This is a genomic window from Methylophilus sp. UBA6697, assembly GCF_002454655.1.
GTDB lineage: Bacteria > Pseudomonadota > Gammaproteobacteria > Burkholderiales > Methylophilaceae > Methylophilus.
This window is the reverse complement of the sequence record NZ_DKJH01000015.1, coordinates 4310-61980: the sequence shown is the minus strand read 5'-3', so window position 1 is coordinate 61980 and position 57671 is coordinate 4310. Positions and strand designations below refer to the sequence as shown.

Here is a 57671-nt window from a genome sequence, read left to right as displayed (position 1 = left end):
GAGGTGGCCGAGCGATGGTCGGCTGCCTATTCTGAAAATTGCACTAATCCTTTGGATGCGGAAGCTAAGGCGGCGGCAGAGAAAGTTCGCCACATTGAAGAAGACCTTAGACGTCGCGGGCTTTTACCCTTCACAGAGCAGGAGCTGCTGGAAGAGAGTTTAGATCAGAGATATCCTGGTGCCCAGAGCAGGGAAGTTGTCTTATACAACGGCAAAAGATATCGAAGAAGATTTTATCCACTAGAGTTAAGCAAGTCTGGAAAGAGCGTTAAGCAATGGAGAAAAGAGTGGGAACCACTCGATGATTAATTAATAGTTGTTTAAGGGCTGATAGTTTCTTTCACGCTTGATCATGTGCAGGGAGTCACTTGAGCAAACATCTGGTGCTAAAATGCCGTCATGTTTGACCCCAAACCCATCCTCAAAAACCTGCCTAACTTACCTGGTGTTTATCGCATGCTCAATGCGGAAAATACCGTGATTTATGTTGGCAAGGCCAAAGACCTGAAAAAACGGGTTTCCAGCTACTTTAATAAAAACCTGGCCAGTCCGCGTACCAAGATGATGGTGTCGCAGATTGCCAATATCGAAACCACGGTGACGCGTTCCGAAGCGGAAGCGCTGTTGCTGGAGAACAACCTGATTAAAGGACTCATGCCGCGTTACAACGTGTTGTTTCGCGACGACAAGTCTTACCCTTATATTGCGTTGACTGGCGATGCTTATCCCCGACTGGCGTTTCACCGAGGCACACAGCGCAAGGGCGCACAGTATTTCGGGCCTTTCCCCAGCTCGCCAGCCGTGCGCGAGAGCATACAGCTGCTACAAAAAGTATTTAAATTGCGTACCTGCGAAAACACCGTGTTTGCCAACCGTTCGCGGCCTTGTTTGCAATACCAGATTGCCCGTTGTACGGCGCCTTGCGTGAAGTTGATTTCCCAAGAGGATTACGCCGGAGATGTACGCCATGCCGCGATGTTTTTGTTGGGTAAGACCAGTGAGGTCATTGATTCACTGGCAGATGGCATGAATGTGGCCGCTGAGGCGATGGAGTATGAGCAGGCGGCCATTTTGCGTGACCGTATCCAGGCACTGCGCCAGGTGCAGGCCAAACAGTTTGTCAGTGATTTTAGCGTCAGTGATGCCGATGTGATTGCCTGCGCAGAAGTGCAGGGCCAGCATTGCATTAACCTGGTCATGATCCGTGGTGGCCGTCATTTGGGTGACAAGAGCTTTTTCCCGAAGAACAGCCAGGATGCCGAGTTGGCTGAAACCGTAGAAGCGTTTATCACCCAGTATTACCTGTCGCAAAATACGCCGCCATTGCTGGTGTGCGGTGCTGAGATTGATAAAACCGAATTTGAAGACATGCTGAGCGAGCAGTCCGGGCGCAAGATCCGTGTGCTGACCAATGCCATCGGCGATAAAAAAGTATGGCTCAAAATGGCACAAACCAATGCTGAGTTAGCTTTGCAGCAACGCCAGGCTACCTCAGCCAGCCAGCAGGCACGTTTGCTGTCATTACGCGAAGCGCTCAACCTGGCAGAAAACACCGAGCGCATTGAGTGTTTTGATATCAGCCATACCATGGGTGAAGCCACGGTGGGCAGCTGCGTGGTGTTTGACCGTGGCGACATGCAGAATAGCGAATACCGCCGTTATAACGTCACTGGCATCACGCCAGGCGATGATTATGCTGCCATGCGCGATGTATTGACGCGCCGCTATAAAAAAGTGGCGGCAGGCGAGGGCAAGCGGCCAGACCTGATTTTTATTGATGGTGGTAAAGGCCAGCTCGGTGTCGCCATTGAGGTGATGCAGGAGGTGGGTCTGGACGATATTTTGCTGGTCGGCATTGCCAAGGGGGAAGAGCGTAAACCAGGTCTTGAGACCATGATTTTCTCTGATACTGGTGAAATGCTGAATTTGCCTACCGATAATCAGGGCTTGCATTTATTACAGCAAATCCGCGATGAAGCACACCGCTTTGCCATTACCGGCCATCGCGCCAAGCGCGCCAAGGCCAGAATCACCTCTAGCCTGGAAGAGATTGAAGGCGTAGGCGCCAAACGCCGCAAAGCCTTGCTGACGCGATTTGGTGGCCTGGATGGGATAAAAAGTGCTAGCATAGACGAGATTGCCCAAGTCGAAGGCATTAGCCTGGTATTGGCGCAAACCATTTACGAACGCTTGCATTAATGGCGTGTAAATAGACCTTTGTATGCATCCATAGACGAATAAAAATGTGGAATATTCCAAATATACTTACCTTATTGCGCATCGGCATGATTCCGGTCTTTGTCGGTATCTTTTACCTGCCTGCCAACGCTGTCACCGCTGATGGTCTGCCAGCACACTGGGTCAATTTAACGGCAGCCAGTGTGTTTATCCTCGCCGCATTCACCGATTGGCTGGATGGTTACTGGGCGCGCAAATATCACCAGATGTCTAAATTTGGCGCGTTTTTAGACCCTGTGGCTGACAAACTCATGGTGGCTGCGGCCTTGATCGTGCTGGTTGAACTAAATCGCGCCGGGGCTGTGGTGGCGCTGATTATCATCGGACGCGAAATTGCGATCAGCGCCTTGCGTGAATGGATGGCCAGCATAGGCAAAAGTGCTAACGTGGCCGTGGCCATGGTGGGTAAGGTCAAAACTGCCGCACAAATGGCCGCCATTACCTTATTGCTGTGGTACGACCCGCTGTTTGGGCTAGACATTCAATGGTTGGGTGAGTGGCTGATTGTGTTGGCCGCGTTACTGACCCTGATTTCCATGGGTTACTACCTGCGCGCAGCCTGGCCGGCAATACGCGAAACCATCTAAAAAAGCAATCATAAAAAAGAAACATTATTTTCAAAATCGTCCTTGACACCGGTCTCAAAATCATTAAAATGCCAGCTTCTTTACGACACATGGCGTAAGGAAATACGCGGGAATAGCTCAGTTGGTAGAGCGCAACCTTGCCAAGGTTGAGGTCGCGAGTTCGAGACTCGTTTCCCGCTCCAAATTTCTCTCAAGCACTCATTCTGGATGCTACGCAAAGTAGAACAGAGTGTTAAAATATAAAGCTTGTTGACCTGCCGCCCGGATGGTGAAACTGGTAGACACAAGGGACTTAAAATCCCTCGGCTTAACGGCTGTGCCGGTTCGATTCCGGCTCCGGGCACCACTTATTAGTACAAAGCAGTCCAAGGAAGTCCAATTTAGCCCGTAAATCAATGACTTACGGGCTTTTTTACGTCCATAGCAGTCCAAAGTCGTCGTTTGACATCAGAGAAGACAATTTCACTTGGAATCTACCCCGAAGTTACCCTAGCCCAGACGAGGGGTAAGCGCGATGATGCGCGAGCGCTAGTGGCCGGTAATGCTGATCCTAGTCATCACAGAAAAGACGCAAAGGCAAAAGCCAGGCTAGAAGCCCTGAACACATTCGAAGCTGTGGCTAGTGAATGGCACGCCCTACACACTAAAAGCAAATCAGAGCGAAATCCAGTGCTAATAACAAATAATAAAGGCCGGTTATCCCGGCCTCTGTTTTATCAAGCTTGATTAGGCTTGTTTACTACGGCGTACTGCAACACCCAGCAAACCTAAACCTGCTAGAAGCATTGTGAGGTTTTCTGGTTCGGGAACGGTTGTCGTTGGATTTTGAGTTATGGCCCAAACATACTGCCATGGATCCAGTTTCGTGGTAAATCCTTGATACCCATCGCTAGTAGAGAAAAACCAAGCACCGCTCTGACCAGGAGCATATTCTGTTGCAGTAAAATATAAATGTGAGGTGTTTTCAAATTGTGAGGTAGCTGGAATGCCGAAATCTGGCTGGTAGTTGCCGTTCGAGTCGACACTACCTTTGCCCCCCAATTCGGTATAGTATAGTTCCGGCAATTCATTACCCAATAAATTTCCGTTTGTGACCACATTCCAGCCACAGTCTGTGCCACCCACAGCATAATTGCATCCATCTGCCCCGCGATCGATAACTGTAGGCAGTTGCCATTGATTGCTGCCTCCATAATTAATGCTATTTAAATAGTTTATAAATGCCATAGCACCATACCAATTTACTTGGCCGGAACTACCAAAGTCGGTTTCAGTAACTGTATAGACGCCAGTGTAATTATCCCAATAGTTTGGTGTATTCGTTATAAGTGGGCTTGCGGTAATGATTGCATTGATCACATTGTGAAAGCCATCACTAGCAATCATGCTACCAAGCAGATTGCCATCTTTAGTCCAGGTGACATTACTTACTGAGCTATAAACTAAATCGACACCATTGGCATTGTATGAAGTCAGAGCTGCTTGAGTATTCAAGCTTGCTAATGAGATTGATGCTGCGAGAATTGCTTTTTTTATTGTTGAAGCCATACAACTACCTCTCCTAAATTATTTTTGATTTTTGTTAAATAGCGTAATAACGCCCCCGGGATTATGCCTAATTTAAGTGAAAGCTAGAAGTAAATTGCGATAGTCCGAATGGGCTAATAGAAGGTGTGAAAAATGATGGCCTCAGGCAGTGACTTTTACTAAAGTGGGGTAACAAATATTTTTCACTTTCTAACTACCCCTACTTACAGTTCAACGCCTATCATCAGAGATTTCTGACAGGATGGTGCGGTGTCGTCTGATGCATGCTGCAGTCACATTCCTATACCCTGATCATTATCATGCCAGTGGGCAGTATTCACAAAGCAGGGCACCGAAATGACGATCAAACAACTTTGGATATTAAGTAAAGCCGCCTTTACCGCATGGCGCGATGACCGTGCGCAAAGCATGGGCGCTGCTTTAGCGTACTACACCATGTTTTCCATTGCGCCGGTATTGCTGATTGTGATTTCTCTTGCCGGCATTATTTTTGGACAAGAAGCGGCACGTGGTGAAATTTATGCGCAATTGACCCATCTGGTAGGTGAGCAGGGCGCACTGGTGGTGCAAAATCTGCTGGAAAGCACCAACCAGCCAACCGAGGGGATGACGGCGACCACGATTGGTATTGTGTTGTTATTGGTAGGGGCAACCACTGTTTTTGGCGAATTGCAGACTGCGCTGGATAGTATCTGGAGAGCGCCGGCGAGGATAAGCAGCGGTGTGTGGAGTTTGATGCGTGCCAGATTGTTGTCATTTGGCATGATTCTGGGGATTGGCTTTTTGCTGATGGTCTCGCTTGTTTTTAGCGCAGGCTTATCTGCGATCAATAAATGGTGGTCGCCTGTCTTTGCGGGATGGCTGGCGGTTGCCAGTGTGGTGAATGTTGTGTTTGGTTTTTTATTGACGACAGGCATGTTTGCGTTGATCTACAAAATCATGCCGCGTGTCAGTATTCGCTGGAGCGAGGTTTGGATTGGCGCTGCGATGACAGCCGCTTTATTTACGGTAGGTAAATGGCTGATCGGTATTTATATTGGCAGAAGTGCGTTTGCCAGTGGCTATGGGCCTGCAGGCTCTTTGCTGGCGCTGTTAATCTGGATTTATTACTCCGCGCAGATATTTCTGATGGGCGCTGAATTTACCTGGGCATATTCCCATCTGTTTGGCTCACGCAAGCAGCAAGATACGCCACGGGATTTGGCGAAGGCATTCTCAAATAATCAAACGGCACATGAATTTGGCGCCAGATGAGCGTTTACCAAACCCAGAAACCACGATTCCACGCCTGAGCTTCATCACTGCCTTCTGCATACGGGTTTTCAGTGTGCTTCAAGCCAGCGGTTGATGCATGCAAACCTTCGTCGTAGCATTTCTGCATCAGAGCATGATCCGTTTTTACGTCTGACTTGCTACCACTAAAAAAGTATAAATATCCACTCAGTAATCCCATGATATCCACCCAATCAATCATCATTTTTTTAATAATTGATTGATTATTATCTATATTGTTTTAGTTTGCCAATAGTCCGATCAAGCTATTAATACAATCCTGCAAAGACTTTTCATATCCTTGCATTTGCCAATTGCTTTGGCAAAAAATCATGCCTTCTGCGTTATTTCACTGATATTAAACACTATATAAAATTGTATAATGTCCCTGTCATGTTCGGCGCGCAGTATTTATCAATGCAGTTTGATGTCTATCAATGCTTGCAAATCAATACTGCCTAAGCTGTGTTGAGATACTTTTTTGCCGGACAAGCATTCCCATTGAAGTCAGGACGTTGTGTGATTTACGTAGAGTTAAAAACGGTTATTCTTAAAAAACAATTAGAGTGGGGCAGGACCATTACGATTACCGAAATTGCCGATGCCAGCGGGATCAGTCGCATGACCTTGCATCGCATGTTAAAAGATCAATCCTACAATGCCAGCACCGATCACTTGAATAAGCTGTGTGCTTATTTACAGTGTGATTTATATAGCCTGGTGCGCTGGGTCCCCGATATTGTCGTGCCGCAAGAGCACGTCGCCTAGAAAAAAACCTCCGATATTCCCGGAGGTTTTTTATTGGGGCAAAGTTTACGGCGCATTTCCCTGATTCTTGAATAAATATTTTGGCGTGACCATTGTGGCTAAAAGCATTGATTGAGCGGCAATCCTAATGCCTATGCGGGCTGGCTGGCAATGCGCGTGAGGTGTGTATTAAGCGAACAGCGAAGATAGCTGGTTTTTGTTGCTTTTTTTAAGCAATGCAAATGCCTGAGAGTTTTGAATAATAAGAGAAAATTTTTGGAATTCTCTTGTTATGAAACTCTCGTCAGGCCATATGCAGTCCAACGCCGTGAGCGCACAGGATTGCAGCGATTGGATGCAAGCACTGACCCAGGCCTGGAAACAGGGTGCTTGGGAGCAGTGTTTGACCCTGGCGCAGAAAATCACCCGTGAGTTTCCTGAAGAGGGCCTGGCCTGGAAGTTATTAGGCAGCCTTTATCAACAACAAGATACGCTGGCGCTGGCTGCCGATGCTTTCTTGCAAGCGAGCAAGCGCTTAAAGAAAGATGCTGAGGTGTTGTATAACTTGGCCAACGTTTATGCGCAATTGCAAGACACCACGCAGGCGATCAAATATTACCGCCAAACGCTCAAACTCAACCCGGTTTTTAGCCAGGCTTATGCCAATTGGGCCAGTGTACTCAAGCAAGCAGGGCAAGTAAAAGAGGCGGAAAAGCTACTGCGCCGGGGATTGAATATTCACCAACAGGATGGCCGCGTCAATTTTGAACTGGCGACCTTGTTACATGAGGCAGATAAACCGCTGGAGGCGATTCAATACTATCGCGAAGCCGTGTCTATTGAGCCTGATAATGCCGTGATTTTTTTCAATATGGCGTTGGCACTGGATCAACTGGGCAATACGACTGAAGCGATTGCTGCCTATCAGCAAACGATTGCGATTCAAAAAGACTATGTTGAGGCCTATAGTTACCTGGGTGCTTTATACCTGAAACATGGTGACGTGGAAGAAGCTGAGCAGTGGTTGCTGGCGGGCATGGCATTGAATCCAACCGAGTTATCACTGCTTAAAAATCTGGCCAAACTTTACCGGGTGACGCACCGCACCAGAGAATACCAAGCCTATATTGATCAAATCATGCAGGCGCAAGAGGTGAGTGCGGAGACGCTGAATAACCTGGCCACCGAGATGCTGAATCAGCAGTTATACGGTGAGGCTGAGAATTATTGCCTGAAGGCGCTGGCGCTGGATCCGGACAATCCTTATGTGCTGGGCAATCTTGGTTTGATTGAGAATGCCAGAAACGCTTATGACAAAGCGTGTGTGTATTGTGAACAGGCATTAGCGCAGTTGCCTGAGTCAGAAAGTATCTTGAGCAATTACAGTATCAGTTTGCGCATGCTGGGCCGCTATACCGAAGCAATTGCCTGCCTGGAAAAAGCACTGCGCATCAAGCCTGAATTCATGCCTGGGTATATCAATCTGGCCAATGTCTATTTGGACATGGGGCAGATTGAAATGTCGATTGCGACCTTGAAGCAAGCATTGCAGATTGAGCCTACCCATATGATGGCGCTTAGAAACCTGCTGTTTGCTAATAGCTACAGCAATAGCTTGCCGCCTGCCGAAAGCCTGGATTACGCGCATAGACTGGGCGCCGCCATGATGCACGAAGTGACGCCGTACGACAGCTGGAATGTCCATGCGCAAGAGCAACGTATCCGCATCGGCCTGGTATCGGCTGATTTGCGTAAACACCCGGTCGGCTATTTCCTGCACCAGTGGTTGCAGGCATTTGATGCCAGCCGCCTGGAGGTTTATGGCTACTCGACCGATGGTCGCGAAGATGCGTTTTCGCACGAGTTGAAAGACTTATGCAACCAATGGCGCTCACTGGCCGGGTTGACGGATGCGCAAGCCGCCAAACAGATTCGTGAAGATGGTATTCATATCCTGCTGGATTTATCCGGCCTGTCTGGCGGTACACGCTTGCCGATTTTTGCCCATAAACCTGCCCCGGTACAAGCCACCTGGCTCGGCTATTGGGGCACCACCGGTTTGCCGCTGATGGATTATGTCATCGCTGATCCGGTGAGTATTGATGCGCAGGTGGCGACCCAGTTCACCGAGCAGGTCGTGCATCTGCCACATACGCGTATGTGCTTCACGGCGCCGCCTTGTGATGTCGCTGTCAATGATTTGCCAGCATTCACCACCGGTGCAGTGACCTTCGGCTGCTTTCAAAACTACAGCAAGGTAAGTAACGACGTATTATCTTGCTGGGGCGAGGTGTTGCAGGCCTTACCGACGGCCACATTGTTCTGGCAGAGCAAAGCATTTAATGATGCCCTGGTGCGTGAAGAGGCATTGGCCAGATTACAGCAATATGGCATCTCTGCTGCGCGTTGTAGCTTGCATGGCATGGTGCCCAGAGATGAATACCTGCGTAACCATCACCAGATTGATGTGATCCTGGATACCTTCCCGTTTACTGGCGGCACCACGACGTGTGAAGCCTTATGGATGGGCGTACCGACGCTGACCTTGCTGGGCGACACATTGATTGCCCGCCAGGGTGCCAGCTTTATGCATTGCGTGGGGTTGGCTGACTGGGTGGCCACCAGCCGTGAAGAGTATGTGAGCAAAGCCATTGCATTGACCAGTGATCTTGGCGCCTTGGCAACATTGCGCGCCCAACTGCGCCAGCAAGTGTTGGCTTCGCCATTAATGCATGCTGAGCAGTTCGCCCAGGATTTTGAACAGTTGCTGTTTAGCTTATGGCAACAAACCCTGGCCACATTGGCGCCACAGCAATTGTTGGCTGAGTCACCGGTACAAGATGCTTTTTCCGGCGAGCAGCCGGTTTGGGTGGTCAGCGCCACTCGCATGACTGAAGAAGTTTTCTGGCGTGACTCTGCACTTGGCAGATCACTCAAACGCCATATGCAGCAGGATAAACGCCTGGTGCCCGTAGTCGCTTATGAAAATACGCGTGGCCTGTCTGAAGTGTTTAATGAGGCAATTGCCGCTGCGCCAGACCAGGCATTGCTGGTATTGATCCACGATGATGTCTGGCTGGACGAAAACACCTTTGTCCATAGCATACAGCAGGGCTTAAATCATTATGATGTGATTGGTATAGCGGGCAACGCAAGGATTCAAGCTGGCCAGCCTGGCTGGTGCTTTATCGATTTGCAATTCACTTGGGACGATGCCAGATACTTGCGCGGCGCGGTCAGCCATGGCCAACACGCTTTTGGACCCGCCTCCAGCTATGGTGATGTGTCTGGCGAATGCCAGTTGATGGATGGCGTATTCCTGGCGGCGCATAAACAGACCTTGCTGCAAAGCGGTGTGCGTTTTGACCAGCAGTTTGACTTTCATTTTTACGACCTGGATTTTTGCCGTACAGCCACCCGTGCAGGCCTCAAGCTGGGTGTATGGCCAGTGCGCATGACGCACCAGAGTGGTGGTGCGTTTGGTAGTGCACGCTGGCGTGATAAATACCTGAGCTATCGCCAGAAATGGGAGCCGGCCAGCGTACCACAGCAGCCAGCGTCCACGGCCTTGCAGGACGCAATGGCCGAGGTATTTGACCAGGCTTCACAAGCGCAGCAGCAAGGCGATTTAAATACGGCGAAACAGCTATACCAGGAGATTCTGGCCGTAGATAAACGGCATGCACTCGCGACGCATAATCTGGGCTTGATTTACTGGCAGAGCCAACAGCCAGCAGAAGCATTGCACTTGCTGGCGCAGGCTTATGCGCTGGCGCCAACGCAGTGGCAGTTGTTAAGCAGCTACCTGACGGCACTCAAACACAGTGGTGCGACAGCTGAGTTGGAACAGGTATTGGCGCAAGCCGTTAACAGCGGCCAGCATACACAACCCTTGCAAACATTGATGCAAGACTGGCAGTTGCCATCGCTTGCGCCAGCGCAGCCATCAGATCAAGCACAACAGGCATTGCTGGCCTTGTTTGAGCAACAGCAATATGCGCAGATGGAACGTGAGCTAGACACGCTATTACAGCAATATCCTGCCTGGTTAAGTGGCTGGAAAATGTTGTCTGACGTATTGATGATCCAGAAGAAAGATGCCCGCGTAGCGGCCAGCAAAGCGCTGGTGCTGAATAATCAAAGCGCTGAAGAGCATTGCTACTATGGGTTGGTGCTCAAGGCACAAAATGACCTCACGGCAGCCGCAGATGCCTTTGCCCAGGCCATACACCTGAAACCTGACTATGCTGCGGCGTATAACAATCTGGGTATTGTGCTCAAAGACCTGGGCGAAGTGGATGAAGCGATCAAGCAGTTTAAACAGGCGCTGATATTACAGCCGCAATATGCCGATTGCTTCAGCAATCTGCTGTTTTGCATGACGCATGCAGCGCAGGTGGATAACGATGCCTTGTTACAAGCGCATACCGCGTATGCCGCCCTGTATGAAGCACCGTTAAAACCGCATTGGCAGCTTCATGGCAATACGCGCGATGCACAACGTCCGTTACGCGTAGGCTTTGTTTCTGGCGATTTGCGTGCGCATTCAGTGGCACATTTCCTGCTGCCTTTGTTACCTGCGCTGGCCCAAGATAGCTCATTGGCTTTATTTGCTTATGCTAATTATGCGCTGGAAGACGATGTCTCGGCGGAGATGCGCCAGTATTTCAAACAATGGCGCGTGGTTTCCAATATTTCTGACGAAGCGCTGGCAGAGACTATCAGGCAAGATCAGATTGATATCCTGATCGACTTGTCCGGCCACACCTCCGGTAACCGCCTGCTGACCTTTGCCCGGAAACCTGCCCCAGTGCAGGCAAGCTGGCTGGGGTATTTGAATACCACCGGACTGACATCCATAGACTATTACCTGGCTGATAATGCCTTGTTACCTGCCGGGGAGTTTGACCAGCAGTTTACCGAGCAGCTCGTGCAGTTACCGGTGAATGCGCCATTTGTGCCGCATCCGCAAGCACCGGCCATCAATGCTTTGCCTGCGCTCAGCAATGGTTATGTGACTTTTGGCTGCTTTAACCGCCCCAATAAAATTACCCAGGCTACCGTGCAGCAATGGGCTGCTGTCATGCAGGCCACGCCTGCCAGCCGCATGGTATTAGGCGGTATGGCAGAAGCGGGCGCATGCACGCATGTGGAGCAATGGTTTGCCGAAGCAGGTATCTCCGCCGACCGCTTATCGTTTTATGCCCGCACCGATATGCTGAGCTATTTGCAGCAATATCATTTGGTGGATATTTGCCTGGATACTTTCCCGTCTAATGGCGTGACCACCACCGCGCATGCTTTGTGGATGGGTGTGCCTACGCTATGCGTGGCAGGTGATCGCCTGGCCAGCCGCGGTGCCATGGCCTTGATGCAGCATCTTGATCTGGCCGACTGGGTCGCGGCCAACCCACAGCAATATCTACAACAGGCCGCGCATGTGTTGTCTGACCTGTCGGCACTGGCTGATTTACGCGCCAATATGCGCACCCGTTTTACGCAGTCACCGCTGGCACAAGCGGCACCATTGGCGCAGGCTTTGTCACAGGCAATGCGCCAGATGTGGCAACGCTGGTGCCAGGAGCAGGCCGCAAGCAGTTTTGCTATTCCTTCTTTAACGCTGAAAGAATCTTCTGTTGCGCCGGACGCGACTGAACCCTCTGATAAAGGTATCTCTATGAATACAACACTTAACCCACAAACTGCACAGGCTAATGCGCTGCACGATTCGATTGCTGAAGTGTTTCAGCTGGCGCTGCAAATGCAGGAAAAAGGCGACCTGGCACAAGCGATGAGCTTTTATCAGGAAATTTTGCGCATTGATGACAAGCATGCAGCCACGTATTTCCAGTTAGGCCTATTGGCGCAGCAAGCGGGCAAGGCCGAAGAGGTATTACCGCTATTGGAACAGGCCGTGATTCTGGCACCGCAGCAGCCTGCATACTGGCAAGCCTATATTGGCGAACTGTCGCTGACCGCGCCCAAAAATGAAGTGCTGGACGTGATCACTTTTGCCCGCCAGAATGGCCTGGCCGCAGCCGATGCCGATGCACTGCAACGCCAATACAGCCAGCCAGCGGTTGCCGCTGATGTTGTGCGCAAAGGGCCGTATATCTACCGTACTGAAGATAACTTCTACCAGCGCGCGCAGACCGAGGTTTTTGGCTACCAGGATGTGGGTAACGCCGAGCAGCGTTTATATGACATGATCCGCCAGTCACGTGACAAAAGCGTATTCTCCAGCGAACTGGCGGCTAAAGCCACTGACTGGCCGAGCTACTACCACCTGACTTCGCAGCGCGCCAATTTGCTGCGCCCGTTTGCTGACAAAATTGCCAACGGTAAGGTACTGGAGTTGGGCGCTGGTTGTGGCGCGATTACACGTTTTCTCGGTGAGCTGGGCGGCGAAGTGGTGGCATTGGAAGGCAGCCCGAACCGTGCACGAGTGATCGGCCAACGTTGTGCGGATCTGAACAATGTGACGATTTACTCTGACCTGATCCAAGCGTTTGAAACTGACGAGAAGTTTGATGTCGTGACCCTGATCGGCGTGCTTGAATATGCGCAGGTCTATGTGAAAGAAGCCGATCCTTTACGTTTCTTGCTGCAAACCGCCAAGTCTTTCCTCAAAGAAGACGGCATGCTGATTGTGGCGATTGAAAACCAGCTCGGCCTCAAGTATTTCTGCGGCGCGCCTGAAGACCATATGGGGCAGGCGATGTATGGTATTAATGATTCTTACAGCAGCACCAGCCCGATCACATTTGGCCGCGTAGAGCTGGATGCATTGATCCGCAGTGCCGGTTTTGAAACCACAGAGTTGTATGTGCCGCTGCCAGATTACAAAACACCCGTTAGCGTGATTTACCCGGAAGGCTTTAACCAGGCGCATCGTGCGGCAGGCTGGGATGTTGGCGCCCTGGCGGCAGGCTCGGTGGTGCATGACAGGCAATCGCCACGTCACCCGACATTCTCACTGGAAAACGCCTGGCAGGTGATTGCGCGTAATAACCTGGTAGAAGATGTTGCAAACTCATTTATGTTTGTTGCGTATCCGCAGCACCAGGCTGGCAAATTGCATCCGGACGTATTGGCTGCGCATTATGGTTGCCAGCGCCAGGCCGTGTTTAGCAAGGAAACCCAGTTTGTACATGATGCACAAGGCTTGGCAACGCGTACACGTAATACCGGCGAAACAGCACAATTGTTGCAGGCAGATTGGGAGCATGCAGCTTACCATGGCGGCCAGTTGTGGATGGATAAACTAACGCAGTTGATGAACCGTCCTGGTTGGCGCGTGGAAGACCTGGTGGCATGGACTGCCCCCTGGTTGCAAGGCCTGGAAGCCGCAGCGCTGACCGGTGGCAAAACCTTGCCGGAGTTTGCAGGCTATTCTGCCTTGTTGCCTTCTCAGTATTTTGATGCCACACCAACCAACTTTGTGATGGACAAAGCCGGGCAGGGCCATTTCTTTGATCTGGAGTGGGATTTTGCCATTCCATTGCCGGTGGCTTTCGTGGCCTTGCGTGGTCTGTTCCTCACCCTGCATCGTGTGCGTAGTTGCGGCAAACCACACGCCAGCACGCCAACTAATATTGGCAGCTTGACGCTGGCGGTGCTGGAACTGAGTGGCTACCACTACCGCGATGACCAGTTGCAAGCGTTTATCAGCGTGTTTAACCGCCTGCAAAATATGACACAAGGCGTGCCTGAGCATGTGGTGAATGGCTTGACCGCCGAGTTTACCCGGGCAGAGTTGCCGGTACGTCAGCTGTTTACGTAATGCGTCTTATCAATACCAAAGCATGCACAGCGATGTGCATGCTTTTTTGTTGTCCGTAGAAACGACAGGCAATAAAAATCCGGCGACTATACAGTGGCCGGATTTTTAAGTGAATGTGCTGAATTGTTTAAAACACTGAATTACTTAAAACATAGTTTCCATGCAACGGCGGATATGCGGGATAGAGCCGACCGGATTGGGCGTATATTTGCTGAGTTTGGCCAGGGTTAACAGGGCCTTGTCAGCCTTTTGTTGCAGGCAATAGACTTCAGTCAGGTTGCTGAGTGGAATCGCCGGATTCTCTTGCGCCAACAGCACGGCTTTTTCCAGCAATAGCTCTGCATCTTCAAACTGGCCCTGGCTGACTAACAAGGTGCCCAGGTCATTGTAGGGCTCCCAGCAGCAACTTTCTTTTTTAATCAGTTCCAGCATGACTTGGGTCGATAATTTCATATCGCCTTCGGCAGCCAGTTTCTCGGCGTAGTGATAGGTATTGCGGTCAATCTCTACCTGGGATTTGATGGCTGGCGTAGGTAATTCTGTCGCGCCTGACAGTGCCGCGAGAATATTATCTGCAATCAAGGTTGCGCTTTGGCCCAGGTGGGCAAACTGATGTTGTTTGTTCTCGGTGATTTGCTGTTGATAGACGGCTGCGTTTTGCAGTACGTCTTCAACCGTGCGGCGCAAGTCGGCTTTCACGGTTTTAATCACATAGTCATAAGGCACACTGGCTGGGCGCGGCGGGTTAGTATCCGGAATCAACCAGTCGGTGACGGCAATACCAGGCACATCCAGCAGCAAGGCTTCTGTGAGTACACTGGACTCATCTGACACCATGACGTCGGCCAAACCCAGGCAATACATGATGCTGACTTCGCGATCGACCACATACACGTTGTCGGCGCAGTCGCGATGCAGGGCATCCATTTCGTCAATGTTATTCAGCACCCAGCGATATTTGTCTGACCATGGCGCCTGTTTCAGCAGCAGGTTGACCGGCAAATCTTTCAGCGCTTGGACAAACTCATCCTGTTTGCCGTGGTTTTCCCAGGAAGGTGCATAGAGGATGGAATGCTCGTATTTCAGCCCTAGTTGCTCGCGCAGTTTTTGCGCTTCCTGTTTAAAGGTTTCCTGGTTGCGGTAGACCAGGTCGGCTTTGGGCCAACCCAGGTCAAACATGCCCAGTTTTGGCTGCGCCTGTTTGAAATTGGCTTGCGTTTGCCAGCGCTCAACCCAGGCTGGGCCGGGCACCACGCCGATATCAAAGGCTGACCATGGTTCATGATGCCAGAAGTGTGGCCAGATATCATGGCGCTGCGCCAGGTCGTGGAGCAGGATGACGGAAAATCCGGCATTCGGTTTGCAGGCATGCTCGCAATACACACCAACTTCAGCATATTGCTTGGAGTTGGTGCTCCATTGAATGACATAGCCTCTGCTGGCAATTTCATCGGCAACCGGTGCCAATGCCTGGCGCTCGCAGTTGTCGGTATAAAAGAAAGTGAACACGGGCTGGTGTGAGTTGGTAGTCGTCATGATGGTCTATCCATGCAAGCGTTTGGTGAAAATAACACTGAAACGGTATTGGCTTTGTGCGTAATTGGGCACGCAGCTTTCAAATACCTGCTGTGGTTTTTCCGGCAATTGCTGGCTAAACCACTCAGGGGTGTAATAAGTGTGGTGCAAGCCACGGTATTTTTCTTCATATTCGGCAATCGTCAGCGCATCGCGGCGTGCGTGCTCGCAGGCTTCGCGGGTGGCTGCATGCGGAATATCGAGGATTGCTATGCCAACCTTGGCTTTTTGCCACATGGCCTGGAGCACTTCGGCGGCCATGGCTTCATCAAAATAATGAAATACGCTGTTGGCAATCACAAAGTCATATTGGGGGTCAGTGGCCATGGTTTGTGCAGCTTGCGCCTGGAAGTCGCCATCAGGCATGGCTTGTTGTGCGGCTTCAATGAGCCCCGCAGCGTAATCCAGGCCGCCCACAGTCAGGGTATGTTGCTGACGCAAGGCATATAAAAACGCGCCGGCGCCACAACCGACTTCAAATACAGAATCTCCAGACTTTAGTCCTAGTTTGTCACTGATGCGGCGGGTATATTCCTGCCAGTCTGCTGGGTTGATTTTGCCTGCACCACTGTCAAAACCATCGAGGGCAATCAAGGTATCCAGTGTGATGGCATGCTGCGGTTGCAGCGTGCGCTTTTCCCAAATCTGTTGCCAAAGGTTACTCATGTGTTTGCTTCCATTTTTTGACTGACGGCTTTTAATACACGGGCACGCAATTGAGTGCTGCTGATGCCTTCGGTGCGCGGCAGGATATGTAATTTGTCTGCGGCAATCGGATTGCTGTTATCGTGGCCATGCACCAATAGGTCAATCTGGTGCAGGGTTAAAAAGGCCTCGTCTAGCAGCCAGGGGCTAGGCACTACTTCATCCACGTCACGCATGGCGAGTAGCACTTCTGCGCGTGCGGCATAATCGAGTTCAGGTTCATAGCCCTTTTTGGCGCGAATTTCTTCATCTGTAGTCAAGGCTACCACCACATGGCCCAATTGCCTGGCGGCTTTTAACAGGCGCACGTGGCCGTGATGAATCAGCGTGGCGGACATATCGACCATAATGCGCTTTTGTGGCTGCGTCATGGCTGTAGCTCCAGTAAATCAAGAATGGCGCCGCGTGCCGTGCTGCCCAGGTGTGCTTCGCCCAGGTGGCAAACGACACTGCCACGGCTGATGCCGCGTGGTTGATACAGTACAGCACGTGCATGCTGGCTACTGACCTTGGCGTCAACCCAGGTACATAGTACTGGCTGGTAGTTCACTGGATGAGTCGCGTAAGCAGCAATCTTTTTCAGCATCTGTGCCTTGTTGATAAACACCGCTTCACGCAAGTCATCATGCTTGGGCAATACCTCATACAAAGAGGCGATGGCATGGTAAGGGCCCGTCATGCGGCGTTCCAGATGCGTGGTCAGATTGAGATAAAACGAATCGACCGCGTGTCTGGGCGATTGGTGGAAAGCAATAAAAGAGGCACCGGTCAGGCCAAACAAGCCTTTGCAGGAGCTATAGGCAATCACATCGGCCAGGCCATGGTCATTTTCCAGGCCGATAGAAGCGGTGGCATCCAGCATCAGTTGTGCACCGACACGGTCAGCCAGGGCACGCAAGTCTGCAATCGGTAACAATAAACCGGCACTGGTTTCGGTATAGCAGGCGACGACCCAGTCATAGTGGCCGGTCACGCTGGCCAATTGTTGCCAGTCGCAGACGGTGACTAATGACACCTCGCCAGCGTTGCGTTGAGCCATTTGTGCAAAGCTGACCAGGCGTTGTGCGTAATAACCGCTGTCTATCACCAACACCTTGCCGTATAGAAAGTTCAGGCTGGCAATTTCCAGTGCAAGGCTGGCAGAACCTTGTAGCCGTGCAATATGGGCATGGCCAGTCATGGTTTTGAGGGCGCTTAAGACCACATCTTCGACTTGGCTGTAATCCTGGTCACCGCGTCCAAAGCATGGTCGCAGGCCAAGCAGGTTTTCTTCGAGCAGACTGGCCGGGCCAGCGGTAAACAATACCTTGTGTTGGTTTTGCGTGGCGACATGGGCGTGTATGGTGGTGTCAGGCATATTCCACCTCGGTTAAAAACTGCATAAAGTCCTGTTTGTTTTGTGCCGGGGTACGCGTCGGCCGCCCCAGGTCAGCCCGTGCGCCTTTGCGGCACAGTACTTCAATAAAGCTGCTTTTGCCGCTGGCTAAGGTTTGTTGCAACACTGTGTTTAATGATTCTGCGCCAGACACACTGTAGACCTGTGCATAGCCGGCAGCACTGGCAATGTCTGAGAGTGTGAGTTGCGCGGCCACGGTTGGCTGGCCACCCACAGAGTCGTGCGCGCCATTATTCAACACAATATGCAGCAGATTGGATTGCTGGGCACTGATGGTCAGGCTGCCCATATGCATCAGCATGGCACCATCACCGTCAATGCAGATCACTTGCCGGTCTGGCTGTGCCAGTGCAATGCCGCAGGCAATTTGTGAGGCGTGGCCCATGCCACCCACGGTGAGAAAATCGCGGCCATGTCCGGCCTGTTGCGCTTTGCGCAGCTCAAACAGTTCACGTGAGGCCATGCCGGTGGTTGCCACCACGGCAGCGTCTTGTGGCAAGGCTGACACAATCTGCCCAATCATGTGCTCACGGCTTTCCAGCACGGGCAATTTACCTGCCAGGGCAGAGGCGGGGGCTGCTGTTGTTTTTACTGGTTTATACGGCGCAAAGCTTTGTTTGCGTACCACCAGTGCGACGGGGCCCTGACGTGTCATCGCCTGCTGTAACAATGTTTGGATTTGCGCATGGGCGCTGTCTATGTCATCAGCCATCACTTGGTAAGGCAAGCCGAGCACGTCAAGTTGTGACAGAGTAATCTGGCCTTGTTTGACATGCTGCGGTTCATCATGGATCTGTTCGCCATGCGCATTCAGCTCTCCGCGCCAGCCAATGACCAATAACATAGGAATGCCATACACCTGCGGATCTGCCAATGACGCAATCGGGTTCACCACATTGCCCAGGCCGGAATTTTGCATATAGACCAGCGCCGGTTGGTTGCTTGCCAGGTAGTGGCCAATGGCCAAACCAATCGCACCACCTTCATTGGCGGCAATCACATGCTGGCCGGTAGCCAGGGTGTCTGAAAAGCAGGCACACAATTCTTTGAGTAGTGAGTCGGGCACGCCAGCAAAAAACTGTACTTGTTCGCTTTGCAAGGCGTTTAAAAAATCCTCGGCATGTATCATCAGAATACTCCGCTTATCTGGTTACGGTTATTTAGTGCCTGGAATCAGTTCCAGCACATCGTTAATCGACATCAGGCTGGCTTCGATTTCTGCGGTCCTGCCATTTTTGAGGATTTCCATAGCGGCATTCTGCATGGCCGGATAGGCGGCACGCATCATATGGTTGGCATAAATCACCAGGTTAAAGCCGTGTGCGGCCAGTTCTTCCTCAGTCACTTTGTTGTAACTGGTGGGGACGCAGACTAAGGGAATGGTTGGGAATTCGGATTTGAAAATTTTGGCAAACTCAAACACTTCGTCCGGTGCTTTCTGGCGGCTGTGGATCATGATGCCATCGACGCCCGCGCCTACGTAAGCTTGTGCGCGTTTAACTGCATCAGCAATGCCTTTTTCTAGGATCAGGCTTTCAATACGCGCAATCACCATAAAGTCATCACTCACACGTGCGGCGCGGCCTGCCATGATTTTTTCGCAGAAAGGCTCAATCTCGTCCTGCAATTGCGGCACTTCATTGCCAAATAAGGAATTCTTTTTTAAACCAATTTTGTCTTCAATAATGGTGGCGGAAATACCCAGGCGTTCCATGCTGCGCACATTGAGTTCAAAGTGCTCCAGTTTGCCGCCGGTGTCGGCATCCATAATTAAAGGTTTGGTGGTGACATCAAAGATGTCATTAATATTAGACAGGCGGCTGTTGATCTCAACCGCTTCAATATCGGGTTTGCCGCGGGCGGTAGAGTCGGTCAGTGAGCTAGACCAGAAACCGTCGAACTGGCAGGTTTTGCCATTACGTTGCGCCGTCACATGTTCGGCAATGAGGGCGGAGATCGGATTATGCGCCTCAATAAAACGTGAAATCGGTTTCACCGTCAGCAATCTCTTCAAGGTACGGCGGCGGATATCCGGCGTGGTACCCAGGGCCTGGATCTGGCCGAGCATTTCATTCGAAGACACGCCACGTGTATAAGGAATCTCGATCAGGTGGCCGCCATACTCGGCCAATGCGGCACGTGCACGGTCACGGTAGGGCACCAGCGGGCCTTCCAGCCAGTCGTCGCCATGCACCATGATGTCTGGTTTGTATTTGAGCAGGTTGGGCGCATAGTCCCATTCTTCTTGCGGCACCACATTGACCACGCCGCGAATATTCTCGACGATCTGTTTGCGTTGCTCATACGTCAGATAGGGCAGGCGTTTATGGTCTGCAACCGCTGCGTCTGATAACAGGCCGATGGTGACGTCGCCGTACTTTCTGGCCTGCTCAATAATATTGATATGGCCATGGTGCAGAATGTCTACGGTCATACCTACATAAACGGATGCCATGCAAAACTCCTTCGTAGTCTTTTGGATACCTTATATAAGGTATGCGAATTGGATAGCCTGATTATCGTTGGCAATGCCTAAGAATGATTTGCAGATAAACGCGGAAAACCGGCCTTATATCTTGTGTGATACAGCGGTCATGGAAGGGGTGGAAAACAGCTGTGCTTTAAAAGCAGAATTAAGACAGATTCTCTATTTAGCTCGGTTAATGGTCACGGCACATCTTTTTATAAAATAGATTGGTATAAACAATTTTGTGCAGTTCTTGATAGAAGGCTAAAGATTTTGGTGGAGGGGTCGTAAATAGTTTCAAGTGCATGATTGATCGAAAAAAGAAATTTGCAAGAAGTATTAAAGAAATTTCGCAAGCGGTCGATAACACAACTAACAACGCTAGATAGCAAACATTAAGTGGTAAATAGCGATCAACGTTGAAAGTAACATGACGATTTGACACTTAACTGGGTATACGACTCTAAAGGAGATTTAACATGGCTTCAGTAATTAACACCAACTTGGCATCCTTGAATGCACAACGTAACTTAAACGCTTCACAAAGCAGCCTGAATACTTCTATTCAACGCTTGTCTTCTGGTCTGCGTATTAACAGCGCTAAAGATGATGCGGCTGGTATGGCGATTGCAACACGTATGGACTCACAAGTTCGCGGTATGGATGTTGCAACACGTAACGCTAACGATGCGATCTCTTTCCTGCAAACTGCAGAAGGTGGTTTGAGCAGCGCAACTGACTCATTACAACGTATGCGTGAACTGGCTGTACAGGCAGCCAACGGTTCCTACAGCTCTGGTGACCGTGCAAACCTGGATACAGAATTTTCTCAACTGAAGTCAGAATTGACTCGCTTGAGTACAGCGACCAAGTTTAACGGCCAGGCAGCATTCGGTGCAGGTTACAACTTCCAGATTGGTGCAGACAGTGGCGATACCATTAGCGTGTCTTCTGTTTCAGCGGCTTCTCTGTCTGGTTCCCTGTCTTCAGCAGATGCTGCATCAGATGCGATTACTGCGATTGACGCACAATTGACTGCTGTAAACACTAGCCGTGCGACATTGGGTGCTTACCAAAACCGTTTTGCTTCAGTAGTAAGCAACCTGGGCGTAGCGTCTGAGAACATGTCTGCTGCCAAGTCACGTATCACTGATGCTGACTTCGCTTCAGAAACAGCCAAGATGACACGTGCACAGATTCTGCAACAAGCTGGTACTGCGATGCTGGCTCAAGCGAACCAGTTGCCTAACCAAGTGATGACATTGCTGAGAGGTTAATACATCACACGGTAACGCTAAATCCACAGGCCTAGACCCTGTGGATTTGGCCTAGGTAAAAGGAGCAACATCATGAGTGACTCATCTATAAATGGTGTAGGTGGCAGTTTGCAGGGTGTACAGGCAGCCAGTAGTTTGAAACTGGTGAAATATGCTGAATCAGCTGCGGATAAAGTGACGGCCGATGTGAATGACAAAGCTGCGATTAGCGGTGCAGTCAAAAAGTTAAATGAGTATGTAGCACCAGCGTTACAAACGATAGAGTTTTCTATCGATGATGACAGCGACCGCATCATTGTGAAAGTGGTGGATACCGAAACACAAAAGGTATTACGCCAAATCCCCAATGAGGAAGTGTTGGCCATCAGTAAAACGCTGGATAAATTACGCGGGCTGGTGGTACGACAGACAGCCTGATATTGCGTTTTAATTCGGTTGGGAGATTAAGAAATGGCATCGATTGTATCCTCTACTGGCGCATCTGGCCTGCCTATTGACTCATTAGTCACGGCGCAGATGCAGGCGGAACAGCAACCCATTACCGATATTAAAACCAAAATATCGTCTTACAATACCAAGCTCTCCGCGTACAGCACGCTGAAAAGCGGCTTAAGCACTTTTCAAACGGCCGTTGATAAACTGGCTACCGCAGCCAAGTTTAATGCGCAAGCCGTCACCGCCAGTGACAGCACCAGTATCAGCGCAACTGCGAATGGCACAGCCGTTCTCGGTAACTACAATGTGACGGTCAGCCAGCTGGCGACTTCACAAAAACTTGCCACTTCGGCTTACAGCAGTGCCACCGACATCGTCGGCACCGGCAAAATTACGATCTCTTTTGGTACCTATACGGCAGCAGCTGGCGCGACGCCTGCTTCATTTACAGCCAATGGTGATAAGTCCGATATCACCATCGATATCACCAGCAGCAACAATACGCTGGCAGGTATCCGTGATGCGATCAATGCAAAAAATGCGTCTGTCTCGGCTTCTATTGTCAATGATGGGACCGGTAATCGCCTGGTGATTACGTCTAAAGACACCGGCGAGGTGAATAGCCTCAAAATATCGGTGGCAGATGATGATGGTAACAATACGGATACTGGCGGGCTGTCTGCATTAGCCTACGATCCCTTGGCCAGCAGCAATAATATGACGCAAATGACGGCGGCGAAGAATGCCTTGCTGACCGTGGATGGCATGAGCATCAGTAAATCCAGCAATACGGTGTCTGATGTAATCCAGGGGGTGACGCTGACGTTGAAGTCGGTCACTTCGGCCAGCAATACGCTAAGTGTCAGCACCGATACCGATACGATACAAGCCTCGGTACAAAGCTTTGTCGATGCTTATAACGCATTGAATACTAGCATGCGCAACCTGACCAAGTTCGTATCGGCAGGGTCTAGCTCTAATGGGGCCTTACTCGGTGATTCGACGGCACGCAACATCATGGTCAAATTGAAATCCATGTTGTCCGCATCCTCGCCCACTGCCACAACCTATAAAACGTTGACCGACATTGGGGTCACCATGGGCTCTGATGGATCCTTGTCGCTGGATAGCACTAAATTGCAAAAAGCTGTCACCAATAACGTTAGTGATGTGGCAAAGCTGTTTTCACCATCGGCGACCTCTACCGATCCGCAAGTGACTTTTGTCAGTAGCAAGGATGACACGGCCTCGGGTACCTATGCGGTGAATATCACGCAATTAGGCGGTAATGGGGTGAATGCCAACGGCACGATCAATGGTGTGACGGCGATTACGACCGGCTCTATTCTGACTGGCGCCAGCGGTAATGCCAGTTATGGCCTGCAATTGAGCGTCACAGGCACCGCGACAGGTAGTCGTGGCACGGTGACCTTCAGCAAGGGCCTGGCAGGGGAGCTCAGCAGCTTGCTGGACGGCTGGCTGGATAGCGAAGGCGCATTGACCACAAAAACAGATGGTATTTCAAGTTCCATTAAAGATTTGAACAAAAAGGCCGATGATATAAGTGCCAAGCTGCCTGCCATTGAAGCACGTTACCGCGCCCAGTACGCAAAACTGGATGCACTGCTCAGTAGCTTACAGAGCACCAGCAGTAACCTGACTTCACAACTGGCCGCGATTAGCGCTAACAGTTAGTTGAAGCGGTAGATGTCTGTAGCGAGCGGCTGGCAAATTATCGTAAACCATACGCTTTAAAGCAGAATTCAGGAGTCAAAAATGTTCGGGATGAAAAAATTAGGTGTTAATGCTTATGCAAGCGTAGGGTTGGAAACCGGTGTGGTGGATGCCAGCCCATTGAAACTGATCGTCATGCTGTATGACGGTGCAATTTCAGCCTGCATTCATGCCCAGCAAGCGATGGCACAGCACGATATTGCAAAAAAAGGCGAGTACCTGACACAAGCAGTGACTATCGTCGATAGCGGCTTACGTGCCTGCCTGGACAAGCGTGCCGGTGGCAACATTGCACAAAATCTTGACCAGCTTTATCAATACATGACACGTACGCTGATGGAAGCCAGCGTGCGTCAGGATGCGAAAAAAGTACAAGAAATTCAACATTTACTGATGGAATTAAAAAGCGCGTGGGAAACACTGGAAAAGTCAGCCATGGCGCGTCCAGTGCAAGCGGATATGTCTTTGGGCCAGATGGTCGCCCAGAAAACAAATGAATTGCAACAGATGGGGCAAGTTAACCGTTTGGCCACTGCCGGAGCCTAAGATGTCACAAGCACTGATTAATACTTACGAATCTGCCGCAAAACTGATGGAGCAGATGCTGATTGCGGCACGCAAGGATGCCTGGGAAAAAGTCACCGAGCTGGAGCAGTCCTATATGCTCAAACTCGAAGTGGTCAAAAGCCTGGAGCAAACCATGCGTCTGGAGTCTCAGGCACTGACACCAGAACTCAATGCCCGTAAACAGGCCTTGGTGCAGAAGATTTTGGCTGATGATGGTGAAATCAGAAATTTGCTCTATCCGGTGATGCACCGCATCACCGATATGATCTTTGATGCGCAATTACATGCGCGCATCCCCCCGGACGTGATATAGATGTTACCGATTCCGCAAGTTCTCTCACAACGTATTATCGCGAGTGAAACAGAGAGCTTGCGTGCAGTTTCTTCGATCATGCCAGTCGAAGGCACGCAGTCTGAAGCCCCTTTATGGGAGCGCATGCGACCTGGCATGCAGTTTACTGGTCTGATTCTGCAAAAAGAAACAGGGGCCGCCAAAGCCTCAGAACTGGCACAATTCAAGGTTCAAATCCAACTTCCTAACCAAGCACCAACAACGGTACAGATGCAGCTGCCTGCCCACCTGGCACAACAGCAAACGCTGCATATGCAGTTTATGGGTCTGGCGCAGCAAGGCGCAGGCAAAGATATCCTGCCGCAAGTGAAATGGGGTGTGCAGCCAGGCAATAGCCAGGTCAACACCGGCACAGCACACTTGGCTGAGACCGCCTTGCTGACAGATATGTCACAGTCCGATCATGGCGACCATCTGCAGGACATGGTGAAAACAGCGGCTGGCCAAGCCAGCCTGGTTGAACTGAGTAGTCCGGCCAAGCATTTGCAACGCTGGCTCAGTTCGTCTGAATTTCAGCAACAAACCACCGCTTTGCAAGCGCAAACCGTGGTTAGTCATAGCCCGCAAAAACCACAAGTACTGGCACAAGACCTGAAACATGCGCTGGATAGCTCTGGCCTGTTTTATGAGTCGCACCTGAAAGAGGCGACACTGGGAAGCCGGCCCTGGCACCAGTTATTGCAGGAGCCACAAAACAAACCCGGCCTGGTGCCGCCCGAGATGGTCGCGCAGCAGTTACAGGTGCTGGAACAGCAGCGCGTGGTGTGGCATGGCGAGGTGTGGCCAGGGCAAACCATGCAATGGCAAGTGAATGAGCAGGAGAACTCGGCCCATTCGTCAGACGAGCCGGTGTTGAACAGTTTGCAGAGCGACCTGACTTTGCATTTGCCGCGCCTGGGTGAGGTGTCAGTCAAGATCACCATGGTGAATGGACGTTTCAGCGTACGTGTTGAACCGGAAGATGCCAAGGCTTTGAAAGAGATGCAGTCTGGCCGTAGCCAGTTGGCCATGAGTTTGCAGTCTGCGGGTTTAAAACTGGAGTCTTTACAGATTAGCCAGGATGACACAGCACAAGACAGGCGGCAGTATGCAGCAGGATAAACTGTATACGCAGTCTGCAGTCGCCCTGGCTTATGAAGCGGGTGACCTGGCGCCACGCGTGGTTGCCAAAGGCAATGGTTTACTGGCTGAGCGCATTATTGCGCTGGCGAAAGAACATGAGGTGTATGTGCATGAGTCACAGGCTTTGTTGAGCCTGTTGATGCAGGTAGAACTGGATGCCCATATTCCGCCGCAGTTGTATCAGGCGATCGCCGAGATACTGGCATGGTTATATCAATTAGAGCAGGGTGAAACGCGGGAGCCGCCTGCTGTGTAGGCAGTTGATGCAGGATATGCCGCTTTAGACTTGCATGTTCATCATGTCCTGGTAGGCGGTGACCAGTTTATTACGCACCTGCACCGTGGCCTGGAAAGCGATATTGGCTTTCTGGCCAGAAATCATGACATCAGACAGGCTGACATTGTCATTACCCATGGCAAAGTCTTGCCCCAGTTTTTCTGATTGCAGTTGCATATTGTTGACCTGGTCCAGTGAAGCTTTCAATGCATCGCTAAAGCTGACCTGGCTGGTCGGGGCCGCTGCATTGGTTTTCTGCACTGGATTTGCGATGGCCGCGCTACCCAAACCTTCAGGTTTTTGAGCGGCAGCACGCAATTGTGCCAGCATGGACGAGATGCGTTGTGCATCAATACCGCCTGCGTTCATGGTGGGCTCCTTTCATCGTCTGGGCAGATTAAGCCCTTAATTGTCATGGTAGACACTTTAGCATTCTGTGCTACCGGGTGCTTTGTAAAATAGGCAACATTAATCCGTCTTATTTGCCAATTTGAAAATAAACAGTAAGCGCATAATGTGATCCATGTGAGTGTGTCCTTAAAACGCATTCGAGTTCAAAAAGGTGTTTTTGAGTCAGCCAACCCGGATCGGGCGCTAAATTCAGAAAGCCTGCGGTAGTAAACATGGAGGTTCAGATGGCTGCTGACGCTGCCTTACTTACATCAACTGGTGAGTCCAACGGTACACCGAATATGTTTGGTCAACTCGGACAGAAGCTGCTATTGGTCGCAGGCATTGCGGCCGTGGTTGCCGTGATGATTGTGTTCTGGCTGTGGAGTCAGAAGCCGGATTACCGCGTCTTGTTCTCCAACTTTGCCGACAAAGATGGTGGTGCGATTGTCGCTGAGCTCGACAAATTAAGTGTCCCTTATCAGTTTGCTGAAGGCGGCAATGCGATTTTGGTCCCTGCTGACCAGGTGCATCAGGTGCGTTTGAAATTAGCCGCACAAGGCTTGCCAAAAGGCGGCAATATCGGCTTCGAATTACTGGAAAACCAGAAGTTTGGTGTGTCGCAGTTTGTTGAGCAAGTCAACTTCCAGCGTGGCCTGGAAGGCGAGCTCGAACGCAGCATCCAGTCCATTTCTGCTGTGCAGGCCGCCCGTATCCATTTAGCCATTCCAAAACCAAGCGTATTCGTGCGCGAGCAACAATACCCAACGGCTTCGGTGTTATTAAACCTGCATAATGGTCGTCGCCTGGACGGTCAGCAAGTCGCTGCGGTGGTTCATCTGGTCGCCAGTAGCGTGCCTAACTTGTCTGCAGACCATGTGACTGTGGTCGACCAGAACGGTAATTTGTTGTCTGACACGACCAACAAGGTCAAACAAAACGGCCTGGATCCGGAGCAAATGGCCTACGTGGAAAATATGCAGAGCAGCATTGCCCGCCGCGTGGAGTCGATTATTACCCCTATCGTTGGTGCCAAGAATGTGCACGCCGAAACCAGTGCAGAGATTGATTTCTCTATGACTGAACAAGCCAACGAGTCATACAAACCCAATACCAAACCTGATGATATGGCGATTCGCAGTGCGCAAAGCCATGAGTCACAAAATGCCAGCGGCAGTAATGGCGCAGTACCTGGTGCTTTGTCTAACCAGCCACCAGGTGAGTCTACTGCACCGATTAATGCCCCGGGTGCGCAGGCGCCGGGCGCAGAAGGTGCTGCCCCAGCTGCGCCACCAGCACCGCCACAAAATACCCAAAAAGATAACACGACCAACTACGAGCTGGATAAAACAGTCAGCTACATCCAGCAAGCTAAAGGCGGTATCAAGCGCCTGCACGTGGCGGTGGTGGTGAATCATATCCCTGTGGTTGATAGCACTGGTAAAACGACTTATCGTGCCTTGAGCAATGCCGAGAAGCAGCAAGTGAGTGACCTCGCCATGCAAGCCATGGGCTTTAACAAAGAGCGTGGTGATACGATTTCTGTCGTCAACACCCCGTTTATTGCCGAAGCACAGGACAAGCTGGTGGAGCCACCATTGTGGAAAGATCCACTGGTGATTGAGTATGGTAAAGATGCCTTGCGTTTTCTGGCAGGGGTGATTGTGTTGATGATGGTTTACAAAAAACTGCTTAAACCAATGGCCAACAAACTGACCGGTGCTGACAAGAAAGAGCAAGCGCTGGCTGCAGGTGCGGCTGCTCTGACCGGCCCTGACGGACTGCCTATTGCAGGCGCCACCGGTGCAGAAGGGGATGATACCTTGGTGACCTTGAGTGGTGATGCGACAGCATTACCGGGTGGTCTGGACCAGACCCTGCAAGCGGCAAAACAGGTAGCGAAAGATAACCCACGTATGGTGGCTAATGTTGTGTCCAGCTGGACCTCCGCGGAGAAGTAGTGCATGAGTGACCAGGGATTAACCAGAAGTGCAATCTTGATGCTGGCGCTCGGTGAAGACGAGGCGGCTGAAGTGATGAAGCATTTGTCACCGAAAGAAGTGCAGCGCCTAGGGATTGTCATGGCGTCGATGAAGCCAGTGCCACGCGAAGAGGTTGAGCAGGTGCTGGAAAAGTTCATGCTGGACTTTGCCAGCAGCAGCGATTTTGGCCTCGATTCGGACAGCTATATTCGCTCGGTACTGATCAAGGCTTTTGGTGACGACAAAGCCTCCAACTTGCTGAACCGTATTCCGCAATCACAAGATGCGGCTGGCATAGAAAGCCTGAAGTGGATGGATGCCTTTAGTGTGGCGGACTTTATCAAGAACGAGCATCCACAGATTATTGCCACTATTTTGTCTCATCTTGAGGCAGAACAGTCCGCAGAAATTTTAGGGCATTTTACCGAGCGTTTGCGCCAGGACGTGATTTTGCGTATTGCGACGCTGGACAGTATCAAACCGACTGCGTTGAGAGAGTTGAATGAAGGCATGCTGAAAATGCTGGCCGGTAATGACAACATTAAGCGGCAGGCGATCGGTGGCGTCAAAACTGCCGCCGAGATCATGAACTACATTAGTGGCGAACATGAGGCCAAACTGATGGATGGTCTTAAAAGCTACGATGACAATATGGCGCAGCAAATCATGGATCAGATGTTTGTGTTTGACAACATCATGGAGATCGATGACAGAGGCATTCAGGTGCTGCTGCGTGAAGTACAGTCAGACATGCTGATCGTGGCTCTGAAAGGCACCTCAGATGAAATGAAAGAAAAATTCTTCCGCAATATGTCTTCCAGAGCGGCTGACATGATGCGTGAAGACCTGGAAAGCCGTGGGCCAGTCAAGCTGTCAGAGGTTGAAGGCCAGCAGAAACAAATATTGCAAATTATCCGTCGCTTGTCAGATGAAGGCCAGATCATGCTGGCTGGCAAAGGCGACAGTGAGCAATATCTATAAACGCATGATATAAGGAAAGTGTCTCATGGTAGCTTCTGCAATTCCAAAAGAACAAATGAGCGCCTATCAACGCTGGGAGATGGCCAGCTTTGATGATTCCATCTCCAGTGAGCGTGTTAAACGTGAACGCGAGCAGGCCGAGGAAAATGCACGTACGGTCAGCCAGATTCTGAAGCAGGTCAGGCAAGAGGCTTATGAAGAGGGCTTTAAAACCGGTTACGGCGATGGCATGACACATGCCCAGTCGCAAATTGACACTGAGCGCCAGCAATTGTCGCAAATGGCTGCCAGCTTCCAGCAGGCATTGGCCATGCAGGATGTCAGCGTGGCCGAGTCTGTGTTGAGCCTGGCGCTGGACCTGGCAAAAGCCATGATGAAAACCAAATTGCAGGTGGATCCGCAAGCGGTGATTCCTGTGGTACTCGATGCCATGCATTACTTGCCTCAAGTCAAACAGCCTGCCAGGTTGATCGTGCATCATGAAGATGCCAAAGTACTGCGTGCCCATATTGGTGAGCAACTGAAAGAACAAGGCTGGCAACTGGTTGAGGATAGCCAGATTGAGCGTGGTGGCTGCCTGGTGGAAACCGCAGAAAACCAGATTGATGCCAGCAATGAAATGCGCTGGAAACGCCTGGTGCAAGGCTTGTCACGCGTGGATGACTGGCATAAACCTGTCGCTAGCAATGAATAATGTGTGCAGCCTATTGAGCAGCGATTGTGATTGATGCAAGCATGACAGACCCTAATACCGCCGTAGATGCCAGCCCAGTGTTGGCAGAAGACTTGGTTAATGATGCGGATGTGACGCCAACCGCAGATGCCAATGTCATGGCAGACCAGGCAGAAATTGCCGCGCCTGCCGAACAGGACTTGCCACCCAATGTGCATAACGAGCGTTGGCAAAGTTACCTTAAAGACTGTAGAGAACTGATTCATTTGGTTGAACCACTGGAAGTGGCTGGACGTATCGTCAAAGTCACCGGCCTGATCATGGTTGCAACCGGTATCAAAATGCCGATTGGCGGCGCCTGTTTTATTCCGCTGCAAGATGGCGGCCGCGTTGAAGCCGAAGTCGTCGGTTTTGATGGCGAAAACTTGCTGTTAATGCCACAGTCAGCCGTTGATGGTGTCGTGCCTGGCGCCAAAGTATTCAGTATGGAAGTCACCGAGACCTTGCCTAAACCGCAATTTGGTCGCCCGCCACGCCGTCGTGCACAAGACCGTGCACGTCATTTTCCGGTAGGCGATGGTTTGCTCGGCCGCGTGGTTGATGCTGCGGGTAATCCGCTGGATAACCTGGGCCCGATCTCCACTGAAGTCATGGCGCCGTTAAGTGGGCGTGTGATTAACCCGCTGATGCGCGCACCGATTGAAGATACGCTGGATGTAGGCGTACGTGCAATCAATGCCATGCTAACCGTTGGTCGCGGGCAACGCCTGGGCCTGTTTGCGGGTTCCGGTGTGGGTAAAAGCGTATTGCTGGGCATGATGGCGCGTTACACCACCGCCGATGTGATTGTGGTTGGCCTGATTGGTGAGCGGGGCCGCGAAGTACAAGAGTTTATTGAACAGATTTTAGGGCCAGAAGGCCTGGCACGCTCTGTCGTGGTGGCTGCCCCGGCAGACGTTTCGGCACTGATGCGTTTGCAAGGGGCCAATTACGCCACTGCCATTGCCGAGCGCTTTCGCCAGCAAGGCAAAAACGTATTGTTAATCATGGATTCACTGACGCGCTATGCCATGGCGCAACGTGAAATCGCCTTGGCGATTGGTGAACCGCCGGCCACCAAAGGCTATCCACCTTCAGTGTTTGCCAAATTACCCGCGCTGGTTGAGCGTACCGGTAACGGTGCTAGAGGCGAGGGCTCAATTACCGCTTTTTATACAGTGCTGACCGAAGGGGATGACCAGCAGGATCCGATTGCCGATTCTGCACGTGCCATTCTCGATGGCCATATCGTGCTTAACCGTACCCTGGCTGAGAGCGGGCATTATCCGGCGATTGATATTGAACAGTCGATCAGCCGTGCCATGCACAACATCACCAGTAAGGAGCACCAGCAGGCCGCACGTTTGCTCAAGCAGCTATATTCACGTTATTTGCGTAACCAGGACCTGATTGCCGTTGGTGCTTACCAGCCAGGCTCTGATCCTATGCTGGATGTGGCGATTAAAAAGCGCGACCAGATCAATGCATTTTTGCAGCAGGACATTGATGAAAGTGCCTATATGCAAGCCTGTTTGCAGCAGTTGGCGCAAACCATTTCCTGAGACCATCTGTAATACGTTATGGCCAAACAGTCGACACAAACGCTGACACTGCTGATTCAACTGGCGACAGACGAGGTGGACGCTGCCATGCAAGACCTGGCGCAAGCCATGCAACTGCTTGAACAGGCACAACAGCAGCGCACCATGCTGGAACAATATCAGCAAGAGTATGAGCAGCAATGGCAGTTGGCATCACAAAAAGGCCTCAAAGCCGATTTATACCGCAATTTTCAGGGCTTTTTCTCGCAATTGGAATTGGCCGTGCGCAGTCAAAATGCTCAAATCGAACAATGTCAGGCGAATGTCCTGCAAAAACGACAGCTATTGCAGGAAAAACAGCGCAAACAAAAGTCCTTTGAAGTACTGATGACGCGAGCAGCAACGATGCAAGCAAAAGCAGAGGGCAAGCGTGATCAGAAACTGATGGATGAGTTTGCAAGCCGTGCCAAGCGCATGCGTCTGTAAAACAAATGTTGACCGGGAGAGTCATATGGCGTTTTTGAATTCCGCAACTTTACTGAATATGGGGGCCGATGCCGTGAAAACAGCATCAGCCAATCAGGTGTCACAAGACGCACAGAGCAATGGTTCTGATGAGTTTGCACAGGCGTTGCGCAAGCAAATGCAGCAAAGTAGCAAGCCTGTGATCCCAACTGCCAATAAGGCGACAGATAAGGTCGATGCACCTAAACCTGAGCCGACAAAATCCGCGACAGCAGAAAAAGCGCCAGCTGCACCAAACAATACGGTCAAGTCAGAAGACAGCCCACAAAAGACCGCGGCTGATAGCAGCGACGAACATACGAGTGCTGAAGCAGCAGCCAGCACTGAAGAGATTGCTGCGTCCGCAACGACCAGCAATACAAAAGACCCTGCCGACGTGATTGAAACAGCGCAAGAGCGCAAAAAACGTTTATTGGCAGACCTGGCCGCGAATGATCAACTGCCGCCAGGCATTTCACCGTGGATGCAAACCATGATTGCCATGCGTCCAACCACAGCACAAACCGATAGCCAGCCTAAAGTTGAATTGAGTACCGATAGTGCTACCGTGACAGTGGATAGCGAGCAATTGCCTGCTGTTGATGGCAATGCCTTGGCTTTGCCACTGGAAACTGAGGCAACGGCTAAAACCACAGCTGCACAGATACCGACCGGGCCTGCTGTGAATGCAGAGCAGGATGATCAGGCCGCCGATTTCAAACAATTGCTGGCTGGCAATGCCCAGGCTGAAACGGCTAAAGAGTCACCTGGTATTTCTGAAACCCTGGTCAATGCTAAATTAATGGCAGAGGCGACAGGCGAAGCAGGGCGTACAACGCAGGCTTTTAATGAGATGCGCGGGGCGGATGCACAAGCCGATGTATTGAATTTACCACAGCAGCCAGCGGCGCAAGCCTTATCCAATAGCACATGGCTGAATGCGGCTGGTGTGGCGCAAAGCAGCTCTGTGGCGATGTCGCAAATTGCGGCGCCGTTTGGCAATGAGCGCTGGCAAACAGCCATGAACCAGCATGTGATGAATATGGTAGGTAGTGGCGACGATGTGGCCAGCCTGACCTTGTCACCACCCGACTTGGGTCCCATTCAAGTCGTGTTGAAAGTGGATAACCAGTCTGTGAATACCAGCTTTATTACTGATAACCCGCTGGTGCGTCAGGCATTGGAAGATGGTATGCAGGATTTGCGTGAGCGCATGCAGTCACAAGGCTTGCAGTTGGGCCAAACCTTTGTTGGTGATGGTCAGCAGGCGCAACAGCATTTTGAGCAACAAACGTCACGCCAAGGTGGTCAGTCATCGGGCACAGCAGGCGAAACGGACGCTGTGCTTGCGCCGCAAGCCATTAAAACCACGGTCGCACGTGGCCTGGTTGACACCTTTGTTTAAACTGCGGGCAGGCAATCTGCCTGCCAGTGGGTATAAATTTCGATTAAACGCTGATTTAACCCTTTTATCCGTCAATCTCCAGCACGCTGTTTTGCGCATAATGACACCATAAACACTCTAGGTTTAATGTAAGAAAGGTTTGTGTCATGGCTCAAGAACCGGCGAAAGCAGCTGGTGCCGCAGAAGCGGCGCCAAAATCCAAGAAAAAACTCATTTTGATATTGGCCGTCGTGCTGGCATTAGCTGCCGGTGGCGGTGCTGCCGCATTCTTTTTGATGAAGAAACCAGAAGCGCATCAGGCAAAAGGCAAGGCGGGCGATAAGGCTGAGCACGCCGAAGATGCTGAGGGCGAAGCAATTAGCGAGGAGTCTGCAGAAGAGGAAGCGCCAGAAGAGTCTGGTGGTCATGCTGATCCGAAAACGGCTTTGACTTATGTGCCATTTGAAACATTTACGGTGAATTTGTTACCAGACCCGGATGACAAGTTCCTGCAGCTCGATTTGACCATGGAAGTGAAAGGCGCTGAGCTGGCAGAAAAAATGAAAGCACAGATGCCTGCCTTGCGTAACCGCGTACTGTTATTGCTCACCAGCAAAAAAGCTTCCGATATTTCTACACCGGAAGGCAAAGCACAACTGAGTGAAGAGTTGCTGGTTGAACTGAAAAAACCGCTCGCTGCACACGGTAAGCCACTGAAAGTCACACAGGTATTATTTACCTCGTTCGTGATTCAGTAATGTTATGAGCCCAGTAGTTTAAAGTGAGTCATCATGTCAGCTGACAAGTTTTTATCACAAGACGAAATTGATGCGCTGCTCAAAGGCGTAGACGGCGATGACGAGAGTGAATCGTCTGGTAAAGACGATGCTAGCGTTCGTAACTACAACCTGGCCACGCAAGAACGGATCGTGCGCGGCCGCATGGCCACGCTGGAAATGATTAATGAGCGCTATGCGCGTTTATTGCGTGTTGAGCTGTTCAACTTCCTGCGCCGCACCGTTGAAGTCTCGGTCGGGCCAGTCAGGATTATCAAATATACCGACTTTATCCGTAACCTGGTGGTGCCTACCAACCTCAACCTGATTCACATCAGTCCCTTACGCGGCACCGGTGTGCTCGTGATAGATCCTACCTTGGTGTTTTTGGTGGTGGACAATATGTTTGGCGGCGATGGCCGCTTTCACACCCGCGTCGAAGGCCGTGATTTTACCGCGACCGAACAGCGCATTATCCAGCGCATCCTGGGCATCATGTTCGAATCGTATGAAAAGGCTTGGGCACCGGTATATCCAATCAAGTTTGAGTACCTGCGCTCGGAAATGAATACGCAGTTTGCCAACATCGCCACGCCGAATGAGGTGGTGGTGGCCATTACTTTCAATATTGAGCTGGGCCCGAATAGTGGTGAAATGCATTTTTGCGTGCCTTATTCTATGGTTGAGCCGATCAAAGACCTGCTGACATCACCGTTGCAAGGCGAAAACCTGGGCGGCGATAAGCGTTGGGTCAAATTGATGACGCAGCAAATTCAAGCCGCAGAAGTCGAGATTGTCGCTAATCTGGCCACGCGTAAATTGACGGTGGCAGACTTGCTGGAGCTGAAAGAAGGCGATGTGATCCCGATTAATATCAGTGACAGCATCGAAGGACAAATTGACAACATTCCGGTCATGGAGTGTCGTTATGGAGTATTTAACGGGCAGTACGCCCTCAAGGTTGAAAAGTTAATTCGCGCTGACGGTAGTCAGGAGCAATTGCAAGGAGAGTCATAATGGCTATGGATCCCGCCACTAATAGTGCAGATGATGATATGAATGCAGCGATGGCTGCCATGGGAGTGTCTGATCCCGGTGATGTACAGACGATTGCGGAAGATGACTGGGGAGCAGCCTTGGCTGAGCAAACCCAGGCTGAGTCTTCGGCGTTGCAGGAGCCAACCAGCAAGACGGCTGTCTTTAACGAGTTTAGCAGCAACAATAAACTGGAAGGCACGCAGAATGATATCGACTTCATTCTGGATATTCCGGTACAGTTGACCGTTGAGCTAGGCCGCACCAAAATTTCGATCAAGAACCTGTTGCAACTGGCGCAGGGCTCTGTGGTTGAACTGGACGGCATGGCGGGTGAACCGATGGATGTACTGGTCAATGGCTGCCTGATTGCCCAAGGTGAGGTGGTGGTGGTGAATGACAAGTTTGGTATTCGCTTAACCGATATCATTACCCCGGCCGAGCGCATTCGCAAACTGAATCGTTAATGGTTTTTTTGAATCCCTTTTTATTTAGAGCGTCATGAAAATTATCCGCCAGTTGTTGATCGCCTTGTTTAGCAGTCTGGTTACCGGCGTGGCGTGGGCCGTTGTGCCTGCGGCGACTGTCGCAGCAGCACCGAGTGCGAGTGATAGCCTGGGCCGTATGGTGTATGGCACGGTGATTGTCTTGCTGGTGATCGCGGCGATTGCCTGGTTGTTACGGCGCGTGATGCCTGGGCAAACCATGGCTCAACGCGGTGTGATCAAACAAGTAGGTGGTTTGCAGTTAAGCCCCAGAGAGCGTGTGGTGGTGCTTGAAGTGGCTGGCCGCTGGCTGGTAGTGGGCATCAATGCAGGCCAAATGACGGCCCTCGGCGAAGTCACCCCACCTGCGACGGAATCCTCAGTGGAAGAGGGCGCAAGTGCTGCGCAGTCCCCGGCTTCTGGTATTGATCCACAAGCTTCTTTTGCTGTGCGTTTGCAACAAGCCATGCAGGCGACGTTGCAGCAAACAGTCAAATCCCTCAAAAACAAGCCTTGAGTCGCTCATTTCCGACCTTTGATTTAGCCTGGTCGGGCGTACTATAGCCCTAACTTATTGATAGCCTTGTGTCTGCCGTGCGCAGTTGCAAGCAAGTTTCGGGTGCCATACACATGCGTGTTTTTTCAGTGTTAAAGTCTATATTGTCCTTGTGGCTGCCGGTCGGCTTGCTGCTTGGTTTCCCGCTATTGTCGTTTGCGGCTGGTGGATTGCCGATAGGTACAGTCAGCCCTGGAGCAGGCGGTGGCCAGGACTATACACTGAGCCTGCAAACCCTGATTTTACTTACCTCGTTGACGTTTATCCCGGCCGCGATGCTGATGATGACCGGCTTTACGCGCATCGTGATCGTATTGTCTTTACTGCGTCAGGCATTGGGTACCCAGTCTGCCCCTTCTAACCAGGTATTGATTGGCCTGGCACTGTTTATTACCTTTTTTGTCATGGGCCCGGTGTTCGACAAGATTTATACCGACGCTTACCAGCCTTTGTCTGAAAGCAAAATCACCATGCAGGAAGCGTTAGAGCGCGGCGTGTTGCCACTCAAAGGCTTTATGCTCAAACAAACCCGCGAGAATGACCTGGCCATGTTTGCCAATATGGCACATACAGAGGCGATTCAAACGCCGGAAGAGGTACCACTGAGGATACTGGTGCCTGCTTTTATGACCAGTGAACTCAAAACAGCCTTCCAGATTGGCTTTGCCATTTATATCCCGTTTTTGATTATCGATATGGTAGTGGCCAGTATCTTGATGGCCATGGGCATGATGATGGTCTCACCGGCAATTGTGTCGCTGCCGTTTAAGCTCATGCTGTTTGTACTGGTTGACGGCTGGCAGCTGATTATCGGCTCGCTGGCGCAAAGCTTTGTGATTTAACCTTTTGATTTAAATAGGCACATATTCATTTTCAGGAGTAAACCATGAGTCCGGAACAGGTATTGACCATAGGCAGTGAAGCGATGCAGACCACGTTGATGGTGGCCGCGCCGGTGTTGGGCACTGCGCTGATGATCGGCTTGATTGTGAGTATTTTTCAGGCTGCCACGCAAATCAACGAACAAACCTTATCGTTTATCCCCAAGCTGGTGGGCGTCATGGCGGTGCTGTTACTGGCAGGCCACTGGATGCTGATGACCATGGTGGATTATATGCACCATATTTTCACCATGATTCCGCAATTGGTGAACTAAGCGCCTGATCACATGCTGACCATCCATGCTTCAGATCTGCAATTGTGGATTGTTCAGCTACTGTGGCCACTCACACGGGTACTAGGCTGCCTCACTGTCGTTCCGCTGTTTAGCCATCCAGCTATTCCCAAACGCATCAAACTGGCCATTGGCTTTGTGATTACGCTGGCCATTGTGCCTGCGATTCAGGTGCCGCCCATTGAAGTGCTTTCCTGGCAAGGCTTATTGTCATTACTGGCCCAGTTTCTGATTGGTATCAGCATGGGCTTCGTCATGCGGTTGCTGTTTACGGCAGTCGAAATGGCCGGGTTTATGATGGGGATGAGTATGGGGCTAGGCTTTGCCAGTTTTTATGATCCGCAGGCACATGGCCAAACGATTGCCGTCGGCCAGTTTCTGACCATGTTGGCGCTGTTGGTGTTTTTGAGCCTGGACGGTCATTTAATTGTGGTCGCGGTCATGCTGCAAAGTTTTGAAACCATGCCGATCGGTATGGAGCACTGGCAGTTGAATAGCCAGGCCATTGCAAGCCTGGGCGGCCATATTTTTTCACAAGGCTTGTTGCTGTCATTGCCGGTGGTTGCCAGCCTGCTGATTACCAACATGGCCTTGGGCGTGTTAACCAAGGCAGCACCGCAATTCAATATTTTCGGTATCGGCTTCCCGATTACGATTTCAGTCGGCTTTTTGATGACATTATTAAGCCTGCCTTCTCTGGTCAGCCCCGTCAGCCGCTGGCTGGTCGATGCGCAGCAACTGATGTTGCAGGTACTGCGCTAGCCGTGCCAGGCCTGTGTGCTTGCAAGGCCTTCACCGCTTTAATCCTTTTAAATCAGGCTAAATAGCGAGATATTCGACGTCGCCACAAATGCTTTTTGTGCCGCCTGCAAGATGGTGGTTTTCTTGGAAATATCAGACAAGGCCTGCGCATAATCCAGATCTTGCAGCGTTGAAATAGACGCATCGTATTGCAGATCCAGGCTATCGCCGGTGGTGTTCAAGGTGTCCAGCAAATTCAGGCTACTACCGATTTCTGAACGCGCATCCAATACCGAGTTCAATGAACCTTTCATTTTATCGATGCTGGTGGCCAGGCCGGTATTAAATGTCGCCTGGGTGGTGCTGTCCGTGATCGGTGTTTTTAACAGTGAAATGATATCCTGCAAGTTGGTAAACACATTGTCGCCGTTGGCACCAAATACCTGGTCACCGGTGAAGGTCACGGGCAACTGGCTTTGCACATCAATTTGCAACTTGGTGCGGACTGAGCTGGCGACAAAATCATCGTTGCTATCAAAAGGCACGGTAGACGAGGCATAGCCGGAATACATATAGTTGCCTTGAGAGTCTTTGGTGTTCGCCAAACCTTTCAGCGTATCCAGGCTGCCTTGCAGCTCATTGGCCAGCTTGGCACGTTCGGCATCGGTATAAGCACCATTACCGGCAGCAATCAGTGAAGATTGTATCGATTGTATCGTGTCGGTCACGCTACTCAGGTTGGCTTCGTAGGTTTGCAGCAAGGTTTCTGCTGTTTTACGCGTGCTGGTGTAATTTGCGTTCTGGTCTTTGGCCGTATTGAGTTCGAGTATCCGTGCTGCCGCCACCGGATCGTCTGCTGGCGAGTTCACACGTTTACCAGTCGCAGTTTGAATGCTCAGCTTATTCAAGTCTGATTGCAGATTCATTAACTGGTTGGTGCCAGATTGATAGATGGTATTGGTACTGATTCTCATGATGGCCTATCCTTCAAAAACTTATTGACCCATTTGCAGCAAAACTTCAAACAGCTGGCTGGCGATTTGCATCATTTTGCCCGCCGCCTGGTAGGCTTGCTGGTAACGCAACAAATCTGTCGCTTCTTCGTCCAGGTTGACGCCTGACTCTGATTGCATGGCACTGGTAGCATTTTCCAGCGCGGTCGCATCGGACTTGCTGGTAATGCTGAGCTCATTGGTTTTGGTGCCCACCGCGCTCACCATTTGCGCAAAGGCCTGGGCGTAGCTTCTATTGGTGCTGCTGCCCGCCACACGCACGTTTGCGCCGGTTTGCAAGGCCGCCAGTTTCAAGCCGTTTTCGTTATCGTTAGGGCCGGTGGAGGCAGAGCCCGCCATGGCCAATTTGTCGACATTGGTAAACGCCAGTGACAGTTGACCAGCCGAGTACTGGGTAGGCTTGATCAGGTAAGAATCACCTTCTGTCGGTGTACTGGTGTTCACGTCAATTTGCATGCCGTCCACTGTGGCAGGCAGCGAGGCACCTTGCCACATGACAGATTTATCACTGAGACGCGTAATCGTATATTGACCACTATTGTATTTCACCGTGTAGTCGCTGCTGGTCAGCAGGCTGGCATCGGTGATGGAGGCCGAGGCCGCTTTGGTCGGGTCAGTATTGTAGGCGCTACTGATCGCTGTTGGGTTGCCCACATTGAACAGGTTAGTACCCAGTACGCCATTCAAGTCGTAGCCCTGGGTTTGCTGGGCATTAAACTGGCTGGCCAGCGTGACCGCCAATTGACCTACCTGGTTTTGTACCACATCCAGCGTCTCGCTTCTGAACTGCAAGACACCGCCCAGCGTACCGCCAGACAAAGTATCCGTGCTCAGAATTTTTGGGCTGGCCGGATTGCCGTAAGCGACTTCCACCCGGGTAGGGTCGGTATCACTGGCGCGGGTATATAGGGAGTACTGTTGCGTGCCGACCACCAGTGGCATGCCGCTACCGGCAAACACGTTGTAGGAACCATCATCCTGTTTGATGACCGTGGTCTTGATTTGTTCACTGAGCTTGGCGACCAATTGGTCACGCTGGTCCATCAAATCGTTAGGCATGTTGCCTGTTGAGTTAATCGCCTTGCTGATCGTGTCATTCAGGGTGGCGATTTGCGTGGAGTAACTGTTAATCGCATCAACACTGGCGGTAATCTGGGTATTGATGCTCTCACGCATCTGGTCCAGTTGGGTATTCACCGCATTAAAGCGATTCACCATCGATTGTGCAGATGAAATCAGGGTCTGGCGTGTGGCCGTATCGCTCGGGTTGGCTGCTGCTGCACTCACCGCGCTGAAAAAGCTGGTAATCACCGGATTCAAACCGGCGGTGCTGTCAGACAACAAACCGTTGATCTGGCTGATATTACTGTAATAGGCGCCACTGGCATTGGCGGTAGAGGTCGCATTAATCACCTGTTTGGCCAGCGTCTCATTGTACACACGCTGGATACCCACCACATTAGTCCCTTGGCCGACATAGCCGTAACCAAAGTTCTGTGCTTGGGCTGCGGCTTGCACCACAACTTGACGGTTGTAGCCCTCGGTCGACGCGTTGGCAATGTTGTGGCCAACGGTGGCAATGCCTATTTGCGCGGCATTGAGGGCGCTTTTACCAATGCTGAGTACATTTGACATGTGATTTCCTCATGTGTCAGCCCCCTGCAGAGAGTCAGACACGACTTTAAAGTGTGGTTAAGTAGCCTATCGGCAGTTTTTTTTGTTTCTTTAGGGTTGAGTCTGCTTAGCCTTGTAAATTCTTGATCACTTGCGTCAGTTTTTTGCCATATTGCGGATCGGTGGCATAGCCTGCGCGTTGCAATGCATTGGCATACGCGCTGGCATCATGGGTGTTGCTCATGGCTTGCTGGTAGCGCGGATTCTGTGAAATCAGTTTGGCGTAATCCTTGAAGGCATCACTGTAGCTATCGTAAGCACGGAATTTCTCCACGCGGGTCTGCTTGACGCCATTGATGTATTCGGTGGTAGTGCTGCTTGCGACTTTGCCTTTCCAGTTGGCATCAGCCTTGATGCCAAACAGGTTGTGGCTGTTCACACCATTGTCCGTTTTAATTTCATGTTTGCCCCAGCCGCTTTCGAGGGCGGCCTGGCCAATCATGAATTTAGCTGGAATGCCAGAAGTACTGCTGGCTGCTTGTGCATGTGGCAACATACTCTGGATAAATTGTTGTGTTTTACCTGCCACTTCACGCATGGCCGTGGCTAATGGCGCTTGCGGCAGAGTAAAGCTCTGGACGTTGGCCTGGGTTTCTTCAACCAGTGGCGGCAGTTCAGGAATCCCGCGTGCCCAGGCAGTATCGGTATTGCTATCGGAGGTACTGTCAGTGGCTTCCCACTGCTGGTAAGCCTCGCGGATTTTTTGTGCGGCTTGCGCCAGCACGGCTTTACCATTGCTATTGCTTGTTAGTTGGTTGGTTTGGCTGGTGTGGGGCAGGGCAGCACTGCTATCGAGTTTACCAGAAGATTTGCTGTCTTTACTGCCATCGGTCACATCGCCCGGCTTTTGGCTGAACTTGCTTAATTGCCTGACTAGCACATCAGTCAGCCCCATGCCCTTCTGGCTGAGGTTGGTGCTCAGTTGCTGGTCCAGCATGCCCATGAACATCTTGCCTTGTTCGCTATCGGTGATGCCATCTTGCGGCACGGTCTCACGCATACTTTTTAACATCATGTTCATCAGCACGGCTTCAAACTGGCGCGCAACGGCACGAATCGCCTCTGGCGAATCGTTATTGGCGCGCTTCAGGCTATTGAGCGAGTTAGCATCAATAGCCAGGCTTTGCGTAGTAGGATCGACACGTGGTTGCATGGTCGTCTCTCGCTTAAATCACCTCAAGCTCGGCATTTAACGCGCCAGCGGCTTTCATGGCTTGCAAAATCGCCAGTAAGTCCTGTGGTGTGGTGCCAATCGCATTTAGTGCTTTAACGACATCAGACAAGTTAGCGCCGTTATTCAGCTTCAGTACCTTGCCTGGTTCTTTGTTGATGTTAATCTCAGACACTGCGGTGGAGATGGTCTGGCCATTCGAGAATGGGCCAGGCTGGCTAATCACCGGTGAGGTATTAATCACCACCGACAGGTTGCCGTGTGAGACTGCGCAGCTATCCAGCGTCACTGCCTTGTTCATCACCACGGAGCCGGTACGGGCATTGAGGATAATCTTGGCTGGTGTCGCGGCCAGGGCGACATTAATGGTTTCCAGGTTAGCCAGGAAAGAAACGCGGCTCATGCTTTCAGGTGGGCGCACCTGAATCACGCGGCCACTCTCGGCCTGGGCCGTCATCGGGCCAAATTTCTTGTTAATGGCTTCAACCACATTATTGGCGGTTGAAAAGTCACTTTCTTTCAATTCGAGTTTGACAATATCCTGGTGTAGCAGGGTATTCGGCAATGCGCGTTCAACGGTAGCACCTTCTGAAATCCGGCCGACACTTAAATGGTTGATCTGGGTCTGGCTGCCATTGGCCGCCGCACCTACACCACCCACCACCAGGTTACCTTGGCCCATGGCATAAATTTGTCCGTCTGCACCTTTCAGCGGCGTCATCAATAAGGTACCGCCACGCAAGCTCTTGGCGTTACCCATAGAAGACACCGTCACATCCAGGGTTTGTCCTGGCTGTGCGAAAGCGGGCAGGGAGCTGGTGACCATCACCGCTGCCACGTTTTTCAGTTGCAGGTTGGTCCCAGGTGGCAGGGTAATGCCCATCTGGTTCATCATGCTGATAATACTTTGCACAGTGAATGGTGTTTGCGTGGTCATATCGCCAGTGCCATCGAGGCCGACGACCAGGCCATAACCAATCAGCTGGTTGGCGCGTACGCCCTGAATATTGCTGATGTCCTTGATGCGCTCCGCTTGAGCGAAAGGCGTGACCAGTAACAAGCCACATGCCAGCAGGCCATAGGCAACAGCGCGTTGGCCGCGCTGTACGGTGTGAACTAAGCTGTGTGTCAGTATAGGCATGATCAACTCTCCTACAATGGAATCATGCTGAGAAAGAAGCGCGAGAACATGGATAACACTTCAGCGGCATCCATTTTGCTGTTGCTGCGATATTCGATACGTGCATCCGCCACTTTGGTCGAAACCACTTCGTTGCCGATGGTAATCATGTCCGGATTGACGATGCCAGAGAACCTGACATATTCAGTGCCTTTGTCAAAGCCAATCTGTTTCTCGCCGCTGATGACCAGGTAGCCATTTGGCAGCACATCGGTCACTGTGGCTGTCACAGAGCCGCTAAAGGTATTGCTGGCATCTGCAGCTGCCTTGTCTTTAAATGACAGGGCTGAACTGGCGTTGAAAGCGGCTTTAGGCACATTGTGTCCAAACAGGCCGGTCACAGAAGCCGCGGTTGAGCCATCTTTGGTTTGCTCGTTATCAGAAGCTTTGTTGGCGGTGGTGTTTTCTGCAATACGAACAGTGACGATATCGCCTACATAGCGCGGTCTGCGGTCTTCAAACAATGGGCGAAAGCCTGCGCTATTGAAGATGGCGCCTTCTGTGCGCGCATCTGGACGTGCCATTGCTACTCGCGGCGTTTCCGGTTTTTGCACAATGGTTGACGGCGTGATAGAGCAGCCGTTCAGTAATTGAGAAAACGCCAAACAAAGTAGTAAGCTCATGATCGTTCTATTCATCATTTGAGTGACCCTCAAGCAGGGATTACATCTGCGACAGTTTTTGCAGCATCTGGTCCGACGTTGTAATCGCCTTGCTGTTAATTTCATAGGCGCGCTGGGTTTGAATCATGCTCACCAGCTCTTCCACCACATTGACGTTGGAAGTTTCAACATAGCCTTGTGACAATAAACCGGCGCCATTGGTCCCGGGTGTATTGGTATTCGCGTTGCCGGAAGCGGTGGTTTCTACAAACAGGTTTTCACCTTTGGCTTGCATACCGGCCGGATTGATAAAGGTAGCCAGCTGAATCTGGCCAATTTGCGTGGTGGCTGTGGAGTTAGGCGTGGTAATGGATACGACGCCGTCCCTGCCGATCGACAAGCTTTGCGCATTGGCTGGAATGGTAATCGCTGGCTGCACCGGGAAACCGCTGGCGGTGACCAATTGCCCTTGGCTATCGACCTGGAATGAGCCATCACGGGTATACGCCGTGGTGCCATCTGGCATCAGAATCTGGAAGAAACCCTGGCCCTGGATGGCAACGTCTTTGTCGTTACTGGTTTGTTGCAGGTTGCCCTGGGTGAAAATACGCTCAGTGGCGACTGGCTTGACGCCGGTGCCTAATTGCAAACCGCTGGGCAGCTGGCTTTGTTGCGAGCTTTGCGAGCCTACCTGGCGAATGTTCTGGTAGAGCAGGTCTTCAAACACCGCGCGCGACTTTTTAAAGCCGCTGGTGCTGACGTTGGCCAGGTTGTTTGAAATCACGTCCATCTGCATTTGTTGTGCATCAAGACCGGTTTTGGAAATCCATAATGAGCGTATCATCGTTCACTCCTTGGGCTTAAAGCCGTTTTCATACTGCAATAGTAGTGCAAGCATTAACCATTCATACTGAAGAGCTGATCTGCTTTTCCAGCGTTGTTTTGCGCGTTTTCCAGCATTTTCATTTGCATTTCGAATTGGCGCGCCAGGCCGATCATATTCACCATGGTTTCGACCACGTTCACATTGCTGCTTTCGAGGGCACCACCGGTGACTTTGACATTCGGATCCAAGGGCGCAGCCTGGCCATTACTGGTCACAAATAAGCCGTCTTCTGCACGTTTGAGCGAAGCTGCTGGCGGGTTAGCCAGTTTGATTCGAGCCAGAATCGTGGTCGCACCAGGCACGCTCAGGTCGTTGACGCTGGAAATCGTGCCATCACCACCGATACTGACAATCACATTGGGCGGAATGCTGATCGGGCCGCCGTCGCCCATCACATTGAGACCGGATTCGGTTTGTAACTGGCCGTTCTCATTAATTTTGAGCGAGCCATTGCGGGTATAACCTTCTGAACCATCTGCACGCTGTACGGCAATCCAGCCTTCACCTTGTACGGCAACATCGAGGTCGCGCCCGGTATGCTGGATACTGCCTGGCTTGTAGTCAGTGCCGACGGTGGCATCGACGACAAAGGCACGTGTTGGCAAGCCATCGCCCAAAATCGGCACGGCCCTGAAACTGTCCACCTGGGCTTTGAAGCCGGTAGTGGTCGCGTTTGCCAGGTTATGGGCTGTGGTCGCCTGTTGCTCCAGAATGTGCTTGGCGCCAGTCATTGCGGTATATATCAGACGATCCATAAAGCTGCCCCTATCAAGAAGTTAATCAAACCTGTATTAACGCAGGTTGACCAAAGTCTGCATGACCTGATCTTGCGTTTTGATGGTTTGCGCGTTGGCCTGGTAGATACGTTGTGCAGTAATCATGTTGACCAGTTCTGCGGTCAGGTCGACGTTTGAATCTTCTACCGCAGATGACTGCAGTACGCCCAGTGTGCTGCTGCCTGGGGAACCAATCAGTTCATCACCGGATTCGTAGGTGGATGCCCACTGGTTACCGCCCAGCGATTGCAAACCATTCGGGTTGACAAAGTTTGCCAGGACGACGCGGCCCAGGTCTTTGGATTGACCGTTGGTGTAGCGGCCTTGAATAATGCCATCGTCACCAATAGTGAAGCTGGCAATCCGGCCAGAGGAGTAACCGTCCTGGCTCAGCTTGTTGACGCTGAAAGACGAGCCATATTGTGTACTTTTAGAATAGTCAAAACTGATGTTCATGGTGGCGCCACCGCTCGTCGGTGTGAAACTGACGGCTGGCACGCTGGAGTTCGTTGAGTCGTAGCCACCTGCGTTGAATACCATGGATGGCGTTGGTGTTGGCGTGACATCGCTACCATCTACCGTGGTGTAAACGCTCCAGGTGTTTGCGGCGGTTTTCACATAGTAGTTTTGTACATTGTGTGAGTTACCCAGGTTGTCATACACCGTAATCGCCGTTGAGTTGGTGTAACTGGTGGGGTCGGTGGAGCTGAATGGGGTGACTGTCTGGTCAATATTCGCACTGGCTGAGTTCAGGTTCAAGGTGCCGCTAATTTTGGAGCTGGCCACTGGTTGCAAATCACTGGTGTCGATCTGGATTTCTACCGGGCTGGAGCCGTTCAGGTTGTCTGCACTGTTACCCATCAGGCGTTTGCCGTCACTGGTGACAATGTAGCCATTTTTATCCATCTGGAACTGGCCGTTACGGGTGTAGGTCACCGCACCGTTATTACTCAAACGGAAGAAGCCGGCGCCGTTAATCGCCACATCCAGTGTGTTGTTGGTGGCGGTAATGTTGCCCTGTGTAAACTGTTGGGCCACATCTGAAATTTTGGTACCAATACCGATTTGTGTTGTACCGGCGCCACTCAGGGAGGCCGCGAACACATCAGAAAACTCTGCACGAGACTGTTTAAAGCCAACAGTGTTGGCGTTAGAAACGTTGTTGCCAATCACTTCCAGCGCTTTAGATGCTGCGTTTAAACCACTTAAGCCTTGTGAAAAAGCCATGTTATCTCTCCTTGGTAAGGACTAAAAATGTCAATATTAAAAATTAGAAAATCTCAGAAATATCAGATGCAGACACTGTCGTGTTATTGCTCAAATTCAGTTTGGCACCGCTGGTGCTGGTGGTGACGCTTTGTACCTGTGCCAGACTCAGGGCGGTGCTGCTGACGGTGGTGTCACCAGTTTTTGCGGTGATTTCATAGCTATAGTCACCACTAGGCGCGACCGTACCATCATCCATTTTTCCATCCCAGCTCAATGCGTTCACACCCACATCCTGTTTGCCGAATGTCAGTGTGCGGATAGTGGCGCCGGAACCGTTTTTAATCGCGACTGACAGACTGTCTGCACCATTTGGCACATTGACGCCGAAATAGCCGCCGGTTTCTGTATGGGTCAGCGTTTTGCCTTCTACCAATACATTGCGGCCTATCATGCTGGTGGCCTGGTAGGCTTGGCCCAACTGTACGCTGCCGATCAGGCTACTCATGGTTTCATTCAGCTTGTTGATGCCAGTCACGGTATTCAACTGCGCCATCTGGCTGGTCACCTGGGCGTTATCCATCGGATTCAACGGGTCCTGGTTTTTCATCTGCGTCACCAACAAGGTCATGAAACGGTCTTGTGTTTCATCTGTTGTGCTGGCCGTGTTGCGTGTGTTCACTGAATTCAGTAAATCTTGTGACACCTGGTTGTTGGTATTAACGGTGGTCATGCTGAAGTCCTTTCTGCAGGTTATTGACCGATATTCAATGTTTTAAGCAACATGGTTTTTGCCGCGTTCATGGTTTCCACGTTGTTTTGATAAGCGCGTGAGGCTGAAATCATGTTCACCATTTCCTCAGTCACGTTGACATTAGGCATGGTGATGTAGCCATCGGCATTTGCCATCGGGTGTTTGGGGTCGTAGACCATTTTGCCTGGCTTGTTATCTTCAATGACACGATCCACTTCAACCGTGCTGCTCTGGTTGGCTGCATCCTGAACTGCCTTAAACACCACTTGTTTAGACTGGTAGGGCTTGCCATCGGAGCTCACCACGCTGTCGGCGTTGGCGAGGTTGCTGGCCACCGTGTTCAGGCGCATGGATTGCGCACTCATGGCTGAGCCGGAAATTTTGAATACGTTAAACAGAGACATGACAGACCTCCTTTAATTATTGCTGGCCGTTAATTGCGGACAGCATTTTTTTAATCTGGCCGCCTATCATGGTCAGGCTGGCCTCATAACGGATGCCGTTATCGACATAAGCATTACGCTCCACATCCATATCGACGGTGTTGCCGTCAGCAGAGCCTTGCACCACCGCGCGGAACAGCGGGTCGCCTGCGCTGACATAGCCGCTGCCACCCGTGCCATTCATATGGCCAGCATTGGTTTGTTGCAATGCGCCATTGCTTGTTGTGGTGCCGGCAGAAGCATTCGGTTGCAGCGCTGCCTTCATGGCAGACTGAAAGTCGATGTCACGCGCTTTATATTGCGGTGTATCTGCATTGGCAATATTCGATGCCAACAGCTCTTGACGTTCATTGCGCACGCGCAATGCCGTCTGATGGAAATTCAGTGCGGCGTCCAGTTTGTTTATCATCGTTTTATCCTTTCCTGGCTGTTTCTCCAGCCCTGTTCGAAACCTGTTGCTTTCGAACCTCTAAAGTTTTGTCCTCTGCGACCGTTAACCCGAATAAGCAGGTCTGCTTTCACGCATATGACTTTTACTAGCTATGCCTAGTGTACGCCGCGGCCTGTGCAATGATTCTGCAATTAAACGGGGGAAATCCCCTTTAATTCCGGGATTAAACTTGCCCGTGATGCGTAGAATAGGGCACATGAAACAACACCAGCCCCAGATTGTGATGATGCTTATTGTTAGCCTGTTATGGCTGATGAGCGAGTCTGCGTATGCGGCAGACCGTGCTGTGATTGCGAATCAGCATGCGGTCGGCGCAGCCTCTGCAGGTAATGACATGCACAGCCGCCTGTATCAAACAGTGATGCAGTATGTACAAAGCCAGACACAAGGCTATCCGGGCAAAGTCAATATCGAGATTCAACCGCTGGACAGCCGCATCCGTATTGCAGAGTGTGCATTGATGGAAGGCTTTACGGTACAAGGCGCCCGTTTGTGGGGCAAAACCCATATTGGCGTGCGTTGCCTGCAATCTGAGACTAAGCCATGGACACTTTATGTTCAGGCCGATGTGCAGGTATGGGGAGAATATGCAGTCACCGGTTTGCCGGTTGGCCAGGGTTCACCAGTGCAACCCACAGACGTGGTCATGCAGTCTGGTGATTTAAGCAAGTTGCCAGCAGGCATTATTACTGACTTGTCTATGTTGGCTGGTAAACAGGCAGCATTAAATTTGCCATTGGGCACGGTGTTAAGACCTGAATTGCTCAAGTCGGTGCCAGTGATTATGCAAGGGCAAACTGTACAGTTAAATAGTCGTGGTGATGGCTTTGTGATCTCGGCTGATGGCACTGCCATGCAAACCGCAAATGTTGGCCAGGTGGTTGATGTGAAAGTCAGCAGTGGCCAGATTGTAAAAGGCGTCGCGCAGTCTTCCGGTAAGGTGGACGTGCGCTTTTAGTCAGATGGACAACCCTTTTAATTAAAAAATAGCTTAATTGAAAAATGTCTGAAAATTATAAACATGCGATAAAAAGTGTATTAAGCACTAAAGTTCGCTTAAACTATGCCGATAGTACTGTTAACGAATGAGGGTTTTGACTTTGATAAGCCCTGAAACAATTCAAAATCAGAAGAGGTACGGCATGAACATTTCAGATTCGATTAAAAAAATGGGTGTTGGCGTAGACAAGCCGACATTGGAAAAAGGGACTGCGAATAAAAGCAGCGAGAAAGCAGCGAGCACATCCACTGCCTCTTCAGACAATGTGACTTTATCTTCTGCCTCCGTGCAGTTGCAGTCATTAGAAGCTGGATTGGCCTCTGGTGAGGTGTTTGACACCAATAAAGTCGAAGAAATCAAAGCCGCCATTGCGCGTGGCGATTTTTCGGTGGATACCGCCAAAGTGGCTGATGGCTTGTTGCAAACTGTTAAAGACTTGATACAACCGAATAAAGGCTGACAAATATGACTACTGCAAATCATTTATCTTCTCCAGTGACGTTTGAGAAAGACGCCGCGCTGGTATCAGAGTTATTGAGTGATTTGCAGTCTGAGCAGTCGGCCCTGGTCACTGCTGACCTGGACGTGATTGAACGCATGGTAGACAAGCGGGTTGAGCTGCTACAAGCATTAGGTGCCGCAGCCAACTCACGCTATGACGCGCTGGCCGCAGCAGGCTTTGAGCCGAATGAGCAGGGCATGTCGGTCTGGTTACAAAAGCAATCCAGCCAATTGTTAGATAGTGCGTGGGTCACTTTTCAGCAAGAGCTGACACAGGCAAAAGAATTAAATCGCTTGAACGGTATCCTGATTAACAAGCACTTTTTGCGCAATCAGGAAAAGCTGGATGCATTGAACGGTAAGAGTTCTGCACCACAGTTTTATGGCAAAAATGGTCAAGCCCACCGGGCAAACAACAGTCGTAGCGGCTTTTCAGTCTAGACACTGTTCACACGATAAAAAACAGCCGAAGAGCATCTCTTCGGCTGTTGTGCTTTTAACGCTAGCAAATGGCCTTACATCAAACTTTCTAGCGTTTCCCAGCGCGTGAGCTTCTGCATGACCAGTAGCTCAATTTCGCTTAGCCTGTCCTGTAGCAGCTTCACTCGATCAGGCGCCTGTTTATAAATATCACCTTGCGCAAATTGCGCCTGGATCTCGGCTTGCTCTTGCTCCAGTTGTTCAATTTCTGCGGGTAATGCTTCCAGCTCACGCTGTTCCTTGAAGCTCAACGTTTTTCGGGGAGTGACCGTTTGGGTGGTGACTATAGGCGCGGGTGTATTTGATGCTGAAGCGACAGCAGATACTTTTGGCGTAGAAGTTGGTTTGCTGCTGCGATCCTGGCTAAATCTTAACCAGTCATCGTAACCACCACCGAATTCGGTTAATTTGCCTTGGCCTTCAAACGCAATCACCTGAGTGACGGTGTTTTCCAGAAAAGCCCGATCGTGGCTGACGAGGAAAAGGGTCCCTGAATAATCCTGTAATAGCGTCTCCAATAACTCCAGCGTATCAATATCCAGGTCATTGGTCGGCTCATCCAGCACCAGGACGTTGGCAGGGCGTGCAAACAGGCGTGCCAACAGTAAACGGTTGCGTTCACCACCAGAAAGTGATTTCACTGGTGAGCGTGAGCGTTGTGGCGGAAACAGGAAGTCTTCCAGGTAACTGATCACATGTTTACGCTCATTGCCGATTTCAACAAAGTCTGAACCTGGGCTAATGGTATCGGCCAAGGTGGCCTCTTCATCTAACTGCTCACGCATCTGGTCAAAATAAGCAACATTGATTTTTGTGCCGCGCTGAATGTCACCACTATCTGCTTCAATGTCCCCTAAAATAAGTTTCAATAGCGTAGATTTTCCAATCCCGTTTGGTCCTAATAAACCGATTTTATCGCCACGCAAAATACGGGTACTGAAGCCTTTGATTAAGGTTTTGTCACCATAGGACTTATAGACCTGATCAAGCTCTGCCACTAGTTTCCCACTACGTTCGCCAGCATCCAGGTTGAGTTTGACATCGCCCTGGCGCTCACGTCTGGCTGCACGGTCTAAACGTAGCGCTTCCAGTCTTCTTACGCGCCCTTCATTACGTGTACGGCGTGCTTTAATCCCTTGGCGGATCCAGACTTCTTCCTGTGCCAAAAATTTATCGAACTTAGCCGCATGCGTTTCTTCAACGGCGAGTAACTCTTCTTTTTTAATTTGATATTGTGAAAAGTTGCCAACAAAGTCTGTCAGATTGCCACGGTCAAGTTCGGTAATGCGTGTGGCCAATTTGTCTAAAAAGCGACGGTCGTGGGTAATAAACAACACGCTGCCATTAAATCCCAGTAACAAATCTTCCAGCCACTCGATCGCTTCCAGATCCAGATGGTTGGTCGGCTCATCCAGCAATAGTACTTCAGGCTCTGCCACCAGCGCCCGCCCAAGCGCAACGCGTTTACGCCAGCCACCAGAAAGTGTTGAGACCAATACATCCGCATCCAGCTTTAAGCGGCTAAGCACGGTTTCGACACGTGATTGCGCTACCCATCCATTTTGCGCATCCATTTCATGCTGTAATGCCTGCATGCGCTCCATCAGCGCCTCAATATTGGCATCCGGCATGCCCATATCATGCGTGACCTGATGGTAGTCAATGATGGTTTGCTGCAAGCTGCCCAAACCTTCTGCCACTGCTTCAAATACGGTGTGCGCATTATCCAGTTCAGGTTCTTGTGGCACATAGACCACGCGTACGTTCGGTGCGCGCCATACAGTGCCGTCATCCAGTTTGATGGTACCGGCAATGGCTTTCAGTAGACTGGATTTACCGGCACCATTGCGGCCAATCAAACCGACGCGTTCACCTGGGTCTAACTGAAATGAGGCTTGGGCAAGCAAGGCATGATGACCAAATGCCAGGCTGGCATTATCAAGCGTAATATGAGGCATAAAGGGGGATGTGGCAGAGGTTGTTGAATCGATTCGATATTGTAAACGACATCAAACCATACACTAAGCTTAATGCGTAAATAAAAGAATCTATCAGTGTATCTGTTGTGAAGGCGAGGGCAGGGTGTCTAGCGACAATGCACCACCGCGCAGGGAAACATCAGGTGCCGGGCGGGTATCGGGTTGATATTCTTCCACCCAGCGCTGCAAGTCTTGCTTGATTTGTGTTTCTTGCAAATGTGGAATATTGCTTAACCATTCCAGCAAATTAGCCAACCAGCGTGCATCTGCACTACGTGCCTGTGCGATGCGTAATTTTTCATGGCTGGTGGGCAGGGTGTTTTCATCATCTGCCAATAGCTCTTCATACAGTTTTTCACCTGGTCTCAAGCCGGTAAACTCAATGCGGATATCCTGCTCTTGCAGGCCTGATAATTTAATCATATCGCGCGCCAGGTCGATAATCCTGACCGGTGTGCCCATGTCCAGCACAAATACCTCGCCACCGTTGCCCATGGTCGCAGCCTGTAATACCAATTGTGCCGCCTCGGGGATGGACATAAAGTAGCGTGTAATTTCAGGATGGGTAATGGTAATTGGGCCGCCATGGGCAATCTGTTCGCGGAACTTGGGAATCACACTGCCACTGCTGCCCAACACATTACCAAAACGCACCGTGATAAAACGCGTGTTGCTGTTGTCAGCATGCTGCAATCCCTGGCAAATCAATTCGGCCAGCCGTTTACTGGCACCCATCACATTGGTCGGATTCACCGCTTTGTCGGTTGAAACCAAGACAAACGTTGGCACACCGGCCGCCTGGCAAGCTGCAGCAACCTGGTAAGTGCCATGTGCATTGTTTTGCAAGGCCTCGACCACATTAAAATGTTCCATCATCGGCACATGTTTGTAAGCGCCAGCATGTAATACCACGTCAGGTTGATGGCTTTGCAAAATGCGCTGGATACGCGTCTGGTTTTTCACATCTGCCACCAGGTACACCAGCTCGGTATCTGTCACCCACTGACTAAACTCCTGCTGCAGCGTATACAACGCATACTCTGAAATATCCAGGCAAATCAATTGTGCAGGATGGAAGCTGAGTATCTGGCGACAAAGCTCAGAACCAATCGAGCCCGCGGCACCCGAGACCAGTACTACTTTATTCGCCAGCATACTGCTTAATCCGTGTGTATCCAGCTGCACCACGTCACGCCCTAGCAAGTCTTCCACATCAATCTTGCGAATCTGTGACAAACTGACGCGGCCACTGATCAGGTCTGACATGGCAGGTAAGGTCAATACTTCCATGCCTTCTACCTTACGTGCGGCTTCAACCGCCAAGCGACGCTTTTCATGTCGGCTACCCGGCATCGCAATCATGCAATGCTGGCAATCATGGCGCGCTGCAATCTGCGCCATATCCTCCAGGCCGCCTTCGACCTTGGTATGCATGATTTCACGGCCAATCAGTTTATTACTGGGGTCTATCATTGCCACCACGCGCCATTCAGGGTTTTTGCTTAGTTCTTTAATCAGGTTAAACGATGTGTCTTCTACGCCTATCACAATTACAGGTTTACCCTGTAGCGCAATGCTGTTAAACAGGCGGCGCTCTTTCCAGGCACGGTAAATAAAGCGGCTGCCACCCATGGTTAATAGCAATAACATAGGGTTCATAATTAATACAGAGCGAGGAATGACAATGGAGGGATGCACCAGCAATGCAAATGTTGCACTTAGTAAAGCAGCAAAAGAAACTGCACGCATGATGCGTTTTAGGTCTGGCAAACTGGCGAAACGCCATACACCTTTGTATAAGCCAAAGCTATAAAAGGCAACGCTATGGAAAATAAATATGATCGGTAGGCTTTCCCAGATGTATCCAATAAATTGTTCCGGGATGTGAAAGTTAAAACGTAGTGCAAATGCCATCAACCAGGCGGCAATGATTACAATTGCGTCATGCAAAAAGGCCAGTAACGATAAAAATCTGGAAGGTAGTTTAAGCATGTCGGATATTTTTTAATCAATGTGTGATGTTATCACGTCTTAACACTTTGATTATAGTCAGCGCAATAATCTTGATATCCAGTTTGAACGACCTGTGATTGAAATAATAAGCATCCAAGGCCACTTTTTGTGGAATCGGGATTTCATCTCGTCCGTTGATTTGCGCCCAGCCAGTAATGCCTGGTTTCAATTGATGAACACCATATTCAGTTCTCAAGGCGACAAGGTCTTCTTGATTAAAAAGGGCAGGGCGTGGCCCAACAAGTGACATGTCACCTTTGAGTACACTCCATAGTTGCGGTAACTCATCTAAGCTTGTTTTGCGAATAAAACTACCTACAGGGGTAAGAAAGCTGTTTGGATCACTTTGCTGATTCATTAAATGTGTTGCTAACTGTGGTGTCCCCAAGCGCATAGAGCGAAATTTTGGCATACTGAATAGCTGATTGTATTGGCCAACACGTTGACTCCAATACAAAACAGGGCCTTTCGAGCTCAGCTTTACCAGTAGGTAAGTGGTCAAGATTAGCGGACTTAGAAATACCAACGCTATCAGCGTCAATAGAATATCCAGAATTCTTTTAAATAACATTATTGATAACCGCTCGTTTTATGCCTTCATCAAAACTAATTAATGGACGCCAGTTTAATACTTGTTTTGCCTTAGTCGTATCTATCTGAAGATTACCCAGCAATTGCTGATTCAGCTGCTTCTTTCCAATTAAGGTAAATATTGTTTTGAGTATAGAGATTGGGATCGGGATTAAGCCAGGAGTGCGATGTAATGTTTTACGAATGGTAGAAACAAGTTCGTTTAATGATATATCGTGATCATCTGAGATCAAGAATGTTTGGTTAGCTGAGGCTTGGTGAGTACAGCATAGTTCAATAAAGTGGCAAAGATTATCAATGCTGATAAGGCTGCGCCGATTGTCAATTGCACCAAAAGGCAAAGGTAGCGGCGAACAGCATAGTGACAACAGGGCGCTAAAATTCGCTTTAGGGTTTGGGCCATATACTAGCGGAGGCCGAATGATGGTGAGCGCTGTATTAGACCCCTTAAAAAATTCTTTTAGGGCAGACTCTGCTTCCCATTTGGTTTGTGCGTAATCGTTATGAGGTTCAGGTGTATCACTTTCTGTAAAAGGCCGATTTAATGAGTGTTTACCATTGACTCCAATAGAGCTGAGAAAGACAAATTTTTTGATCTGCAAGTGCAGTGCGAATTGCGCAACTTTTAAAGAGTAATCAACATTCGCTTGCTTAAAAGCCTGATATACATCTGTAGCCGTTTCTTTTAAGACATGAGCCCGACCAGCCAAGTGAATTAAACAGTCATAGTTGCTGTTTTCGAAGCCCGTAGGCGCTTCGTTACGTCCCATGACCCTAATACTATGCCCTTGAGAAAGCAATCGACTGGTCAGTGTTTGACCAATAAACCCACTCGCACCGGTAATTAATATATTCATGGTTTCCGGGCTAAAAATAAAATAAAAAAAGCAAATGCAAAACGGTCACGTAATCGACGTCTGAATTGCCATGAGAATAATGCCAGATGCACTCTGTCCCATAAATTTAGCCGCTGTATTTTCCGGATAGGGGCACTGTGCTGATAATTTAAAATATGAGCTACTAATAAGATTTGATCAACATACCAGCCTTCTTTCAATTTAGCCCATCTCGACTTCATGGCTTTGATCCCGCTATTTGCACCCACTGCATTATCAGTATGTTGCCTATATAAAAGCGTGGGGGTAGGGTCTATATACCACTGATAGCCCCTTGATCTCGCAAAAGCATAAATGAACCAATCATGTAAAGCGACATTATTTAAGCTGCCTTGTTGTTGGGTCAGCATTTCTTGCAGGCTCAGTGCCAGTGCCTGTGTTATAACGAATGTGCAACCAGGGCCAGCTGATTCAAACATATAATCGTATTTTGTTTGTGGCTGAGCTTTATTTATTAATTGACTTCTTCCATCATGCCAAAAAGCTTCCACGCTACTAGAGTAAGCATCCACGTTTTGAAGTCTGATCGCTTTAATAGCCGTATCAAGCTTTTGAGGAAGCCAAATGTCGTCCTGGTCAGAAAAGGCAACATAATCAACTTGCGCAAGGTTTTGTTCTTTTAACAACCTAAAGAAGTTCTGTGCAGCACTTCCACTTCGTACTGAAGGCAATAGTGTGAAAACCTCATGCTTTTGCTTTTTCTGCAAGTAGTCTGCCGTACCATCATCCGACTCGTCATCAGAAATAGTTAAAAGAAGAGTTACGCTCTTCTGATTAATAATTGAAGAGATTTGTTCTTCAATCCACGGAAGTCCTTGATAGCTTGCCAGCAGCACCGCGACCTTAGCGGGATTTTTAATTAAGGATTTCATTTGGGAATGCGTGTTCTTAACTTGATGATGCAGATAAGGCATCTAAATAGCTTTTTACCCAGCGTTCAGGCGTTGGAAAGCGATTAAGTTCATTGAATGAGTATATGCTACGCTGCTGATAAAACTCGAAATCGTTTGCTAGGGCTAAAATTGTTTTAACACATGACTCTATGTTATCACTCTCGTAATAATTTCCTGCTGCACCAACAATAGCTTCAGCATATCCCAATTGTGGAACTATTAATGGTAGCCCGTAGGCCATCGCTTCAATCATTGGAATGCCAAAAGTTTCTGATAGTGAAGGAAATATGAATAGATGAGACGATTTGTAATATTTCCTTAGTTCAGTTTGGTTAATTTCCCCTAGATTCTTGATTGAAAGGTTTTGATTGGAAATTCTTTCTAAAAATAATTGAGCCTCGGGAATTCGTTCACTGACCGTAACCATTATCTGATGCTTTATTGAGTAACTTGAAAGGGTTTTAGACAAGTTAATTAAAAAAGCATGGTTTTTATGCGGATAGAAGCGACTGACAAATAATATCTTTAACTCGCCACTTATTTGACTAAATCTTAATGGTAAATGGGATTCAAGTTCAGATACCAAAAGTTCTCCAATATTCTGGGAAACTGGGTTTGGAATCACATGAATGATTTTATTTCTAAGATAATTACCCCACGTATCTTTCAAGCAGTCTGCTACATACTCGCTTTCAACTACTAAATGTTCAATATTTAAAAGGGTAAAGAAAAATCCAATACGCTTTAAATACTCTTGAATTTTCGTCTTGACGGGAGCAGTAGATAGTAACTGATTGTCAAATAAATACGGATGATGAA

At 50.3% G+C, this 57671-nt stretch carries 56 protein-coding genes and 2 tRNA genes (1 of these 58 cut by a window edge); 32 read left to right on the top strand and 26 right to left on the bottom strand.

Going from position 1 to position 57671, the window contains the following annotated elements:
• From B3355_RS04670 to B3355_RS13635, 6 genes are all read left to right on the top strand, one after another.
• Nucleotides 1-309 carry the 3' portion of a hypothetical protein gene (locus B3355_RS04670; RefSeq protein ID WP_292780732.1) on the top strand. It extends 48 nt beyond the left edge of the window, so 309 of the gene's 357 nt are visible here — the last part of the coding sequence; its start codon lies beyond the left edge, outside the window; it ends in the stop codon at nucleotides 307-309.
• A 90-nt stretch (nucleotides 310-399) separates the two neighbouring features.
• Complete coding sequence (gene uvrC / locus B3355_RS04665) at nucleotides 400-2199, top strand: excinuclease ABC subunit UvrC (protein WP_047517635.1); 1800 nt, start codon at nucleotides 400-402, stop codon at nucleotides 2197-2199.
• Between the two features lie 44 nt (nucleotides 2200-2243).
• Nucleotides 2244-2825, top strand: a complete 582-nt coding sequence (pgsA, locus tag B3355_RS04660) for a CDP-diacylglycerol--glycerol-3-phosphate 3-phosphatidyltransferase (RefSeq protein ID WP_024931073.1) — start codon at nucleotides 2244-2246, stop codon at nucleotides 2823-2825.
• A 106-nt stretch (nucleotides 2826-2931) separates the two neighbouring features.
• Nucleotides 2932-3007 (top strand) — tRNA-Gly (locus B3355_RS04655).
• A gap of 77 nt (nucleotides 3008-3084) precedes the next feature.
• Nucleotides 3085-3171: transfer RNA gene (locus B3355_RS04650), tRNA-Leu, on the top strand.
• A gap of 95 nt (nucleotides 3172-3266) precedes the next feature.
• A complete protein-coding gene (locus tag B3355_RS13635) occupies nucleotides 3267-3551 on the top strand; it encodes an integrase arm-type DNA-binding domain-containing protein (protein ID WP_414683407.1) in 285 nt (94 codons plus the stop codon).
• Here the strand turns inward: B3355_RS13635 and B3355_RS04645 are convergent, their stop codons facing one another.
• On the bottom strand, nucleotides 3552-4373 hold the full coding sequence (locus tag B3355_RS04645; RefSeq protein WP_292780728.1) for a PEP-CTERM sorting domain-containing protein: 822 nt from the start codon (nucleotides 4371-4373) through the stop codon (nucleotides 3552-3554).
• Between the two features lie 336 nt (nucleotides 4374-4709).
• Between B3355_RS04645 and B3355_RS04640 the strand changes: the two genes are divergently transcribed.
• A complete protein-coding gene (locus B3355_RS04640; RefSeq protein WP_292780725.1) occupies nucleotides 4710-5627 on the top strand; it encodes a YihY/virulence factor BrkB family protein in 918 nt (305 codons plus the stop codon).
• A gap of 4 nt (nucleotides 5628-5631) precedes the next feature.
• On the opposite strand, the gene B3355_RS04635 is transcribed toward B3355_RS04640, so the two are convergent.
• Nucleotides 5632-5850, bottom strand: coding sequence for a hypothetical protein (locus tag B3355_RS04635; RefSeq protein ID WP_019882566.1), 219 nt, complete (start codon nucleotides 5848-5850; stop codon nucleotides 5632-5634).
• Nucleotides 5851-6110: 260 nt separating this feature from the next.
• Here B3355_RS04635 and B3355_RS04630 point away from each other — a divergent pair, with 260 nt between their 5' ends.
• Together B3355_RS04630 and B3355_RS04625 are read left to right on the top strand one after the other, a co-directional pair.
• Nucleotides 6111-6413, top strand: a complete 303-nt coding sequence (locus B3355_RS04630) for a helix-turn-helix domain-containing protein (RefSeq protein WP_235273193.1) — start codon at nucleotides 6111-6113, stop codon at nucleotides 6411-6413.
• A 271-nt stretch (nucleotides 6414-6684) separates the two neighbouring features.
• On the top strand, nucleotides 6685-14175 hold the full coding sequence (locus tag B3355_RS04625) for a tetratricopeptide repeat protein (RefSeq protein WP_292780721.1): 7491 nt from the start codon (nucleotides 6685-6687) through the stop codon (nucleotides 14173-14175).
• 144 nt (nucleotides 14176-14319) lie between these two features.
• Here B3355_RS04625 and B3355_RS04620 read toward each other — a convergent pair whose 3' ends face one another.
• From B3355_RS04620 to aepX, 6 genes are read right to left on the bottom strand one after another with little or no spacing between them, the layout of a single operon-like run.
• The gene (locus tag B3355_RS04620) at nucleotides 14320-15711 is read right to left on the bottom strand and encodes a CDP-glycerol glycerophosphotransferase family protein (RefSeq protein ID WP_292780718.1); all 1392 of its coding nucleotides are present in this window, start codon (nucleotides 15709-15711) and stop codon (nucleotides 14320-14322) included.
• A 6-nt stretch (nucleotides 15712-15717) separates the two neighbouring features.
• Nucleotides 15718-16416: a class I SAM-dependent methyltransferase gene (locus tag B3355_RS04615; protein ID WP_019882562.1), complete on the bottom strand. Its 699-nt coding sequence runs from the start codon at nucleotides 16414-16416 to the stop codon at nucleotides 15718-15720.
• On the bottom strand, nucleotides 16413-16826 hold the full coding sequence (locus tag B3355_RS04610; RefSeq protein ID WP_292780712.1) for an adenylyltransferase/cytidyltransferase family protein: 414 nt from the start codon (nucleotides 16824-16826) through the stop codon (nucleotides 16413-16415). The genes B3355_RS04615 and B3355_RS04610 overlap by 4 nt, the downstream gene beginning before the upstream one ends.
• Nucleotides 16823-17812 (bottom strand): hypothetical protein, encoded by a 990-nt coding sequence (locus B3355_RS04605; RefSeq protein WP_292780709.1) that lies wholly within the window; start codon nucleotides 17810-17812, stop codon nucleotides 16823-16825. The genes B3355_RS04610 and B3355_RS04605 overlap by 4 nt, the downstream gene beginning before the upstream one ends.
• Nucleotides 17805-18980 (bottom strand): phosphonopyruvate decarboxylase, encoded by a 1176-nt coding sequence (gene aepY, locus B3355_RS04600; protein WP_047517657.1) that lies wholly within the window; start codon nucleotides 18978-18980, stop codon nucleotides 17805-17807. The genes B3355_RS04605 and aepY overlap by 8 nt, the downstream gene beginning before the upstream one ends.
• Before the next feature lie 27 nt (nucleotides 18981-19007).
• A complete protein-coding gene (gene aepX, locus B3355_RS04595; RefSeq protein WP_019882558.1) occupies nucleotides 19008-20306 on the bottom strand; it encodes a phosphoenolpyruvate mutase in 1299 nt (432 codons plus the stop codon).
• A gap of 491 nt (nucleotides 20307-20797) precedes the next feature.
• Here aepX and B3355_RS04590 point away from each other — a divergent pair, with 491 nt between their 5' ends.
• The 7 genes from B3355_RS04590 to B3355_RS04560 all read left to right on the top strand — a co-directional run bounded on the left by B3355_RS04590 (nucleotide 20798) and on the right by B3355_RS04560 (nucleotide 26061).
• On the top strand, nucleotides 20798-21595 hold the full coding sequence (locus B3355_RS04590; RefSeq protein WP_024931098.1) for a flagellin: 798 nt from the start codon (nucleotides 20798-20800) through the stop codon (nucleotides 21593-21595).
• A gap of 72 nt (nucleotides 21596-21667) precedes the next feature.
• On the top strand, nucleotides 21668-22012 hold the full coding sequence (locus tag B3355_RS04585) for a flagellar protein FlaG (RefSeq protein ID WP_019882556.1): 345 nt from the start codon (nucleotides 21668-21670) through the stop codon (nucleotides 22010-22012).
• Nucleotides 22013-22045: 33 nt separating this feature from the next.
• Nucleotides 22046-23725 (top strand): flagellar filament capping protein FliD, encoded by a 1680-nt coding sequence (fliD, locus tag B3355_RS04580; RefSeq protein WP_024931100.1) that lies wholly within the window; start codon nucleotides 22046-22048, stop codon nucleotides 23723-23725.
• Nucleotides 23726-23806: 81 nt separating this feature from the next.
• Complete coding sequence (gene fliS, locus B3355_RS04575) at nucleotides 23807-24310, top strand: flagellar export chaperone FliS (protein WP_024931101.1); 504 nt, start codon at nucleotides 23807-23809, stop codon at nucleotides 24308-24310.
• 1 nt (nucleotide 24311) lies between these two features.
• Nucleotides 24312-24644: a flagellar protein FliT gene (locus B3355_RS04570; protein ID WP_019882553.1), complete on the top strand. Its 333-nt coding sequence runs from the start codon at nucleotides 24312-24314 to the stop codon at nucleotides 24642-24644.
• Nucleotides 24645-25784 (top strand): flagellar hook-length control protein FliK, encoded by a 1140-nt coding sequence (locus B3355_RS04565; RefSeq protein ID WP_292780691.1) that lies wholly within the window; start codon nucleotides 24645-24647, stop codon nucleotides 25782-25784.
• Nucleotides 25771-26061 (top strand): EscU/YscU/HrcU family type III secretion system export apparatus switch protein, encoded by a 291-nt coding sequence (locus B3355_RS04560; protein WP_019882551.1) that lies wholly within the window; start codon nucleotides 25771-25773, stop codon nucleotides 26059-26061. The genes B3355_RS04565 and B3355_RS04560 overlap by 14 nt, the downstream gene beginning before the upstream one ends.
• Before the next feature lie 24 nt (nucleotides 26062-26085).
• Here the strand turns inward: B3355_RS04560 and fliE are convergent, their stop codons facing one another.
• Complete coding sequence (gene fliE / locus B3355_RS04555; RefSeq protein ID WP_019882550.1) at nucleotides 26086-26451, bottom strand: flagellar hook-basal body complex protein FliE; 366 nt, start codon at nucleotides 26449-26451, stop codon at nucleotides 26086-26088.
• A gap of 266 nt (nucleotides 26452-26717) precedes the next feature.
• On the opposite strand from fliE, the gene fliF reads away from it, so the two are divergent.
• From fliF to fliR, 13 genes are all read left to right on the top strand, one after another.
• A complete protein-coding gene (gene fliF, locus B3355_RS04550) occupies nucleotides 26718-28433 on the top strand; it encodes a flagellar basal-body MS-ring/collar protein FliF (protein ID WP_292780685.1) in 1716 nt (571 codons plus the stop codon).
• A gap of 3 nt (nucleotides 28434-28436) precedes the next feature.
• Nucleotides 28437-29435 (top strand): flagellar motor switch protein FliG, encoded by a 999-nt coding sequence (gene fliG / locus B3355_RS04545; RefSeq protein ID WP_024931105.1) that lies wholly within the window; start codon nucleotides 28437-28439, stop codon nucleotides 29433-29435.
• A gap of 25 nt (nucleotides 29436-29460) precedes the next feature.
• A complete protein-coding gene (locus B3355_RS04540; protein ID WP_019882547.1) occupies nucleotides 29461-30129 on the top strand; it encodes a flagellar assembly protein FliH in 669 nt (222 codons plus the stop codon).
• Nucleotides 30130-30266: 137 nt separating this feature from the next.
• Nucleotides 30267-31709, top strand: coding sequence for a flagellar protein export ATPase FliI (gene fliI / locus B3355_RS04535; protein WP_200884081.1), 1443 nt, complete (start codon nucleotides 30267-30269; stop codon nucleotides 31707-31709).
• Nucleotides 31710-31727: 18 nt separating this feature from the next.
• Nucleotides 31728-32174, top strand: a complete 447-nt coding sequence (gene fliJ, locus B3355_RS04530) for a flagellar export protein FliJ (protein ID WP_047517669.1) — start codon at nucleotides 31728-31730, stop codon at nucleotides 32172-32174.
• Between the two features lie 25 nt (nucleotides 32175-32199).
• The gene (locus B3355_RS04525) at nucleotides 32200-33597 is read left to right on the top strand and encodes a flagellar hook-length control protein FliK (protein WP_292780677.1); all 1398 of its coding nucleotides are present in this window, start codon (nucleotides 32200-32202) and stop codon (nucleotides 33595-33597) included.
• Between the two features lie 146 nt (nucleotides 33598-33743).
• Nucleotides 33744-34334 (top strand): flagellar basal body-associated FliL family protein, encoded by a 591-nt coding sequence (locus B3355_RS04520; RefSeq protein ID WP_292780674.1) that lies wholly within the window; start codon nucleotides 33744-33746, stop codon nucleotides 34332-34334.
• 33 nt (nucleotides 34335-34367) lie between these two features.
• Nucleotides 34368-35369, top strand: a complete 1002-nt coding sequence (gene fliM, locus B3355_RS04515; RefSeq protein WP_019882542.1) for a flagellar motor switch protein FliM — start codon at nucleotides 34368-34370, stop codon at nucleotides 35367-35369.
• Complete coding sequence (gene fliN / locus B3355_RS04510) at nucleotides 35369-35854, top strand: flagellar motor switch protein FliN (protein WP_019882541.1); 486 nt, start codon at nucleotides 35369-35371, stop codon at nucleotides 35852-35854. Before fliM ends, fliN begins: the two co-directional genes overlap by 1 nt.
• Nucleotides 35855-35888: 34 nt before the next feature.
• Nucleotides 35889-36389, top strand: a complete 501-nt coding sequence (gene fliO, locus B3355_RS04505) for a flagellar biosynthetic protein FliO (protein ID WP_292780671.1) — start codon at nucleotides 35889-35891, stop codon at nucleotides 36387-36389.
• 113 nt (nucleotides 36390-36502) lie between these two features.
• The gene (gene fliP, locus B3355_RS04500) at nucleotides 36503-37270 is read left to right on the top strand and encodes a flagellar type III secretion system pore protein FliP (protein WP_292780668.1); all 768 of its coding nucleotides are present in this window, start codon (nucleotides 36503-36505) and stop codon (nucleotides 37268-37270) included.
• A 44-nt stretch (nucleotides 37271-37314) separates the two neighbouring features.
• On the top strand, nucleotides 37315-37584 hold the full coding sequence (gene fliQ / locus B3355_RS04495) for a flagellar biosynthesis protein FliQ (protein WP_019882538.1): 270 nt from the start codon (nucleotides 37315-37317) through the stop codon (nucleotides 37582-37584).
• Between the two features lie 12 nt (nucleotides 37585-37596).
• On the top strand, nucleotides 37597-38364 hold the full coding sequence (gene fliR / locus B3355_RS04490) for a flagellar biosynthetic protein FliR (protein ID WP_292780665.1): 768 nt from the start codon (nucleotides 37597-37599) through the stop codon (nucleotides 38362-38364).
• A 47-nt stretch (nucleotides 38365-38411) separates the two neighbouring features.
• Here fliR and flgL read toward each other — a convergent pair whose 3' ends face one another.
• The 11 genes from flgL to flgB form a co-directional block, all read right to left on the bottom strand.
• Nucleotides 38412-39317 carry a flagellar hook-associated protein FlgL gene (gene flgL, locus B3355_RS04485; protein ID WP_047517682.1) on the bottom strand — a complete coding sequence of 302 codons (906 nt, stop codon included), beginning with the start codon at nucleotides 39315-39317 and terminating at the stop codon, nucleotides 38412-38414.
• A gap of 21 nt (nucleotides 39318-39338) precedes the next feature.
• Nucleotides 39339-40991 (bottom strand): flagellar hook-associated protein FlgK, encoded by a 1653-nt coding sequence (gene flgK / locus B3355_RS04480; RefSeq protein WP_047517685.1) that lies wholly within the window; start codon nucleotides 40989-40991, stop codon nucleotides 39339-39341.
• Between the two features lie 106 nt (nucleotides 40992-41097).
• Entirely contained in the window at nucleotides 41098-42183 is a 1086-nt protein-coding gene (gene flgJ, locus B3355_RS04475) for a flagellar assembly peptidoglycan hydrolase FlgJ (protein WP_292780658.1), read from the bottom strand.
• Between the two features lie 13 nt (nucleotides 42184-42196).
• Nucleotides 42197-43342, bottom strand: coding sequence for a flagellar basal body P-ring protein FlgI (locus tag B3355_RS04470; protein ID WP_292780655.1), 1146 nt, complete (start codon nucleotides 43340-43342; stop codon nucleotides 42197-42199).
• Nucleotides 43343-43353: 11 nt separating this feature from the next.
• Nucleotides 43354-44004, bottom strand: coding sequence for a flagellar basal body L-ring protein FlgH (locus tag B3355_RS04465; RefSeq protein ID WP_019882532.1), 651 nt, complete (start codon nucleotides 44002-44004; stop codon nucleotides 43354-43356).
• 40 nt (nucleotides 44005-44044) lie between these two features.
• Nucleotides 44045-44827, bottom strand: a complete 783-nt coding sequence (flgG, locus tag B3355_RS04460; RefSeq protein WP_019882531.1) for a flagellar basal-body rod protein FlgG — start codon at nucleotides 44825-44827, stop codon at nucleotides 44045-44047.
• Nucleotides 44828-44880: 53 nt separating this feature from the next.
• Nucleotides 44881-45624, bottom strand: coding sequence for a flagellar basal body rod protein FlgF (locus B3355_RS04455; RefSeq protein ID WP_029512381.1), 744 nt, complete (start codon nucleotides 45622-45624; stop codon nucleotides 44881-44883).
• Nucleotides 45625-45660: 36 nt separating this feature from the next.
• Nucleotides 45661-46872 carry a flagellar hook protein FlgE gene (flgE, locus tag B3355_RS04450; RefSeq protein ID WP_047517690.1) on the bottom strand — a complete coding sequence of 404 codons (1212 nt, stop codon included), beginning with the start codon at nucleotides 46870-46872 and terminating at the stop codon, nucleotides 45661-45663.
• A 43-nt stretch (nucleotides 46873-46915) separates the two neighbouring features.
• Nucleotides 46916-47584: a flagellar hook assembly protein FlgD gene (locus tag B3355_RS04445; RefSeq protein WP_019882528.1), complete on the bottom strand. Its 669-nt coding sequence runs from the start codon at nucleotides 47582-47584 to the stop codon at nucleotides 46916-46918.
• 20 nt (nucleotides 47585-47604) lie between these two features.
• Nucleotides 47605-48009 (bottom strand): flagellar basal body rod protein FlgC, encoded by a 405-nt coding sequence (gene flgC, locus B3355_RS04440; RefSeq protein WP_019882527.1) that lies wholly within the window; start codon nucleotides 48007-48009, stop codon nucleotides 47605-47607.
• 16 nt (nucleotides 48010-48025) lie between these two features.
• On the bottom strand, nucleotides 48026-48457 hold the full coding sequence (gene flgB / locus B3355_RS04435) for a flagellar basal body rod protein FlgB (RefSeq protein WP_047517692.1): 432 nt from the start codon (nucleotides 48455-48457) through the stop codon (nucleotides 48026-48028).
• Between the two features lie 265 nt (nucleotides 48458-48722).
• Here flgB and flgA point away from each other — a divergent pair, with 265 nt between their 5' ends.
• The 3 genes from flgA (at nucleotide 48723) to B3355_RS04420 (ending at nucleotide 50441) form a co-directional block, all read left to right on the top strand.
• The gene (gene flgA / locus B3355_RS04430) at nucleotides 48723-49457 is read left to right on the top strand and encodes a flagellar basal body P-ring formation chaperone FlgA (protein ID WP_292780643.1); all 735 of its coding nucleotides are present in this window, start codon (nucleotides 48723-48725) and stop codon (nucleotides 49455-49457) included.
• Nucleotides 49458-49641: 184 nt separating this feature from the next.
• Nucleotides 49642-49959 (top strand): flagellar biosynthesis anti-sigma factor FlgM, encoded by a 318-nt coding sequence (flgM, locus tag B3355_RS04425; protein WP_019882524.1) that lies wholly within the window; start codon nucleotides 49642-49644, stop codon nucleotides 49957-49959.
• 5 nt (nucleotides 49960-49964) lie between these two features.
• Entirely contained in the window at nucleotides 49965-50441 is a 477-nt protein-coding gene (locus B3355_RS04420; RefSeq protein ID WP_292780639.1) for a flagella synthesis protein FlgN, read from the top strand.
• Between the two features lie 74 nt (nucleotides 50442-50515).
• On the opposite strand, the gene B3355_RS04415 is transcribed toward B3355_RS04420, so the two are convergent.
• From B3355_RS04415 to B3355_RS04390, 6 genes are all read right to left on the bottom strand, one after another.
• The gene (locus B3355_RS04415) at nucleotides 50516-52438 is read right to left on the bottom strand and encodes an ATP-binding cassette domain-containing protein (RefSeq protein ID WP_047517703.1); all 1923 of its coding nucleotides are present in this window, start codon (nucleotides 52436-52438) and stop codon (nucleotides 50516-50518) included.
• Nucleotides 52439-52531: 93 nt separating this feature from the next.
• Nucleotides 52532-54451, bottom strand: a complete 1920-nt coding sequence (locus tag B3355_RS04410) for a nucleoside-diphosphate sugar epimerase/dehydratase (RefSeq protein WP_292780632.1) — start codon at nucleotides 54449-54451, stop codon at nucleotides 52532-52534.
• A gap of 16 nt (nucleotides 54452-54467) precedes the next feature.
• A complete protein-coding gene (locus B3355_RS04405; protein ID WP_292780629.1) occupies nucleotides 54468-55043 on the bottom strand; it encodes a sugar transferase in 576 nt (191 codons plus the stop codon).
• Nucleotides 55033-55920: an NAD-dependent epimerase/dehydratase family protein gene (locus B3355_RS04400; protein ID WP_292780626.1), complete on the bottom strand. Its 888-nt coding sequence runs from the start codon at nucleotides 55918-55920 to the stop codon at nucleotides 55033-55035. Before B3355_RS04400 ends, B3355_RS04405 begins: the two co-directional genes overlap by 11 nt.
• Nucleotides 55917-56831 carry a glycosyltransferase gene (locus B3355_RS04395; protein ID WP_292780623.1) on the bottom strand — a complete coding sequence of 305 codons (915 nt, stop codon included), beginning with the start codon at nucleotides 56829-56831 and terminating at the stop codon, nucleotides 55917-55919. Before B3355_RS04395 ends, B3355_RS04400 begins: the two co-directional genes overlap by 4 nt.
• Nucleotides 56832-56847: 16 nt before the next feature.
• Nucleotides 56848-57671, bottom strand: an 824-nt coding sequence (locus B3355_RS04390) for a glycosyltransferase (RefSeq protein WP_292780620.1), incomplete at its 5' end; no start/stop codon positions are given.

Bases quoted from the DNA above. Each gene is read 5' to 3' on its own strand.
- fliD (WP_024931100.1), top strand. From the start codon at position 22,046: ATGGCATCGATTGTATCCTCTACTGGCGCATCTGGCCTGCCTATTGAC.
- B3355_RS04420 (WP_292780639.1), top strand. From the start codon at position 49,965: ATGACTACTGCAAATCATTTATCTTCTCCAGTGACGTTTGAGAAAGAC.
- flgB (WP_047517692.1), bottom strand. From the start codon at position 48,457: ATGATAAACAAACTGGACGCCGCACTGAATTTCCATCAGACGGCATTG.
- B3355_RS04395 (WP_292780623.1), bottom strand. From the start codon at position 56,831: ATGAAATCCTTAATTAAAAATCCCGCTAAGGTCGCGGTGCTGCTGGCA.
- B3355_RS04610 (WP_292780712.1), bottom strand. From the start codon at position 16,826: ATGACGCAGCCACAAAAGCGCATTATGGTCGATATGTCCGCCACGCTG.
- uvrC (WP_047517635.1), top strand. From the start codon at position 400: ATGTTTGACCCCAAACCCATCCTCAAAAACCTGCCTAACTTACCTGGT.
- fliP (WP_292780668.1), top strand. From the start codon at position 36,503: ATGCGTGTTTTTTCAGTGTTAAAGTCTATATTGTCCTTGTGGCTGCCG.
- B3355_RS04625 (WP_292780721.1), top strand. From the start codon at position 6,685: ATGAAACTCTCGTCAGGCCATATGCAGTCCAACGCCGTGAGCGCACAG.
- B3355_RS04465 (WP_019882532.1), bottom strand. From the start codon at position 44,004: ATGAGCTTACTACTTTGTTTGGCGTTTTCTCAATTACTGAACGGCTGC.
- flgA (WP_292780643.1), top strand. From the start codon at position 48,723: ATGATGCTTATTGTTAGCCTGTTATGGCTGATGAGCGAGTCTGCGTAT.
- fliI (WP_200884081.1), top strand. From the start codon at position 30,267: ATGGCAGACCAGGCAGAAATTGCCGCGCCTGCCGAACAGGACTTGCCA.
- B3355_RS04415 (WP_047517703.1), bottom strand. From the start codon at position 52,438: ATGCCTCATATTACGCTTGATAATGCCAGCCTGGCATTTGGTCATCAT.
- flgK (WP_047517685.1), bottom strand. From the start codon at position 40,991: ATGTCAAATGTACTCAGCATTGGTAAAAGCGCCCTCAATGCCGCGCAA.
- fliM (WP_019882542.1), top strand. From the start codon at position 34,368: ATGTCAGCTGACAAGTTTTTATCACAAGACGAAATTGATGCGCTGCTC.
- aepY (WP_047517657.1), bottom strand. From the start codon at position 18,980: ATGATACATGCCGAGGATTTTTTAAACGCCTTGCAAAGCGAACAAGTA.
- fliF (WP_292780685.1), top strand. From the start codon at position 26,718: ATGGCTGCTGACGCTGCCTTACTTACATCAACTGGTGAGTCCAACGGT.
- B3355_RS04605 (WP_292780709.1), bottom strand. From the start codon at position 17,812: ATGCCTGACACCACCATACACGCCCATGTCGCCACGCAAAACCAACAC.
- B3355_RS04635 (WP_019882566.1), bottom strand. From the start codon at position 5,850: ATGATGATTGATTGGGTGGATATCATGGGATTACTGAGTGGATATTTA.
- B3355_RS04455 (WP_029512381.1), bottom strand. From the start codon at position 45,624: ATGGATCGTCTGATATATACCGCAATGACTGGCGCCAAGCACATTCTG.
- flgG (WP_019882531.1), bottom strand. From the start codon at position 44,827: ATGATACGCTCATTATGGATTTCCAAAACCGGTCTTGATGCACAACAA.
- B3355_RS04540 (WP_019882547.1), top strand. From the start codon at position 29,461: ATGGTAGCTTCTGCAATTCCAAAAGAACAAATGAGCGCCTATCAACGC.
- B3355_RS04410 (WP_292780632.1), bottom strand. From the start codon at position 54,451: ATGCTTAAACTACCTTCCAGATTTTTATCGTTACTGGCCTTTTTGCAT.
- B3355_RS04590 (WP_024931098.1), top strand. From the start codon at position 20,798: ATGGCTTCAGTAATTAACACCAACTTGGCATCCTTGAATGCACAACGT.
- B3355_RS04640 (WP_292780725.1), top strand. From the start codon at position 4,710: ATGACGATCAAACAACTTTGGATATTAAGTAAAGCCGCCTTTACCGCA.
- flgJ (WP_292780658.1), bottom strand. From the start codon at position 42,183: ATGCAACCACGTGTCGATCCTACTACGCAAAGCCTGGCTATTGATGCT.
- B3355_RS04560 (WP_019882551.1), top strand. From the start codon at position 25,771: ATGCAGCAGGATAAACTGTATACGCAGTCTGCAGTCGCCCTGGCTTAT.
- B3355_RS04470 (WP_292780655.1), bottom strand. From the start codon at position 43,342: ATGCCTATACTGACACACAGCTTAGTTCACACCGTACAGCGCGGCCAA.
- flgL (WP_047517682.1), bottom strand. From the start codon at position 39,317: ATGAGAATCAGTACCAATACCATCTATCAATCTGGCACCAACCAGTTA.
- B3355_RS04620 (WP_292780718.1), bottom strand. From the start codon at position 15,711: ATGACGACTACCAACTCACACCAGCCCGTGTTCACTTTCTTTTATACC.
- flgM (WP_019882524.1), top strand. From the start codon at position 49,642: ATGAACATTTCAGATTCGATTAAAAAAATGGGTGTTGGCGTAGACAAG.
- flgE (WP_047517690.1), bottom strand. From the start codon at position 46,872: ATGGCTTTTTCACAAGGCTTAAGTGGTTTAAACGCAGCATCTAAAGCG.
- flgC (WP_019882527.1), bottom strand. From the start codon at position 48,009: ATGTCTCTGTTTAACGTATTCAAAATTTCCGGCTCAGCCATGAGTGCG.
- B3355_RS04570 (WP_019882553.1), top strand. From the start codon at position 24,312: ATGTCACAAGCACTGATTAATACTTACGAATCTGCCGCAAAACTGATG.
- B3355_RS04615 (WP_019882562.1), bottom strand. From the start codon at position 16,416: ATGAGTAACCTTTGGCAACAGATTTGGGAAAAGCGCACGCTGCAACCG.
- B3355_RS04565 (WP_292780691.1), top strand. From the start codon at position 24,645: ATGTTACCGATTCCGCAAGTTCTCTCACAACGTATTATCGCGAGTGAA.
- B3355_RS04525 (WP_292780677.1), top strand. From the start codon at position 32,200: ATGGCGTTTTTGAATTCCGCAACTTTACTGAATATGGGGGCCGATGCC.
- fliJ (WP_047517669.1), top strand. From the start codon at position 31,728: ATGGCCAAACAGTCGACACAAACGCTGACACTGCTGATTCAACTGGCG.
- fliS (WP_024931101.1), top strand. From the start codon at position 23,807: ATGTTCGGGATGAAAAAATTAGGTGTTAATGCTTATGCAAGCGTAGGG.
- fliN (WP_019882541.1), top strand. From the start codon at position 35,369: ATGGCTATGGATCCCGCCACTAATAGTGCAGATGATGATATGAATGCA.
- fliQ (WP_019882538.1), top strand. From the start codon at position 37,315: ATGAGTCCGGAACAGGTATTGACCATAGGCAGTGAAGCGATGCAGACC.
- B3355_RS04585 (WP_019882556.1), top strand. From the start codon at position 21,668: ATGAGTGACTCATCTATAAATGGTGTAGGTGGCAGTTTGCAGGGTGTA.
- fliR (WP_292780665.1), top strand. From the start codon at position 37,597: ATGCTGACCATCCATGCTTCAGATCTGCAATTGTGGATTGTTCAGCTA.
- fliE (WP_019882550.1), bottom strand. From the start codon at position 26,451: ATGAACGCAGGCGGTATTGATGCACAACGCATCTCGTCCATGCTGGCA.
- fliO (WP_292780671.1), top strand. From the start codon at position 35,889: ATGAAAATTATCCGCCAGTTGTTGATCGCCTTGTTTAGCAGTCTGGTT.
- B3355_RS04445 (WP_019882528.1), bottom strand. From the start codon at position 47,584: ATGACCACCGTTAATACCAACAACCAGGTGTCACAAGATTTACTGAAT.
- B3355_RS04645 (WP_292780728.1), bottom strand. From the start codon at position 4,373: ATGGCTTCAACAATAAAAAAAGCAATTCTCGCAGCATCAATCTCATTA.
- B3355_RS04400 (WP_292780626.1), bottom strand. From the start codon at position 55,920: ATGAATATATTAATTACCGGTGCGAGTGGGTTTATTGGTCAAACACTG.
- pgsA (WP_024931073.1), top strand. From the start codon at position 2,244: ATGTGGAATATTCCAAATATACTTACCTTATTGCGCATCGGCATGATT.
- B3355_RS04520 (WP_292780674.1), top strand. From the start codon at position 33,744: ATGGCTCAAGAACCGGCGAAAGCAGCTGGTGCCGCAGAAGCGGCGCCA.
- B3355_RS04405 (WP_292780629.1), bottom strand. From the start codon at position 55,043: ATGTTATTTAAAAGAATTCTGGATATTCTATTGACGCTGATAGCGTTG.
- fliG (WP_024931105.1), top strand. From the start codon at position 28,437: ATGAGTGACCAGGGATTAACCAGAAGTGCAATCTTGATGCTGGCGCTC.
- aepX (WP_019882558.1), bottom strand. From the start codon at position 20,306: ATGGCATCCGTTTATGTAGGTATGACCGTAGACATTCTGCACCATGGC.